Source organism: Streptomyces sioyaensis (genome assembly GCF_004122735.1).
Taxonomy (GTDB): Bacteria; Actinomycetota; Actinomycetes; order Streptomycetales; family Streptomycetaceae; genus Streptomyces; species Streptomyces sioyaensis.
Genome location: NZ_SDIF01000004.1, coordinates 1 through 57,671, shown reverse-complemented (window position 1 = coordinate 57,671; position 57,671 = coordinate 1). Strand labels below are relative to the sequence as shown.

The 57,671-nt window shown below is 72.0% G+C and carries 47 protein-coding genes, 1 tRNA gene and 2 pseudogenes (1 of these 50 running past the window's edge); 28 read left to right on the top strand and 22 right to left on the bottom strand.

Annotated features, from left to right (window positions below; genetic code table 11):
* Both EST54_RS02380 and EST54_RS02375 read right to left on the bottom strand, forming a co-directional pair.
* On the bottom strand, nt 1–134 hold the beginning of the coding sequence (locus EST54_RS02380) for a DUF4097 family beta strand repeat-containing protein (protein ID WP_129244458.1). Its footprint begins 796 nt before the window's first position; 134 of the gene's 930 nt are visible here — the first part of the coding sequence; the start codon lies at nt 132–134; its stop codon lies off the left edge, out of view.
* 324 nt (nt 135–458) lie between these two features.
* Entirely contained in the window at nt 459–638 is a 180-nt protein-coding gene (locus tag EST54_RS02375; protein ID WP_129244456.1) for a DUF6104 family protein, read from the bottom strand.
* A 153-nt stretch (nt 639–791) separates the two neighbouring features.
* On the opposite strand from EST54_RS02375, the gene EST54_RS02370 reads away from it, so the two are divergent.
* The 8 genes from EST54_RS02370 to EST54_RS02335 all read left to right on the top strand — a co-directional run bounded on the left by EST54_RS02370 (nt 792) and on the right by EST54_RS02335 (nt 13,710).
* Complete coding sequence (locus tag EST54_RS02370) at nt 792–1,223, top strand: CU044_2847 family protein (RefSeq protein WP_129244454.1); 432 nt, start codon at nt 792–794, stop codon at nt 1,221–1,223.
* Nucleotides 1,223–3,469: a VMAP-C domain-containing protein gene (locus EST54_RS02365; RefSeq protein ID WP_129244452.1), complete on the top strand. Its 2,247-nt coding sequence runs from the start codon at nt 1,223–1,225 to the stop codon at nt 3,467–3,469. The genes EST54_RS02370 and EST54_RS02365 overlap by 1 nt, the downstream gene beginning before the upstream one ends.
* A 337-nt stretch (nt 3,470–3,806) precedes the next feature.
* Nucleotides 3,807–4,862, top strand: coding sequence for an AAA family ATPase (locus tag EST54_RS02360; RefSeq protein ID WP_129244450.1), 1,056 nt, complete (start codon nt 3,807–3,809; stop codon nt 4,860–4,862).
* Nucleotides 4,863–4,867: 5 nt separating this feature from the next.
* The gene (locus tag EST54_RS02355) at nt 4,868–8,287 is read left to right on the top strand and encodes an SAV_2336 N-terminal domain-related protein (protein ID WP_129244448.1); all 3,420 of its coding nucleotides are present in this window, start codon (nt 4,868–4,870) and stop codon (nt 8,285–8,287) included.
* A gap of 106 nt (nt 8,288–8,393) precedes the next feature.
* Complete coding sequence (locus EST54_RS02350) at nt 8,394–8,612, top strand: YxD-tail cyclophane-containing RiPP peptide (protein WP_129244446.1); 219 nt, start codon at nt 8,394–8,396, stop codon at nt 8,610–8,612.
* A gap of 158 nt (nt 8,613–8,770) precedes the next feature.
* Nucleotides 8,771–9,958 carry an FxsB family cyclophane-forming radical SAM/SPASM peptide maturase gene (locus tag EST54_RS02345; protein ID WP_129244598.1) on the top strand — a complete coding sequence of 396 codons (1,188 nt, stop codon included), beginning with the start codon at nt 8,771–8,773 and terminating at the stop codon, nt 9,956–9,958.
* 112 nt (nt 9,959–10,070) lie between these two features.
* Entirely contained in the window at nt 10,071–13,100 is a 3,030-nt protein-coding gene (gene fxsT, locus EST54_RS02340; RefSeq protein ID WP_174857376.1) for an FxSxx-COOH system tetratricopeptide repeat protein, read from the top strand.
* A gap of 97 nt (nt 13,101–13,197) precedes the next feature.
* Nucleotides 13,198–13,710 (top strand): hypothetical protein, encoded by a 513-nt coding sequence (locus tag EST54_RS02335; RefSeq protein WP_239012734.1) that lies wholly within the window; start codon nt 13,198–13,200, stop codon nt 13,708–13,710.
* A gap of 116 nt (nt 13,711–13,826) precedes the next feature.
* On the opposite strand, the gene EST54_RS02330 is transcribed toward EST54_RS02335, so the two are convergent.
* The 4 genes from EST54_RS02330 to EST54_RS02315 form a co-directional block, all read right to left on the bottom strand.
* Complete coding sequence (locus EST54_RS02330) at nt 13,827–17,618, bottom strand: multifunctional oxoglutarate decarboxylase/oxoglutarate dehydrogenase thiamine pyrophosphate-binding subunit/dihydrolipoyllysine-residue succinyltransferase subunit (RefSeq protein ID WP_129244443.1); 3,792 nt, start codon at nt 17,616–17,618, stop codon at nt 13,827–13,829.
* Nucleotides 17,619–17,855: 237 nt separating this feature from the next.
* Nucleotides 17,856–18,980: a sensor histidine kinase gene (locus EST54_RS02325; protein WP_129244441.1), complete on the bottom strand. Its 1,125-nt coding sequence runs from the start codon at nt 18,978–18,980 to the stop codon at nt 17,856–17,858.
* Complete coding sequence (locus tag EST54_RS02320; protein WP_006603143.1) at nt 18,977–19,717, bottom strand: response regulator transcription factor; 741 nt, start codon at nt 19,715–19,717, stop codon at nt 18,977–18,979. Before EST54_RS02320 ends, EST54_RS02325 begins: the two co-directional genes overlap by 4 nt.
* A 75-nt stretch (nt 19,718–19,792) precedes the next feature.
* Entirely contained in the window at nt 19,793–20,557 is a 765-nt protein-coding gene (locus tag EST54_RS02315) for a spermidine synthase family protein (RefSeq protein ID WP_129244439.1), read from the bottom strand.
* Between the two features lie 242 nt (nt 20,558–20,799).
* On the opposite strand from EST54_RS02315, the gene EST54_RS02310 reads away from it, so the two are divergent.
* Complete coding sequence (locus tag EST54_RS02310) at nt 20,800–21,714, top strand: rhomboid-like protein (protein WP_129244437.1); 915 nt, start codon at nt 20,800–20,802, stop codon at nt 21,712–21,714.
* A 51-nt stretch (nt 21,715–21,765) separates the two neighbouring features.
* On the opposite strand, the gene EST54_RS02305 is transcribed toward EST54_RS02310, so the two are convergent.
* Nucleotides 21,766–22,377, bottom strand: coding sequence for a hypothetical protein (locus EST54_RS02305; protein WP_239012733.1), 612 nt, complete (start codon nt 22,375–22,377; stop codon nt 21,766–21,768).
* 84 nt (nt 22,378–22,461) lie between these two features.
* Nucleotides 22,462–22,959 carry a YfbM family protein gene (locus EST54_RS02300; RefSeq protein WP_129244590.1) on the bottom strand — a complete coding sequence of 166 codons (498 nt, stop codon included), beginning with the start codon at nt 22,957–22,959 and terminating at the stop codon, nt 22,462–22,464.
* An 854-nt stretch (nt 22,960–23,813) separates the two neighbouring features.
* Here EST54_RS02300 and EST54_RS36100 point away from each other — a divergent pair.
* Nucleotides 23,814–24,116, top strand: a pseudogene (locus tag EST54_RS36100) (pentapeptide repeat-containing protein); the annotation flags it as partial.
* Between the two features lie 89 nt (nt 24,117–24,205).
* Entirely contained in the window at nt 24,206–26,665 is a 2,460-nt protein-coding gene (gene lon / locus EST54_RS02290; protein ID WP_129244435.1) for an endopeptidase La, read from the top strand.
* A 60-nt stretch (nt 26,666–26,725) separates the two neighbouring features.
* Here lon and EST54_RS02285 read toward each other — a convergent pair whose 3' ends face one another.
* Nucleotides 26,726–27,586 (bottom strand): lysozyme, encoded by an 861-nt coding sequence (locus tag EST54_RS02285; RefSeq protein ID WP_129244433.1) that lies wholly within the window; start codon nt 27,584–27,586, stop codon nt 26,726–26,728.
* 335 nt (nt 27,587–27,921) lie between these two features.
* Between EST54_RS02285 and EST54_RS02280 the strand changes: the two genes are divergently transcribed.
* Nucleotides 27,922–28,437 carry a MarR family winged helix-turn-helix transcriptional regulator gene (locus tag EST54_RS02280; protein WP_129244431.1) on the top strand — a complete coding sequence of 172 codons (516 nt, stop codon included), beginning with the start codon at nt 27,922–27,924 and terminating at the stop codon, nt 28,435–28,437.
* Between the two features lie 127 nt (nt 28,438–28,564).
* Here EST54_RS02280 and EST54_RS02275 read toward each other — a convergent pair whose 3' ends face one another.
* Nucleotides 28,565–29,410: a protein phosphatase 2C domain-containing protein gene (locus EST54_RS02275; protein ID WP_129244429.1), complete on the bottom strand. Its 846-nt coding sequence runs from the start codon at nt 29,408–29,410 to the stop codon at nt 28,565–28,567.
* 616 nt (nt 29,411–30,026) lie between these two features.
* On the opposite strand from EST54_RS02275, the gene EST54_RS02270 reads away from it, so the two are divergent.
* From EST54_RS02270 to EST54_RS02250, 5 genes are all read left to right on the top strand, one after another.
* Nucleotides 30,027–32,993, top strand: a complete 2,967-nt coding sequence (locus EST54_RS02270; RefSeq protein WP_129244427.1) for a sensor histidine kinase — start codon at nt 30,027–30,029, stop codon at nt 32,991–32,993.
* A complete protein-coding gene (locus EST54_RS02265; RefSeq protein ID WP_129244424.1) occupies nt 32,990–33,484 on the top strand; it encodes a roadblock/LC7 domain-containing protein in 495 nt (164 codons plus the stop codon). The genes EST54_RS02270 and EST54_RS02265 overlap by 4 nt, the downstream gene beginning before the upstream one ends.
* Nucleotides 33,481–33,879, top strand: a complete 399-nt coding sequence (locus EST54_RS02260; protein WP_040898351.1) for a DUF742 domain-containing protein — start codon at nt 33,481–33,483, stop codon at nt 33,877–33,879. Before EST54_RS02265 ends, EST54_RS02260 begins: the two co-directional genes overlap by 4 nt.
* A gap of 37 nt (nt 33,880–33,916) precedes the next feature.
* A complete protein-coding gene (locus EST54_RS02255) occupies nt 33,917–34,531 on the top strand; it encodes a GTP-binding protein (RefSeq protein ID WP_129244422.1) in 615 nt (204 codons plus the stop codon).
* Nucleotides 34,532–34,619: 88 nt separating this feature from the next.
* On the top strand, nt 34,620–35,873 hold the full coding sequence (locus EST54_RS02250; RefSeq protein ID WP_129244420.1) for a styrene monooxygenase/indole monooxygenase family protein: 1,254 nt from the start codon (nt 34,620–34,622) through the stop codon (nt 35,871–35,873).
* Between the two features lie 176 nt (nt 35,874–36,049).
* On the opposite strand, the gene EST54_RS02245 is transcribed toward EST54_RS02250, so the two are convergent.
* The 3 genes from EST54_RS02245 to EST54_RS02235 all read right to left on the bottom strand — a co-directional run bounded on the left by EST54_RS02245 (nt 36,050) and on the right by EST54_RS02235 (nt 38,113).
* Nucleotides 36,050–36,316, bottom strand: a complete 267-nt coding sequence (locus tag EST54_RS02245; RefSeq protein WP_129244418.1) for a hypothetical protein — start codon at nt 36,314–36,316, stop codon at nt 36,050–36,052.
* Between the two features lie 36 nt (nt 36,317–36,352).
* On the bottom strand, nt 36,353–37,093 hold the full coding sequence (locus tag EST54_RS02240; protein ID WP_129244416.1) for a TetR/AcrR family transcriptional regulator: 741 nt from the start codon (nt 37,091–37,093) through the stop codon (nt 36,353–36,355).
* Between the two features lie 72 nt (nt 37,094–37,165).
* The gene (locus tag EST54_RS02235) at nt 37,166–38,113 is read right to left on the bottom strand and encodes an AurF N-oxygenase family protein (RefSeq protein WP_129244414.1); all 948 of its coding nucleotides are present in this window, start codon (nt 38,111–38,113) and stop codon (nt 37,166–37,168) included.
* A gap of 166 nt (nt 38,114–38,279) precedes the next feature.
* Here EST54_RS02235 and EST54_RS02230 point away from each other — a divergent pair, with 166 nt between their 5' ends.
* Nucleotides 38,280–39,389: a ferritin-like domain-containing protein gene (locus tag EST54_RS02230; RefSeq protein ID WP_129244412.1), complete on the top strand. Its 1,110-nt coding sequence runs from the start codon at nt 38,280–38,282 to the stop codon at nt 39,387–39,389.
* 51 nt (nt 39,390–39,440) lie between these two features.
* On the opposite strand, the gene EST54_RS02225 is transcribed toward EST54_RS02230, so the two are convergent.
* Nucleotides 39,441–40,118 carry a type III effector protein gene (locus tag EST54_RS02225; protein WP_129244410.1) on the bottom strand — a complete coding sequence of 226 codons (678 nt, stop codon included), beginning with the start codon at nt 40,116–40,118 and terminating at the stop codon, nt 39,441–39,443.
* 126 nt (nt 40,119–40,244) lie between these two features.
* Here EST54_RS02225 and EST54_RS02220 point away from each other — a divergent pair, with 126 nt between their 5' ends.
* The 3 genes from EST54_RS02220 (at nt 40,245) to EST54_RS02210 (ending at nt 41,685) form a co-directional block, all read left to right on the top strand.
* Entirely contained in the window at nt 40,245–40,676 is a 432-nt protein-coding gene (locus EST54_RS02220; protein WP_129244408.1) for an Hsp20/alpha crystallin family protein, read from the top strand.
* Between the two features lie 95 nt (nt 40,677–40,771).
* Nucleotides 40,772–41,167 carry a DUF2267 domain-containing protein gene (locus EST54_RS02215; protein ID WP_129244406.1) on the top strand — a complete coding sequence of 132 codons (396 nt, stop codon included), beginning with the start codon at nt 40,772–40,774 and terminating at the stop codon, nt 41,165–41,167.
* Nucleotides 41,168–41,250: 83 nt separating this feature from the next.
* Nucleotides 41,251–41,685 carry a DUF2267 domain-containing protein gene (locus EST54_RS02210; protein ID WP_129244404.1) on the top strand — a complete coding sequence of 145 codons (435 nt, stop codon included), beginning with the start codon at nt 41,251–41,253 and terminating at the stop codon, nt 41,683–41,685.
* 113 nt (nt 41,686–41,798) lie between these two features.
* Here the strand turns inward: EST54_RS02210 and EST54_RS02205 are convergent, their stop codons facing one another.
* From EST54_RS02205 to EST54_RS02185, 5 genes and pseudogenes are all read right to left on the bottom strand, one after another.
* A complete protein-coding gene (locus EST54_RS02205) occupies nt 41,799–42,581 on the bottom strand; it encodes an ABC transporter ATP-binding protein (RefSeq protein WP_129244583.1) in 783 nt (260 codons plus the stop codon).
* A 182-nt stretch (nt 42,582–42,763) separates the two neighbouring features.
* A complete protein-coding gene (locus EST54_RS02200) occupies nt 42,764–43,249 on the bottom strand; it encodes an HD domain-containing protein (protein WP_239012730.1) in 486 nt (161 codons plus the stop codon).
* A gap of 162 nt (nt 43,250–43,411) precedes the next feature.
* The gene (locus EST54_RS02195; protein WP_129244402.1) at nt 43,412–44,866 is read right to left on the bottom strand and encodes a penicillin-binding transpeptidase domain-containing protein; all 1,455 of its coding nucleotides are present in this window, start codon (nt 44,864–44,866) and stop codon (nt 43,412–43,414) included.
* Between the two features lie 359 nt (nt 44,867–45,225).
* Nucleotides 45,226–46,569 (bottom strand): annotated as a pseudogene (locus EST54_RS02190) (FtsW/RodA/SpoVE family cell cycle protein); the annotation flags it as partial.
* A gap of 193 nt (nt 46,570–46,762) precedes the next feature.
* The gene (locus EST54_RS02185; protein WP_129244401.1) at nt 46,763–47,116 is read right to left on the bottom strand and encodes a hypothetical protein; all 354 of its coding nucleotides are present in this window, start codon (nt 47,114–47,116) and stop codon (nt 46,763–46,765) included.
* Between the two features lie 664 nt (nt 47,117–47,780).
* Between EST54_RS02185 and EST54_RS02180 the strand changes: the two genes are divergently transcribed.
* Nucleotides 47,781–49,067: a cytochrome P450 gene (locus EST54_RS02180; RefSeq protein WP_129244398.1), complete on the top strand. Its 1,287-nt coding sequence runs from the start codon at nt 47,781–47,783 to the stop codon at nt 49,065–49,067.
* 126 nt (nt 49,068–49,193) lie between these two features.
* Here EST54_RS02180 and EST54_RS36095 read toward each other — a convergent pair whose 3' ends face one another.
* Together EST54_RS36095 and EST54_RS02170 are read right to left on the bottom strand one after the other, a co-directional pair.
* Entirely contained in the window at nt 49,194–50,945 is a 1,752-nt protein-coding gene (locus EST54_RS36095) for a CHAP domain-containing protein (RefSeq protein ID WP_129244396.1), read from the bottom strand.
* 405 nt (nt 50,946–51,350) lie between these two features.
* On the bottom strand, nt 51,351–52,331 hold the full coding sequence (locus EST54_RS02170; protein WP_129244394.1) for a GlxA family transcriptional regulator: 981 nt from the start codon (nt 52,329–52,331) through the stop codon (nt 51,351–51,353).
* Between the two features lie 151 nt (nt 52,332–52,482).
* Here EST54_RS02170 and EST54_RS02165 point away from each other — a divergent pair, with 151 nt between their 5' ends.
* The 5 genes from EST54_RS02165 to EST54_RS02145 all read left to right on the top strand — a co-directional run bounded on the left by EST54_RS02165 (nt 52,483) and on the right by EST54_RS02145 (nt 56,539).
* Complete coding sequence (locus EST54_RS02165; RefSeq protein WP_372448219.1) at nt 52,483–53,433, top strand: NADP-dependent oxidoreductase; 951 nt, start codon at nt 52,483–52,485, stop codon at nt 53,431–53,433.
* Nucleotides 53,434–53,657: 224 nt separating this feature from the next.
* Entirely contained in the window at nt 53,658–54,398 is a 741-nt protein-coding gene (locus tag EST54_RS02160; RefSeq protein ID WP_129244392.1) for a WXG100-like domain-containing protein, read from the top strand.
* Entirely contained in the window at nt 54,395–55,048 is a 654-nt protein-coding gene (locus EST54_RS02155; protein WP_129244390.1) for a NucA/NucB deoxyribonuclease domain-containing protein, read from the top strand. Before EST54_RS02160 ends, EST54_RS02155 begins: the two co-directional genes overlap by 4 nt.
* Nucleotides 55,049–55,091: 43 nt before the next feature.
* A complete protein-coding gene (locus EST54_RS02150; protein ID WP_129244388.1) occupies nt 55,092–55,910 on the top strand; it encodes a hypothetical protein in 819 nt (272 codons plus the stop codon).
* Entirely contained in the window at nt 55,907–56,539 is a 633-nt protein-coding gene (locus EST54_RS02145) for an SMI1/KNR4 family protein (protein WP_129244386.1), read from the top strand. Before EST54_RS02150 ends, EST54_RS02145 begins: the two co-directional genes overlap by 4 nt.
* Nucleotides 56,540–56,929: 390 nt before the next feature.
* Here EST54_RS02145 and EST54_RS02140 read toward each other — a convergent pair.
* Nucleotides 56,930–57,001 (bottom strand) — tRNA-Arg (locus EST54_RS02140).
* A 222-nt stretch (nt 57,002–57,223) separates the two neighbouring features.
* Here EST54_RS02140 and EST54_RS02135 point away from each other — a divergent pair.
* A partial coding sequence (locus EST54_RS02135; protein ID WP_167511462.1) for a response regulator occupies nt 57,224–57,671 on the top strand: 448 nt, incomplete at its 3' end.

Here is a 57,671-nt window from a genome sequence, read left to right as displayed (position 1 = left end):
TCCGAGGTGCCGACGACGTTGACCGTGCCGCCGTACACCCGGACGGTGAGCGCCTCGACGGGGTCGGTGATCTCCATCGTGCGTGGTGCGGTCACCTGAGTCGGATTCTGCGACCACTCGGTCCCGGCTGACATCACTGGCCTCCCCTGTGAGCACTACACAACGCAACATATCGCGTCCTCGCTAGACACGATATATCGCGGATTCCGGAAGTCAAGCGGTCCGTCGCGCGGTGTGGATGAGGGTGGATGAGGGAGAGGCGGGCGGAGTCGAGGAGGTGAGGAGGCGAGGCGCGGCCGGTCGTCGAGGGAGAGGGGCTTCGGTTCCGGCTTGAGTTGCGCGCGTAGATGTCGCGTCCATGTCAGGAATAACGCGCAGGAAAATCAAGGGAGTTGGTCTCGATGGCGGTGCCCGGTGCGGCCTGCGTCGCTGTGCGCCGCTGTTCCTCGTCTATTCGTCTATTCGTCCTCGTCGTCGTCCAGCCGGGCCAGCCAGGTGGCCAGCCGCTCCACCGGGACCTCGAAGTCCGGATTCAGGTCCACGAACGTCCGCAGCTGGTCGGCCACCCAGCCGAGGGTGACCTCCTCCTCGCCGCGCCGGCTCTCCAGTTCCTCGATGCCACGGTCAGTGAAATACACGCGCTCTCCACCAGGGGTCATGGGTCATTCCCGGCCAGGATAGGCAGGCTCACGGACCTCTCGCGCCACAGACGGTCGCGGGCTAGCCTGATCACCTGTCAACGGTCCCGCGGCAATGGGGGAATTGCCGCCTACGGGGAGCAGGAGGCCGTGATGCACGATCGCGCGCAGCGCATCGAGCTGCCCGACGGCACGGAGGTCTGGGCCCGGGTCTCCCGGCTCGACGCCCCCGGATTCGACGCGCCGGACGGCGTGGACACCGGGGGCGGCACATTCGAGGACCGGGAATTCGAGGACGGGGAATTCGAGGACGTCGGTGTCTGGGATGCGCTCGGCGCCCGGGTGGAGGGGCTCCGTGAGGTGATCGGCGGGGTCGCCGCCAGCGTCCGCCAGGCCACCGACCGGGTCGCGCCGCACGAGACCAGCGTGACCTTCGGCGTGGAGTTGTCGGCCAAGCCGGGCAGGGCCGTCGCCCTGCTCGCGGACGGCGGGACGAAGTCGAACCTCTCCATCACGCTCACCTGGCGGCGCGAGGACCAGGCGCATACGGCCGACCGCCGGGAGCCGGACGATTCGAGCCGCTGATGGCCACCTCCCAGGGCCGGCCCGCCGGCAGCGGTGACCGCGCCCGCTACGCACAGCTCCTCGACCACGCCGGGCGCACCACCGTCGGACTGCGCGCCGCACCGGGCGCCGCCGGCGCCCGGATGTGGGGCAGCGGCGTGCTCATCGCCCCGGGGTGGGTGCTGACCTGCGCCCATGTGCTGGTGGCCAGCGACGGGCGGCGCCGTGAGACGGGGCCGGACGGGGTCTTCGGGGTCGCGTTCGGCGGCCGGGTGGTGCCCGCGCGGCCGGCGTACGACCTGAGCCGGCCCGCCCCGGAGGCCGGGCCCGGTGCCGCCCGCGCCGACCTCGCCCTGGTCCGGCTGCTCGACCCGGAGGCCGGGCACCCCTGCGCCTGGCTCAGCGATCAGCCGGCGACGCTCCTGGAGGACGCCTATATCTTCCGCGGCCACGACTCCGGTACCCATGACTCCCGCGGCCACGACTCCGGTGACCGGGACCGGTCGGGATCGGCCGCGGGCCGGGCAGCGGACAGCGGGACGGGCGGGCGCGCGGACGCGGGCCGTCCCAGCAGCCGCGCCGCCGGTGACATGAAGGGCGACCGCGCCGCCGGTCACGTCCATGGCGACCGCGCCGCCCCCGCCGCCCCGGTGGACACCTTCATCGCGGTCCGCTTCGGCGCCCGTGACGCCCGGGGGCTGCAGTTCGGCAGCGATGTCCGGGTGACGCCCGGCGCCTCCGGCGGGCCGCTGATCGACTGTGACCGTGGTGAGGTGGTCGGCATCGTCAAGGGCCGCCACCAGCAGGATCACGTCGGGCTCGCGGTGCCGGTCACCGCACTGCGCGAGCTGGGGCCGGAACACCTGGTCGCCGGCGCCGAGGGGCTCGGACCCGACCCGTACCACGCGCTGATGAGCCTGCACGACCGCTGGCACTGGGCCGGGCAGGAGCTCGGCCGAGCCACCGGACCCACCTGGTTCGACGCCCAGCACGCGATCATGGCGGGCCGCGGCCGTCTGTGGGGCGTTCAGGAGCGGCTGCAGGCGCTGGACCTGCTCGCCCGTCTGCCCGCGCCGCGCGACCCGCTGATCGTGGAGGCCGCCGTCGGTGAGGTGTTGGAGCGCGGCGAGCGGCCCGCGGCCTGGTCGCTGCGTACGTGGCGGGACGGGCACGGCGCGCTCTACCAGGGCAGCGACCCGTACACCGAGCTGCGCACCTTTGTGCACTATCTGCGGATCGTGGCGCAGCTGACCGCCGACGAGGTCCGCGACCAGCCGGGCGAAGCCGCGGCCGCGGTCCGCGAGCAGGCGGTCCGCCTCGCGGAGTTCGTCCAGGCCAAGGCGGTGGTGCTGCAGCCGCAGGACCGGCGCAGGATCGGGCCGGTGCGCCGCCGCCCGCGCTCCGTCCTCGTCGAGTTCGAGCCGCTGTTCTACGACGAGGGCGGAGCGGAGCTGTTCAACTGGTCGGTCAGCGAAGGCTACGGCCAGGGGCAGTGGCTGTGCGTGGACGTCCAGGAGTCGGCCGGCGGGGTGCCCTTCGAACAGGCACGGGAACAGGTGCTGCACAAGCTCGGCGGGCGGCTGCTGCGGGCCGACGGCGCCGCCGGCCCGGGCGCCCGCGTACGCCTGGAGGTCGCGGTCCCCGAAGGGCACTGGCACATCGCCGCCGGCCAGTGGGAGGTCGCCGCCTCGACCCGGCGCACCGCCCGGCTGCGGCCGGTGGGCCCCGGCCGCGCGGTGATCCTGCGCGACCAGGGGCGGCGCGAACAGGTCGACCCCGCCTGGCTGCGCCGCTGGCAGGGCCTGCGCACCGCCCCTGAACTCCAGGCACTGCGGGTCCGGCCGGGCGAGGGCGCCGGCGCACGGGCCGGCCCCTGCGCCGAGTCGGTCTGGCGGCTGCTGGAGAGGGCCGGCGAGGGCGCGCTGCCCGCGCTGTGCCACACGGTCGCCGACGGGTTCGGGCGGGACGCAGTGGGCGTCGCCCTGGACACCGGGTTCCCGGCCGGGCTGTGGCCGGCCCGCGGTCACGGCGAGGAGCAGGACTGCGACGCGGGCTGCGAGGAATTCCATCGCGGGGTGCGGGAGTTGCTCCAGGGCTCGGGCGGGGTGGCCCGGCTCCCCGAGTTGGTGCGGCAGCTGCGGGCGAAGGCCGCCGAGGCCGCGGAGGAGGGCACGCACTGGGCCCGCGATCTGGTGCTTCTCTACGACGATCCGGAGGACCCGATTCCGCCGCTGTTCACGGACCGGCCCCAGCTGTCGCCGCGATGAACGGCGCCGGAGCCGCTCCCGGGCGGGCACGGGCGCCGCGTACGCCCCCCGTGCGCCCGGTGCCCAGGGCGGCCGCCTCCGCCCCTCGTGTGGCAAGTAGCGCCCCGGACAGGGCACTTGAGCGCCCCGCGCGGGTGCGCGGGAGACCGGAAACCGCCCCGTGTGCTTCCGTAGGGGTGGGTACTGTCATAGCGTCGTGGAAGACTTGTTCGTGATGACGTGATGGCGTGATGCGGGTGGCGACGCGGGGGGAGGCGGAGCGGATGCCGACGTCTCCGGCGATGCGCCGTGACCCACGCTCCTGACCGATGCCTGGCCGGCGACGAGGAGTTCCGACGTGAGCGACTGGCTCATCTACCGTGGCGCGGGGGCACCGCACGACGGAATTGAGCATCTTCCGCCGCCGCCGCCCTGGCGCGATTTCGACGGCGGCCCCCTCGTGGCGCCGCCGGCCGCCCTCGACCCGTCGTCCGAGCGCCGGCTCGGTGTGCAGCACCGCGAAGCCAGCCACCACCGCCCCGGCGAGACCGAGCGCGAGCTGGTCAACGCCGCCCTCTATCTGCGCCGCCCGCTGCTGGTGACCGGCGCGCCGGGCAGCGGCAAGAGCACCCTGGCGCATTCGGTCGCCTATGAACTCGGCCTGGGCCGGGTGCTCGGCTGGCCCGTCGTCAGCCGCAGCACGCTGCGCGACGGCCTGTACGACTACGACGCCATCGGCCGCCTCCAGGACCTCCAGATCGCCCGCGCCACCCCGGCCGCCGAGGCGAGCGGGACGCCGGCCGGCGCCGACCCCGCCGACGAGCCGGGCGGCGGCATCGGCCGCTACATCCGCCTCGGTCCGCTGGGCACGGCCCTGCTGCCGTCCGCCCGGCCCCGGGTGCTGCTCGTCGACGAGCTCGACAAGAGCGATATCGATCTGCCCAATGACCTCCTCAATGTGCTGGAGGAAGGGGAGTTCCGGATTCCGGAGCTGGAACGGCTGTCCGGATCCGCCCCCGAGGTGGAGGTGCTCAGCGACGACGGCGCGCAGGTGACGGTGCGTGACGGCCGGGTGCGCTGCCGCGCCTTCCCCTTCATCGTCCTCACCAGCAACGGCGAACGCGACTTCCCGGCGCCCCTGTTGCGCCGCTGTATTCACCTCCACATCCCGGTGCCCGACAAGGAGCGGCTCGCCGCCATGGTGCGGGCGCATTTCGGCGAGGGCGCCGACGGGCGCTACGAAGCGGTGATCGACCGCTTCCTGGACCGCGAGCCCGGCGATGTCCGCGCCGTCGACCAGCTCTTCAACGCCATCCACCTCACCCAGAAGGCCGGCTGGACGGACGAGGACGAGGAGGAGACCCGACGGCGTCTGACGGCGGAGCTGATGCGGCCTCTTGATCGGACGAGGTGAGTGCGGTGTCCCGCGGGGAGCCCGGCCCAGGCCCCCTCGACGAACTCGTCGCCCGGCTGACGGCGGCGGGGGTGCCGGCCGACGCCCGCGGGATGGCCGACGCCCTCTGGCTCGCCCAGTGGATCACCCCGCAGGAGCAGGCCGGCGACGCCGGGGACACCGGGCCCCCGGCCGCGGACCCTGCGCACCGTACGGATCCGGCCACTTTCCGGGTGGGGCCTGCCGTCTCCCCGGGCTCCGCGCACGCCGACGCGGCGCCGGCCGGCCGCGCGGACGGTTCCGGGGACGGCACCGACGCCGGCCCCGAGGAGGGCGGGCCGCCGCCCTCCACGCTCCGGGACAGCGCCCGGCGCCGGGTCGCGGAGCTGCTGCCCGCCCTGGACGAGCGGGTCGCCGACCGGGACCCGCGGCGGCTCGGCGAGATCGCGGTCCCCATCGCCTCCGCGTTCCCCGGACTGCTGCCGCTGCAGCGGGCCCTGCGCCCCATCCAGCGCTACCGCCCGCCGGTCGCCCCGGTCCGCCGGAAGCTGGACGAGCCCGCCACCGCCGAACTCTCCGCCCACGCCGAAATGATCATCCCGGTGCTGCGCGGGGTGCACCGACGGGCGGCCGCCCTGCGGCTGTTGATGGACGGCTCGTCCTCGATGGCCGTCTGGGAGCAGATGCTGCACGACCTGCGCCAGGTCTGCGAGCGGGTGGGCGCCTTCCGCGACGTCACGGTGCACTACCTCCATCCGCACGGCCCGGACGTCGGGGTCGCGGCGGCCCCCGGTCCGGGCCGCCCGCTGCGCCCCGCCGACCAGTTGCACGACCCGACCGGCCACCACCTCACCCTCGTCGTCAGCGACTGCGCGGGCCCCCTCTGGCGGGACGGCCGGATGCAGCGGCTGCTCTACCGCTGGGCCGCCGACGCCCCGCTCGCCGTCGTCCAGCCGCTGCCGCAGCGGATGTGGGCGCGCACGCTGCTGCCCGCCGTCGCCGGCACTCTCATCCGGCGCCAGGGCCCCTACCAGGCCCTGGACTTCCGCCCGGCCCGGCGCCGCCGGCGGCCCGCCGGGGTGCCCGGGGCCGCCGTGGAACCGCCCCGCGAACGCGCCATCCCGGTCCTCTCCGCCACCCCCTCCGCCCTCGGCTCGTGGGCCCGGCTCGCGGCCGCCGACGCCGGTCTCGCCCTGCGCGGCGCGGCCTGTGCTGTACGCGCCGACCACGGCGCCGGGTTCCCGTCCGGCCCGGCGCCCGCGCCCGGGCGCGCCGCACCGGCCCGTATGGTCCGCGAGTTCGACCAGCAGGCCTCTCCCGCCGCCCGGCTGCTCGCCGTCCATCTCTCGGCCGTCCCGCTCGCGCTCCCCGTCATCCAGCTGGTCCAGCGGGCGATGCTGCCGCAGACCGGCCCGGCCGAGCTGGCCGAGGTGCTGCTCAGCGGCCTGGTCACGCAACTCCCGCCGCAGGAGGCGCAGGCGGGCGAGCAGGCCGGGGTGAGCGGCCCGTGGTACGACTTCGCGCCCGGGGTGCGCGACGAATTACTCGGCCGGCTCAGCGCGGGCGAGGCCGCCCTGGTCCTCAAACACTGCTCGCTCTACATCGAGCGCACCTTCGGCCGCAGCGCCCGCAACTTCCCGGCCGTCGCGGTCGCCATGCTCTCCGGCAGCGGCCGCGAGCCCGAGACCGGCCGGCGCGCGGTGCCCGAACCCTTCGCCCGGGTCTCCGAGCGGGTGCTGCGCCGCTTCGAACCGGCGCTGCGCCCGCCCGCCCCCAGCCCGTACGTCTCCGACGGCCCGGCCGCGGAAGGCGCCGCCCTCCTGGAGCGCTACGAACAGGACCGCACCGTCCGGGACCTGATCGAGGCCGTCCGGCTGCTGCGCGTCGCCGCCGCCCGCCTGCCCGAGGCCGGTACGGACCTCGCGCGCGCCCTGCTGCACGCCTGGGCGACCTGGGGCCAGCCGGACGCCCTGGAGGAGGCGGAGCGGGCGGTGCGCGCCGCGGAACGGGCCACGGCCGGTGAGCCGGCCGCCGGTGACCAGGAGGACGTCACCGCCGGCCGGGAGGCCGAGCGCACCCGGGCGCTGATCGTGCTGGGCCAGGTCGGCCATGCCCGCGCCCAGGAGCGCCGGGCCGAGGGCACCCCGGACGAGGAGCGCGGCGCGCTGGCCGACGCCGCCCGCCGGCTGCACACCGCCTGCGGGCTGATGAGCCTGCTCGACCCCCGCGTCCTGGAGAGCATGGTGCTGCGCACCGAGGTGCTGCGCCGGCTGGCCGCGCTGCCCGCACCGGCTCCCGAGTCAGCCGCCGCCGCGGCCGGTGCCCCGGCGGCCGTGCCGGACCCCGACCCGCTCGACGAGGCCGAGTGCTCCCTGACCACCCTCCTCGACCAGTGGCCCAGCGGCGAGGAGGTGCCCGGCGAGGTCCACGCCGCCCGCGGCGGGGTGCTGCTCGACCAGGCCCGCCGGGCCGCCGGCGGCCACCCCGCGGACCCCCGCGCCGCGGAGGCACTCGCCGTACGCGCCGCCGACGACCTCGACACCGCCGTCGTGCTGCTGCGCCGCCGCGGCAGTGCCGCCGACCGGCTGGTGTGCCGGACGCTGCTCGATCTGGCGGCGGCCCGCCAGCTGAACGGCGGCGCGGGGCTGCCGTCCGTCCTGCCGATCCTCGAACGCGCCCGGGCGATGGCCCGTGCCCTCGACGACCGGGCCCTGGAGGCGGACAGCCTGCGCCGTACCGCCGCCGCCCAGCGCGCGGTGCACACCCGCACCGGCGCGCTGCCCGCCCTGGACGCCGCCATCGCCGCGCTGGCCGCCGCGCTCCGGCTGACCACCCCCGATTCGCCCGAGCACAGTGCGCTGCTCGCCGAGCGCGGTGCGGCGCTGCTGCTGCGCGCCCGGCAGGAGCCGGCCGACGGGCCGGGCAAGCGGCTGGCCAACGAGGCGGTGCATGTGCTGCGCGAGGCGCTCGCCCGGGTCGCGCCGCAGGACGCGGACCTCGGCAACCACCGGCTGCTGTTCGGCCGCGCCCTGCGGCTGCGCTACGAACGCCAGCCCTCGCTCGCCGATCTGCACGAGGCCGACTGGATCCTGGAGCTGGCCGCCCGCGGCGCCGACGTCCCCGCCGCGGTGTCGGCCGAGGCCTGGCTCGAAGTGGGCGACGTCCAGCTGCTGCTGGACCGCCGCTTCGACTCCCGGGATCGCCATGACCGCGCCGCCGCCTGCTACCGCCGCGCCGCCGCGGCCGCCCGGCGCGCCGGCAGCGCCCTGCTGGCCGCCCGCGCCCACCACCGCCGCGGCGAGGTCCTGGAGGTCACCGCGGGATCCCGTTCCGCGCTGCACGCCTACCGCGAGAGCTGGGAGCAGTGGCAGCGCGCCGGCGAGGACACCGGCCAGGAGGCCCAGCACACCCGCGCCCGTATGCGTGCCCTCGAATCCGCCGCCTGACCGCACCCGGCGGCCCGTCCGGCGGCCTGACCGCCCCTCAGCGCACGTGTTTCTGCGGACGGGAGTCCGGGAACACACCCGTCCAGCCGGCCCAGAGGAGAGCAGCGTGGCGACTACCCCCCGCACCGAACCGGCGGTGACGGACCCGCCGGGGCCGTCGGCCGAGCGGCTGCCGGACTTCGCCGGGGTTGACGTGGGCGTTCTCGCGGCGCGGACGGAGCATCCGGTGCTGGGCGAGGTGGCGGCGCTGCTGCTGCGCAACTGGCCGTCGGCGGAGGACGCCGTGGCGTACTACGAGGACGGCCCGGAAAAAGCCTTGCATTGACGGTCAGGGACGGTTGTTTTTGGGCAAACGTGCAAGGGAACCGGCCAGTTGCCGGGGGCACTCGGTTCTTCGATCGGCGGCGGAGCCATGTATGAGACGACGGGCGGGAGTTGACCGGCCCGACCGCCGACGAGGGGACGAGGGCAGGGGGCGACGCCGTGGCGGGGGAGACGACCGGCCCGACCGCCGTGGTGCCCTTCCGGCAGTTCGTCCTGAAGGTCCACAGCCGCTGCAACCTCGCCTGCACCTACTGCTACATCTACGCCGGCCCCGACCGCAGCTGGCGCACCCGCCCGCCGACCGTCCCGGCGGCGACCGTCCGGCAGACCGCCCGGCGCATCGCCGAACACGCCCGCACCCACCGGCTGCGCGCGGTCCGGATCGATCTGCACGGCGGGGAGCCGCTGCTCACCGGCCCCGGCCCGCTCCTGGACCAGGCCGCCGCCGTCCGCGCCGCGCTGCCCGCCGGCTGCACCGCCGACTTCGGCGTCCAGACCAACGGGACGCTGCTGACCGCGGACATCATCGACACCCTCGGCGCCACCGGGTTCCGGCTCGGCCTCAGCGTCGACGGCGGCACCCCCGGCCTCAACCGCCGCCGGGTCGACCACGCGGGACGGCCCTCCTGGCCCGCGGTCTCCCGCGCCGCGGCCCTGCTCCACGACCGGCCCGGGGTGTTCGCCGGGATCCTGTGCACCATCGACATCACCGCCGACCCCGCCGAGGTCTACGGCTCGCTGCGCGCACTGGACCCCCCGATGCTCGACTTCCTCCTCCCGCACGCCAACTGGTCCAGCCCGCCGCCCGCCACCCCCGGCAGGGCCTCGGACCCCGCCGGCCGCACCCCGTACGGCGACTGGCTGTGCACCGTCTTCGACCTGTGGTGGGACGGCGGCCCCGGACCGCGGGTACGGGTCTTCACCGAGATCCTCGGCCTGCTCCTGGGCCGCCCCAGCTCCAGCGAGGCGGTCGGCCTCTCGCCGGTCGTCGCCGTGATCGTGGACACCGACGGCGCCATCGAACAGGTGGACTCGCTCAAATCCGCCTACGAGGGCGCCGCGGCCACCGGCCTCGACGTCTTCCGGCACACCTTCGACCAGGCCCTGGCACACCCCGGCATGGCCGCCCGCCGCACCGGCCGGGAGGGCCTGGGCGCCCGGTGCCGCGGCTGCGCCCTGGTGGAGGTGTGCGGCGGCGGCAACTACGCGCACCGCTACCGCGCCGACGGCACCGGGTTCGGCAACCCCTCCGTCTACTGCGCCGACCTGGAACGCCTGATCCGGCACATCGCGGCCCGTCTCAAGGCCGAGGTCACGCCCAACTGGCGGCACCCCCACACGACCTGACGCACTGTCGCCACCAGGAGGGACACTTGGGCTATCGTGCCAAAAAGCCAGGGCGTGCCTGAGGAAACAGCCTGCGCACGCGCGCACCATCGCATCCCAGGGAGACGGTCGCATGGTCGATCAGGCCACTTCTTCTGGTTCTTCCGGTTCGTCCGACCCTGCCCGCTCCAGCGCACACATCACCATCAGCTATGCGGGCTTCACCCGCCCCTGGGCCGCGTGGATCTCCCACCAGCTGGAGCAGCAGGGCCACGGCACCACCATGCTGCGCTGGGACCCGCAGGCGGACACCGCGCTGGCACAGGAGCTGTCCGGCCTGCTGGAGGCCGAGGGTCGGCTGCTGATCGTGCTGGACGACTGGTACTTCCGGCTGGGCCCCAAGACACCGGACGAGTGGACGGCCGCGCTGCGCGAAGTGGTGCCCCCGCACGCCGACCGGTTCGCCGCGGTGAGCGTGGCCACCCAGAGCCTGCCCGCCACGGCGTCCCTGCTGCGCCCCGCCGACCTGCGCGACCTGGACGCGCGCGAGGCCAACCGCCGGGTGCTGACGCGGCTGGGCATCGCGGCGCCGCACCGGCCCGTGGACGAGGACGGGCCCGGCGCGCCCCGCTTCCCGAACGACCCGCCCGAGGTGTGGAACATCCCACGCCGCAACAACCGCTTCACCGGCCGCGACGGCGTGCTCGAAGAGCTGCACGGCAAGCTGGCCGGTTCCCAGACCGGCTCGGGCCCGCCGCTGGAGACCCGGCTCGCGCTCTACGGCACCTCCGGCGTCGGCAAGAGCCAGATCGCCGCCGAGTACGCCCACCGCTTCGGCAACGACTACGACGTGGTGTGGTGGATCAGCGCCACCAACCGCGGCGCCGCCCGCGAGCAGCTCGCCGAACTCGCCACCCGGCTCCAGCTCCCCGTCGGCCGGGAGCTGGGCGACCGCATCCGCGCCGTCCACGAAGCGCTCCGCGTCGGCCGCCCCTACCGCCGCTGGCTGCTGATCTTCGACAGCGCCGACGACATGGAGCAGATCGAGGACCTGGTCCCCGACGGCCGGGGGCACGTCCTGATCACCACCCTCACCCGTGACTGGTCGGGCTCCGGCAGCGCCCAGGAGATCGAGGTGCCGCCCTTCGACCGCGTCGAGAGCGTCGCCTACGCCCGGCGGCGCGCGCCGCGGCTGACCCCGATGGAAGCCGATCTGCTCTCCGACGCCGTCCAGGACCTGCCGCTGCTGCTCGCCCAGACCGCCGCCTGGCTCGACGCGAACCCGATGTCCCCCAAGGAGTACATCGAGCTGATCCGCCGCGGTGAGCCCAGCCTCGTCGGCATCCGGATCTCCTCCGACTACCCCATGGCCTTCCAGACCAGCTGGGCCATAACCCTCAACACGCTGCGCGAACGCAGCCCCGCGGCGGTCGAACTCCTCAAGCTCTTCGCGTTCTTCGCCCCGGACACCATCCCCGTCCCGATGCTCGCCCAGGCCCGCCGCGGCGATCTGCCCGAACACCTCGCCGATCTGGCCGCCGAGCCGATCAGCTGGAACACCGCACTGCGCCGGCTGACCGAGTCCACCGCCGTACGCCTCGACTACCAGGTCTCCGAGGACGCCGACCCGGCCGTGGAGACCGCGCTGATGCACCGGCTCTACCACCGGTTCCTGCGCAGCGACATGTCCGAGGACGAGCGCGACCAGATGTCGGCGACGGCCTGCCGGGTGCTGGTCACCGCCGACCCGCAGAACCCCTCCGACACCCGCTACTGGGAGCGCTACGCCGAGCTGATCCCGCATCTGGAACCGGCCGGCGTCCTCGACAGCCCCGAACCGGCCGTCCAGCAGCTGCTGCTCAACTGCGTCGAATATCTGCGGGTCCGCGGCGAATACCGGATGGGCCTGCGGCTGTGCGAACAGTTCATGTCCCGCTGGCGCACCCGGCTCGCCGCCACCCAGCGCACCATGCTCGTCCTCACCCACCAGCACGCCAACATGCTGCGCAGGCTCGGCCGCTACCGCGAGGCCGAGGCCGTCGGCAGCGCCGTCGTCGACCAGCTCGCCACCGAGCGCGGCCCCTCCGACGCCGATCTGCTGCGGGCCCAGGACGGTCTGGCCGGGACGCTGATGGCGCTCGGCTCCTACGCGCAGGCGTACGAGCTCTTCGACGCCGTCTGGCGGGCCTATACCGAACTCCTGGGCCCGGAGGCCCCCCGCACCCTCTCCTCGCGGCACAACCTCGGCAATGTCCTCACGCTGCTCGGCCGGTACGAAGAAGCCCTGGTCACGCACCGCGAGGTGCTGGACTTCCGGGAGCGCGAACTGCGGACCCGGCACCATCTGACGCTCAACGCGGGCACCGCGTACGCCCGCACCCTGCGGCTGCTCGGCCGCTACCGCGACGCCGCTTCCGCCCAGGAGCTCAACGCCCGGCTGCACCTGCAGGTGATGGGCCCGCACACCCCGCAGACGCTGCGCGCCGAGCACAACCTCGCGCTGTGTCTGCGCCGCTCCGGCGAGGTCACCCGGGCCGCCGCCCTGCTGGCCGACCTCGTCGAGCGCTCACGCCGGGTGCAGGGGCCGCGCCACCCCGAGACGCTGATGGTGCGCGCCGACCACGCCACCTTCCTGCGCGAGCACGGCGATCTGGGGCACGCCCGGGACCTCGCCGAGGAGGTCGCCGAGCGGTATCGCGCGCTGGCCGGCGAGCGTCACCCCTACACCGTCGGCACCCTGGGCAATGTCGGGCTGGTCCGCGGCGAGTTCGGGGACCAGGCGGAGGCGCTGGACCTCGCGGAGGCCGCCCTCGGCGGGATGACCGAGGCGATGGGCCCCGACCACCCCTGGACGCTGGGCTGTGCGCTGAACGCCGGTGCCGCCCGCAGCCGGGTGGACGACGAGGAGGGCGCGGTGGAGCTGGGCCGGGCCACCCTGCGGCGCGCCAAGGACACGCTGGGGGAGAGCCATCCGCTGACGCTGTCCGCGAAGACGGCGCTGGCCGAGGACCTGCGGGCGCTCCGCCGCGGCCAGGAGGCGGCCAAGCTGGAACAGGAGGCCATCGGGCAGCTCGCCGAGACGCTGGGCGCCGAGCACCCGCACACCCTCTCCGCCCGGCGCCGCCGCCGCCCGTACTGGGACTTCGAACCGCAGCCCGTCTGAGTACGTGGGGGCAGGACGGCTCGCAGCACGGCGCGAGCCGTTCCGCCCGGTCGTTAACACGATGCGGTCGACGCGGGCGAGTTGGTTGGATGGCGGCATGGACACTACACAGCGCCAGGGGGCGCGCCGCATCACTCCGGCCTCGGTGGTGGGCAGCCTCGTGGGCGCCTCCGCGTGGGCGGCGGCAGGGAAGGGCCTGCGCCTGCTTCCGGCCTCGGTCGGGAGGCTGGCGGTGGGCATCAAGCAGTCCCGGGGGGCGTATGCGGCACAGGGGGCATGCGGGATTGCGCTGGGGCTGTTCGGATGGGCGGTGGCGTTGTTGGCGGCCCAGGGGTTGTTCAACGGGCTGCTGTATCCCCTGGTCGACGCGCACGATTACCAGCATTCCTGGGGCGGGCCCACGCTGGTGGGTGCCTGGGTGGTCCACGCCGCGGTCGCGGTGCCCGTCGCGGTGGCGGCGCTGGGAGTGCTGCGCGGCATGGTCGCCGTCGACCGGGCCAATGAGCAGACGCTGTCCGGGCGGCGGCGCCGCTGGTGGCCGCTGCCGCTGTCGGCGCTGGTGGCGGTCTCTCTGGTGCTGTTCTTCCGCTCGTGGCTGCACCAGGTGTAGGGAGCGGTGACCACCGCCGGCCCGTCCTGTCGGTGTCCGCGCATGCGGAAGGGCCCGCCCCCAGGGGGACGGGCCCTTCCGCTGTCCTGCACCGGTCACCCCGGCGACCGGGCGCCTCAGGCGTCGAAGGCCTCCGCGACCAGCTGTGCCTGCTCCGCCTGGTGGCGCTTGGCGGAGCCGACGGCCGGCGACGAGGAGTGCGGCCGGGAGATCCGGCGCAGCCGCTCGCCGTGCGGCACATCGGCGCCGACGGCCAGGTCGAGGTGGTCGATCAGGTTGAGTCCGAGGAACGGCCACGCACCCTGGTTCGCCGGCTCTTCCTGGGTCCACAGGTACTTCTCGGCGTTCGGGAACTTGGCGATCTCCGCCTGGAGCTCCTTGCCGGGAAGCGGGTAGAGCCGCTCGATACGGACGATCGCCGTGTCGGTCGCGCCCCGCTTCTCCCGCTCGGCCTCCAGGTCGTAGTAGACCTTGCCGGAGCAGAAGATGACCTTGCGGACGTCCTCGGGCTTGACCGTGGAGTCACCGATGACGGGGCGGAAGCCGCCCGTCATGAACTCTTCCGTCTTCGACGCCGCGGCCTTCAGACGCAGCATCGACTTCGGGGTGAAGACGACCAGCGGCTTGTGGTGCGGGTTGTGGACCTGCCAGCGCAGCAGGTGGAAGTAGTTCGACGGCAGGGTCGGCGCGGCGACCGTCATGTTGTTCTGCGCGCACAGCTGGAGGAAGCGCTCGATCCGGGCCGAGGAGTGGTCCGGGCCCTGGCCCTCGTAGCCGTGCGGGAGCAGCAGGGTCACACCGGAGGTCTGGCCCCACTTCTGCTCCGCCGAGGAGATGAACTCGTCGACGACCGTCTGGGCGCCGTTGACGAAGTCACCGAACTGCGCCTCCCACATGACCAGCGCCTCCGGGCGGGCCAGGGAGTAGCCGTACTCGAAGCCCATCGCCGCGTACTCGCTCAGCAGCGAGTCGTAGACGTTGAAGCGGGCCTGGTCCTCGGACAGGTAGAGCAGCGGGGTGTAGTCCTCGCCGGTCTCCCGGTCCACCAGCACCGCGTGGCGCTGGCCGAAGGTGCCGCGGCGGGAGTCCTGGCCGGCGAGCCGGACCGGGGTGCCCTCCATCAGCAGCGAGCCGATGGCGAGGGTCTCGCCCATGCCCCAGTCGATGGTGTTGTCCTCGACCTGGGCGGCGCGGCGCTGCAGCTGGGGCAGCAGACGCGGGTGGACGGTGACCCGCTCGGGGATGTTGACCTGCGACTCGGCGATCCGCTTGACGACCTCCTGGGAGATCGCGGTGTCCACGAAGACCGGGAACTCCGCCTTGGGCTGCGGCACCTCGGGGACGGCCGGAGTCGTCGTGGCGTCGCGGACCTCGGTGAAGACCTTCTCCAGCTGGCCCTGGAAGTCCTGCAGCGCCTGCTCGGCCTCCTCCAGCGTGATGTCGCCGCGACCGATGAGGGACTCGGTGTAGAGCTTGCGCACCGAGCGCTTCTTGTCGATCAGGTCGTACATCAGCGGCTGGGTGAAGCCCGGGTTGTCGGACTCGTTGTGGCCGCGGCGGCGGTAGCAGATCAGGTCGATGACCACGTCCTTGTTGAACGCCTGGCGGAACTCGAAGGCCAGACGGGCCACACGGACGACGGCCTCGGGGTCGTCACCGTTGACGTGGAAGATCGGCGCCTCGATCATGCGGGCCACGTCGGTGGCGTACATGGAGGAGCGGGCCGACTCCGGGGCGGCGGTGAAGCCGACCTGGTTGTTGATGACGATGTGCACCGTGCCGCCGGTGCGGTAACCGCGCAGCTGGGACATGTTCAGCGTCTCGGCGACCACACCCTGGCCGGCGAACGCCGCGTCACCGTGCAGCTGGATCGGCAGGACGGTGAAGTCCGTGCCGCCCTTGTTGATGATGTCCTGCTTGGCGCGCGCCACACCCTCGACGACCGGGTCGACGGCCTCCAGGTGGGAGGGGTTGGCGGTCAGCGAGACCTTGATCTGCTCGCCGTCCAGGCCGGTGAAGGTGCCCTCGGCGCCCAGGTGGTACTTCACGTCGCCGGAGCCGTGCATCGACTTCGGGTCGAGGTTGCCCTCGAACTCCCGGAAGATCTGCGCGTAGGACTTGCCGACGATGTTGGCGAGCACGTTGAGGCGGCCGCGGTGGGCCATACCGATGACGCACTCGTCCAGGCGCGACTCGGCCGCGGAGTCGATGACCGCGTCCAGCAGCGGGATGACGGACTCGCCGCCCTCCAGCGAGAAGCGCTTCTGGCCGACGTACTTGGTCTGCAGGAAGGTCTCGAACGCCTCGGCGGAGTTCAGCCGGCGCAGGATGCGCAGCTGCTCCTCGCGCTCGGGCGACTTGTGCGAGCGCTCGACCCGGTCCTGGATCCACTGGCGCTGCTTGGGGTCCTGGATGTGCATGAACTCGATGCCGGTGGTGCGGCAGTACGAGTCGCGCAGCACGCCCAGGATGTCGCGCAGCTTCATCATGGACTTGCCGGAGAAGCCGCCGACCGCGAACTCGCGCTCCAGGTCCCACAGGGTGAGGCCGTGCTCGGTGATGTCGAGGTCGGGGTGCTTGCGCTGGTGGTACTCCAGCGGGTCGGTGTCGGCCATGACGTGGCCGCGGACCCGGTAGGAGTGGATCAGCTCGAAGACCCGGGCGGCCTTGGTGACGTCGTCGTCGTGCGAGGCGTCGATGTCCTTGAGCCAGCGGACCGGCTCGTAGGGGATCCGCAGCGACTTGAAGATGTCGTCGAAGAACTCGTTCTCGCCGAGCAGCAGCTGGTTCATGATCCGCAGGAACTCGCCGGAGGCGGCGCCCTGGATCACACGGTGGTCGTAGGTGCTGGTCAGCGTCATGACCTTGGAGACACCGAGCTTGTTCAGGGCGTCCTGGGAGGTGCCCTGGAACTCCGCGGGGTAGTCCATCGAGCCGACGCCCATGATCATGGACTGGCCGGGCATCAGCCGCGGCACGGAGTGGACCGTACCGATGCCGCCCGGGTTCGTCAGCGACGCGGTGACCCCGGTGAAGTCGTCCATGGTCAGCTTGTTGTCGCGGGCCCGGCGGACGATGTCCTCGTAGGCCTGCCAGAACTCGAAGAAGCTGAGCGTCTCGGCCTTCTTGATGGCGGCGACGACGAGCTGGCGCTCACCGTTCGGCTTCACCAGGTCGATGGCCAGACCGAGGTTGACGTGCTCGGGCTTGACCAGCGTCGGCTTGCCGTCCTTCAGCGCGAAGGAGTAGTTCATCGACGGCATGGCCTTGAGGGCCTGCACCATCGCGTACCCGATGAGGTGGGTGAAGGAGACCTTCCCGCCCCGGGCGCGCTTGAGGTGGTTGTTGATCACGATGCGGTTGTCGAAGAGCAGCTTCACCGGGATCGCGCGGACGGACGTGGCCGTCGGCAGCTCCAGGGAGGCGTTCATGTTCTTCGCAACGGCGGCCGACGGGCCGCGCAGCGTGACGAACTCGGGACCGCCCGTGGCCTCGGCGGCCGGCTCGGCCGACGGCTTCGCGGCGGGCTTGGCCGGGGCGCTCTTGGCCGGGGCCGCCTGAGCGGGCGCCGGAGCGCTCGCGGCGGGCTTCGCCGGGGCCGGCGCGGCGTCGGCGGCAGCGGACGGCTTCGGCGCGGCGGCGGGCGGCGCTGCCGGGGTCGACTGCGCCGGGGCGGCCGCGTCGGGGGCAGCGCCCTCCGTCGGCTGGCTCGGCGCCGTGGTGGCGCCCGGCTTGTAGTCGGCGAAGAAGTCCCACCAGGCTCGGTCTACCGAGTTCGGGTCCTGGAGGTACTGCTGGTAGATCTCGTCGACGAGCCACTCATTGGGACCGAACGCGGCGGCAGGGTTCTTTCCCTGCCCCTCGTGGTCGGTCGAGATGCTCGAGCTGTTGGGGGACTGTAGCGACACGGCGGCAACCGCCCTCTTCCGCTTCCTAAGGTGGTGGACAGCGGGAATAAAGGCTACGCCTGTTGTGACCCCTGATGCAGGCCGGGAGGGGTACTCGTCGCGTACGTCACATTCCCGGAGGGGTTTCGGGGCAGGACTTGGCGGGAAACACACGAAGTTTGCCTGCGTCCGGGTAGGCGGCATCGCCGCGACACCCGCGGACGAGTGCTTCCACCACCGACCCTACGTCAGCGGGCGTCAGCTTCGAGCTGACTCCAGCCCCGGAAGAGTGACCCGGATCCGGCAACCGCGGGGTGATTCCGCCACGCCGATGCGTCCGCCGTGCAGGTCCACCGCCCAGCGCGCGATGGCCAGGCCCAGGCCCGTACCGCCGTCGGAGCCGGGGCCCGAGGGGGCCGGGCCGCCGCGGTTGAAGCGCTCGAAGACCCGGTAGCGCTCCGACTCGGGGATGCCGGGCCCCTCGTCCTGCACCTCCAGCTCCAGGCTCTGGGGCCCCTCGCCGCGGCGGGCGTGCACCGTGACCCGGCCGTGCCGGGGGCTGTGCTTGATCGCGTTGTCGATGAGATTGGCGACGACCTGGTGCAGCCGCTCGGCGTCCGCGTGCGCGGTCAGCTCCGGCGGCGAGACATCGAGGTGGAGGTGGACGTCCGTACGGGTGTGGGTGCCGGAGCCGGCCAGCCCGGAGAGCGTGGAGGCGCCGCGGCTCATATTGGCCTCCTTGAGCACCCCGGACAGATACGGCCAGACCTCGAAGCGCCGGGCGTGCAGCGGCACCACGCCGTTGTCCAGCCGGGACAGGTCGAGGAGGTGCTCGACCAGGCGGCCCAGCCGCTCGGTCTGCTGCAGCGCCGTACGCATCGTCTCCGGGTCCGGCTCGCAGACCCCGTCGACGACGTTCTCCAGGACGGCGCGCAGCGCGGCGATGGGGGTGCGCAGCTCGTGCGAGACATTGGCCACCAGTTCCTTGCGGTGGGTGTCCACCGCCTCCAGGTCGGCCGCCATCCGGTTGAAGGCGTCGGCCAGGGCGCCGAACTCGTCGCGGCGCTCGGAGCGGACCCGGCGGCTGTAGTTGCCGTGTGCCATCGAGCGGGTGACATCCGTCATCTCGTCGAGCGGCGCGGTCAGGCTGTTGGCCACGAACTGGGTGATCAGCAGCGAGGCGATCACCGAGAAGATCGTGATCACCCGGATCTCGGTCGCGGAGTGCATCGCGACGAACACCAGCAGTGTGGTGATGATCACCGAGACGCTGACCAGCGCCCCGAGCGCCGCCTTGACGGAGCGGTACGGGTCCAGCGGGCGCAGCCCCTCCCAGATCCGCTGCCACAGCCGGCTCAGGGGCGTTCGCCACCACCGCGTCATGCGGCCGGGGTCTCCAGGGCGTAGCCGACGCCGTGGACCGTACGGATCCGCTCGGCGCCGATCTTGCGGCGCAGGGCCTTGATGTGGCTGTCGACCGTGCGGGTGCCGGAGGCGTCCGCCCAGTCCCACACCTCGGCCAGCAGCTGCTCACGGGAGAGCACCGCGCGCGGCGTGTTCGCCAGGCAGACCAGCAGGTCGAACTCGGTGGGCGTCAGATGGACGTCCGCGCCGCGCACCCTCACCCGGCGCTGGGCATGGTCGATCTCCAGCTCGCCCAGCCGCAGGATGCCGCTGCGCGGGGTGTGCGCGGCCAGTGCGGCGCGCTCGACCCGGCGCAGCAGGACGTGCACCCGGGCGGCCAGCTCCCGCATCGAGAACGGCTTGGTCATGTAGTCGTCGGCGCCCACGCCGAGGCCGACCAGCATGTCGGTCTCGTCGTCCCGGGCCGTGAGCATCATCACCGGCACCGGACGCTGGGCCTGGACCCGGCGGCACACCTCCAGGCCGTCGAAGCCCGGCAGCATCACGTCGAGGACCAGCAGATCGGGCTGCCAGGCCTCCGCGGTCTCCACCGCGGCCGGGCCGTCGGTGGCCGTCTGCACCTGGAAGCCCTCGGCGCGCAGCCGGGCCGCGATGGCCTCGACGATCGTCGGGTCGTCCTCCACGACCAGTACCCGGCGCTGGGCACCGGGCGTGGCGGCGGTGGCGCCGCCCTGCGTTGTCTGAGTCTGGTCCATCGGCCCGCCCCTGCATTGCCCCTGCGTGGTCGCGTCTTGCTGGGCAGCAGCGTACGGCCATGGTGTGACTGTCGGCTACGCGCCCTTGCGCGCAAGATGGACCACGTCGGGGACGCCTCGGACAACCGGGATCTCTTCCGTATGTACCCCGCTGAATCCGGCATTTCGCAGGGCTTCCTCGAAGGGCGGCGAGGGTTGCGCGGACCAGACGGCGAGCACGCCGCCGGCCGTCAGGCGGTCGCGGCAGGCGGCGAGCCCGGCGGGGGAGTAGAGGTCGTTGTTGTCCTCGGTAACGGTCCAGTCGGGACCGTTGTCGATGTCCAAACACAGGGCGTCGTAGGTGTCTTGGCCCGCTTCCGTGCGCAGATGGGCGACCAGGTCGGTGTGCAGGATCTCGCTGCGCGGATCGGCCAGCGCGTCCGCCGAGACGGCCGACAGCGGGCCCGTGCGGTGCCAGTCGATGACCGCCTCCTCGCGCTCGACCACGACGATCCGGCCCCAGCGCGGCTGCCGCGCCGCGTGCGCCAGGGAGAAGCCGACGCCGAGGCCGCCGATCAGTACGGAGGGGTGGGGGCGGCCGGCCGGCAGGGCGGCCAGCGCGGCGTCGATCAGCAGGCGCTCGGAGCGGCCGTCGGAGGTGTCCATCAGGAAGCAGCCGTTGGCGATGATCTCGTAGATCACGGGTGCACCGGAGGGAGGAGTGCCGCCCGTTCCCGGGGGCGCGGGGGCCGCGCCCCGTTGGCGCAGCACCACTTCTCCGTAGGGGCCCTCGCGGCGGTCGAGCGTGAACGGGGCCTCAAGGTGGCCGGCCGGGGTCTGCGCGGGAGTAACGGGAGCCATGGCGCCATGGTGGCCAATACGGGTCGCACCGGTCCAACGCTTCGGGAGGAAGTCCGCCGCCATCCGGGCGGACGTGGCGACATGGGTGACGGTTGCCTCATGTGAGGGATATCACTCACACAGGTTCTTCATGGGTTGAGCATGCAGGCTGGTCCGGAACGTTGATCAGGACAGAGCGATCACGGCCGAGGGACACGGGCGTGGCTCACCGGAAGCGCCATGAACGGAAGGGGCCTCGGACCGTGAGCTGGCTGGGAACCGCCGACAGAACGCGGACCGGACGCGCGCCGTCCGGCGCACCGGGACGCCGGCCGACTCCGGGCGCCGGCCCGGACGCGCAGCCGGGTCTGCTGCCGGGGATACCCCGGCAGCGCGGCGGCCGGGCGAGCGCGGCCCAGGAGATCCCGGACCAGGAGGCCATGGCCGGTCGGGACGGGACGCCGGCGGGCGGCCGGCGCGGCGGGCGCGTGCGGTCCTGGCGGTTTCTGCCCTGGCGGTTGCTGCCCACCCCGGCCGGCACCCCCTTCACCTTCGGGTACGCCCTGCTGCTCGTGGCCACCTCGCTGATCGCGGAGTACGGCGACCCGGGGCTGGTCTCCGAGCTGCTGCGCGGCTCCAGCACGGACGTCGCCCATCTCGCGCAGTCCCCGCTGATGGTGCTGGTCGCCAGCGCCCTGTGGATCGCCGGCGGGATGACCTCCGCCTATGCCATCGGTTTCCTCTTCGTCCTGACGGCGCTGGAGCGGCGGCTGGGCGGACTGCGCACCGCCGCCGTCTTCTTCGGCGGCCATGCGCTGGCCACCCTCGCCACCGAACTGCCCGTCGCCTTCTCCGTCGCCGCCGGCCGGCTGCCCGAGACGTCCTTGCACCGTCTCGACTACGGCATCAGCTTCGGCGTGATGACCTGCATCGGAGCCCTGGCGGGCCTGCTGCCGGCCTGGTTGCGCTGGCCGCTGCTGGCCGGCGTCGGCTATCTGGCCGTGACCGATCTGCTCGCCTACGCCGACCCGATGACCGACTGGGGGCATCTGCTCTCGCTCACCCTGGGCGTGGCCGCCTGGCCGCTGCTGCGCCGCTGGCGCACCCACCGCACCCGCCCGGCGCCGCTCCTCCCCGACCTGCGCCGCCCGGTGCTGGAGGGCGCTCGGACGTCGTGAGGGTGGCCGGGGCTGCCTGTGCGGACGTGCTGAGAGGGTGAGGCCGCGGCATTACGGCCGTACGGACGTCCCGAGCCTCTCGCGGTCCTGCTTCCCGCGGTCGTGGTCCTGCGGCCGGACCGCGGACCGGTACGTATGGGTGATGGCGTAGGCGCAGCCGACCAGCAGGGCCATGCCCGACAGCACACCGCTGACGAACGGCACCCACACCACGGCGGAGGTCGCCGCCATGCCCAGTCCGGTCACACCGAGCGCGGCCAGGGCGGCGCCGGGGACGGCGATGCCGCGCCGCTTCCGGACCGCCGCCAGCGCGAGGACATGCAGACCGACGAGCAGCGCGATCCAGGCCACGGAGGTCTCCTGGGGGGCGCCGCCCTCCCGTAGCGCGACACTCCCGCCGATCAGCAGCGCCACCTCGGCCCCCACGACGAACGCGAACTTCCCCTGCAGCCAGTCCGCCCGGGGCACCTCGGGGCCGTCCGCCGCGGGCCGGCCGCGGCGCCCGGCCCGCCGGGCGAGTGTCAGCAGTCCGGCGAAGGTGAGCACCGCGAGCACCCGCAGGGCGTTGCCGAGCACCGGGTTCAGCGGGGCGTGCGCATGGGCGACCACGAAGACCGTTCCGAAGAATGCGCCGAGGAAAACTCCGGACATCCGCTGCAACATGCCGTGAAGGTAGCAGTCATGACGGGGCGTGAGGGATGACGCGGCGCGGCGTGCGCCGCCCTCTGGCGTACCCGGGCGGCGCCGCTATCCGAGCCACATGAGCACACCGTCCCCCTGCTCCGCCGCCGCGCACAGGAACGGCCGCAACAGCTCGTAGTAATCGCGCACATAGTCCAGCGGCTCGCCCCGCTCCCAGACGATCGACGGGTACACCTCCGCCGCGGCGAGGTCCGCCGGGCCGACACCGGCCGTCAGGTCGTCACCGGATATCTCCGCCAGCGCCGCGGCGGCCTTCTGCACCTGCTCGGGGGTGAGATGGCGGGGCGGACCGTAGCCCCAGTCGTCGGCGCCCGGGACGGGCTCCTCGCCATGGACGATGTCCACCGGGAAGGCCGCCCGGCGCAGCAGGAATCCCAGGGCGTCCCAGGCCTTGTCGACGTCCAGGCAGCGCGCGAGGGCGGGCGGCGGGCACTCGTCGGCCTCCGCCTCCCGCCGCGCGTCGACCAGCGTCAGCGCCCACTCGGGATCGCCGAGGGCGCGGTCGAGTTCGGCAGGTGTGACACGTGCGTACTCTCCGATCATGCTCATGGTCCCGAGGCTAGGTGCGACCACTGACAACGCCCGTTGCCCGGCGCGGTGGTGCCGGCCGGGCCACACGGAACCGGCCACGCCCGGCGCCCCGGCGCCGCCTGGGAGAATGGCTGCCCCTTTTCCGGGCGCGGCCCTGCGCGGCGCCCGCCGGCCGCAGGAGTGCACGCGCCTTGTCCTCTCACCGCAAGCCACCGGTCCGCAGCACGCAGTCGGTCCGCGGCAAGCAATCGGTACGCAGCAAGCAACGGGTAGGCCGTGAGCAACGGGTGGACCGCGAGGAACCGGTGGACCGCGAGCGGGCCGTTCCGGACGCCGTCGATCCCGGCCTGCGGGCCGACTGCGGCAGTTGCTTCGGGCTGTGCTGCGTCGCGCTGCCGTTCGCGGCCTCGGCGGACTTCGCGATCGACAAGGACGCCGGGCGGCCCTGCCCCAACCTCCGTACGGACTTCCGCTGCGGGGTCCACTCCCAGCTGCGGCAGCGCGGCTTCACCGGCTGCACCGTCTTCGACTGCTTCGGCGCCGGGCAGAAGGTCTCCCAGGTCACCTTCGGCGGACAGGACTGGCGGAGCGCCCCGGGGACCGCCCGGCAGATGTTCGATGTCTTCCCCGTCATGCGGCAGTTGCACGAGCTCCTGTGGTACCTGACCGAGGCGCTGACCCTGCCGGCCGCCCGCCCGGTCCACGCCGCGCTGCGGGCCGCGCTGGAGAAGACCCAGGGCCTGACCCGCGGCAGCGCCCAGGAGCTCCTGGCGCTGGATGTGCCGGCCCACCGGGGCGAGGTCAACGCCCTGCTGCTGCGCACCAGCGAACTGGTCCGGGCGGGGGTCCCGGGCCGTAAGAAGCAGCGCCGGGGCGCCGACCTCATGGGAGCCCGCCTCAAGGGGGCCGGCCTCCGGGGCGCCAACCTCCGCGGGGCCTGCCTGATCGCCGCCGACCTCACGGGTGCCGATCTGCGCACGGCGGACCTGATCGGCGCCGATCTGCGGGACGCCGACCTCGCCGGCGCCGACCTCACGGGCGCCCTCTTCCTCACCCAGGCACAGCTCAACGCGGCCAGGGGCGATGCCGCCACCGCACTCCCGCCGTCCCTGACCCGCCCCGCCCACTGGCAGGCGCGGCCCGCCGCCCCGGCAGACCCCCGCCCCTGATCGCTCACAGCGAACGCACCTGGGGGAACATCTTCGGACCCCGCGGCATTGAGTGAGAAAAGCTCAACTTGCTTGCCGAAGGGGAGATCATGGCTTCGACGTCCACATCGCTCACTCTGCCCGTGCTGCCCCTCGATGACGAGGTCGTGCTCCCCGGCATGGTGGTGCCCCTGGACCTGTCCGACGCGGACGTCCGCGCGGCGGTGGAGGCCGCGCAGGCCGCCGCCTCCTCGGGCAACAAGCCGCGGGTGCTGCTTGTGCCCCGCGTCGACGGGACGTACCCGGGCATCGGCACCCTCGGGCGGATCGAGCAGGTCGGCCGGCTGTCCGACGGCGACCCCGGGGCCCTGATCCGGGGCCTGGCCCGGGTGCGGATCGGCTCCGGCACGACCGGGCCCGGTGCCGCGCTCTGGGTGGAGGGCACGACCGTCGAGGAGACGGTCCCCGATCCCCTGCCCGGTGCGGTGGCCGAACTCGTCACGGAATACAAGGCGCTGGCCACCAGCTGGCTGCGCAAGCGCGGCGCCTGGCAGGTCGTCGACCGCGTCCAGCAGATCGAGGACGTGCCGACGCTGGCCGACAACTCCGGTTACTCGCCGTTCCTGACCACCGAACAGAAGGTCCGGCTGCTGGAGACCACCGACCCGGTCGCGCGGCTGAAGTTCGCCACCGAGGCGCTGCGCGAGCACCTCGCCGAGCAGGACGTCGCCGAGTCCATCGCCAAGGACGTCCAGGAGGGCGTCGACAAGCAGCAGCGGGAGTTCCTGCTGCGGCGGCAGCTGGAGGCGGTCCGCAAGGAGCTCGCCGAGCTGAACGGCGACCCGGAGGACGAGGGCGACGACTACCGCGCCCGGGTGGAGGCCGCCGACCTGCCCGAGGAGGTCCGCAAGGCCGCCCTCAAGGAGGTCGACAAGCTGGAGCGGTCCAGCGACCAGAGCCCCGAGGGCTCCTGGATCCGCACCTGGCTGGACACCGTCCTGGAGCTGCCGTGGACCGAACGGACCGAGGACGCCTACGACATCGCGGGCGCCAAGGAGGTCCTGGACGCCGACCACTCGGGCCTGGAGGACGTCAAGGAGCGGATCACCGAATACCTGGCCGTCCGCAAGCGGCGGGCCGAGCGGGGGTTCGGGCTGATCGAGGGCGCATCAGGAGGGGCATCGCGGAGCGATTCGGGCAAGGGTGGTGGTGGGCGACGGGCGGGCGGCGCCGTGCTGGCGCTCGTCGGGCCGCCCGGTGTCGGCAAGACCTCGCTGGGTGAGTCCGTCGCGCGGGCCATGGGCCGTAAGTTCGTCCGGGTCGCGCTCGGCGGCGTCCGGGACGAGGCCGAGATCCGCGGCCACCGGCGGACGTACGTCGGCGCGCTGCCCGGCCGGATCGTCCGCGCCATCAAGGAAGCCGGGTCGATGAACCCGGTGGTGCTGCTCGACGAGATCGACAAGGTGGGCTCCGACTTCCGGGGCGACCCGGCCGCCGCCCTCCTGGAGGTCCTGGACCCGGCGCAGAACCACACCTTCCGCGACCACTACCTGGAGGTCGAACTCGACCTCAGCGATGTGGTCTTCCTGGCCACCGCCAACGTCCTCGAAGCCATCCCCGAGCCGCTGCTCGACCGGATGGAGCTGGTCCGCCTGGACGGCTACACCGAGGACGAGAAGGTGGTCATCGCGCGGGACCACCTGCTGCCGCGCCAGCTGGAGCGGGCCGGCCTGGAGCCCGGCGAGGTGACCCTGGAGGACGACGCCCTGCGCAAGCTGGCGGGCGAGTACACCCGCGAGGCGGGCGTACGGAATCTGGAGCGCGCGGTCGCCAGGCTGCTGCGCAAGGTCGCCGCCCGGCACGAACTGGGCGAGCAGGAGCTGCCGTTCACCGTGGGCGTGGACCAGCTGCGCCCGCTGGTCGGGCGGCCGCACCACACCCCCGAGTCGGCACAGGACCCGTCCGAGCGGCGCACCGCGGTGCCCGGTGTGGTCACCGGCCTCGCGGTCACCGGCGCCGGCGGCGACGTGCTCTATGTGGAGGCCTCGCTCGCCGATCCGGAGACCGGTGCCTCCGGGCTCCAGCTGACCGGTCAGCTCGGCGACGTCATGAAGGAGTCCGCGCACATCGCGCTGTCGTTCCTGCGCTCCCACGGTGCGGAACTGGAGCTCCCGGTCGCCGATCTGAAGGAGCGCGGTGTGCATCTGCACGTACCGGCGGGCGCCGTGCCCAAGGACGGCCCGAGCGCGGGCGTGACGATGACGACGGCCCTGGCCTCGCTGCTGTCGGGCCGGCAGGTCCGGCCGGACGTGGCGATGACCGGTGAGGTCTCGCTGACCGGGCGGGTGCTGCCGATCGGCGGCGTCAAGCAGAAGCTGCTGGCGGCGCACCGCGCCGGGATCACCACCGTCATCATCCCCCGGCGCAACGAACCGGACCTGGACGACGTACCGGCCGAGATCCTCGACTCCCTGGAGGTCCACCCGGTCGCGGACGTCCGCCAGGTGCTGGAGCTGGCGCTGACCCCGGCGTCGAACGGCGCCGCACCGGAGGTTCCGGTCGCGGCCTGAGACGAGGGACGGCCCGTGCTTCCGCGACGGGAGCACGGGCCGTCCCGTAGGGGGCGGCCCTCAGCCGTTGGCGAGGGCCTTGAGGCGGTCCAGCGAGCCGTTGAAGCGGTTGTGGTCACCGACCGTCGGGCCGGAGGAGGTGTACTGCCAGATGGTGTGGAAGCCCCAGCCGGCCGGGAGTTCGCCGACCGAGGAGCCGTAGCGCGGGATCCACAGCGGGTTGATGGCGCCGAAGGCCGTGGAGTTGCCGGTGCACTGCTTCCACCAGCCGGTGGAGGTGTAGAGGACGGCGTCGCGTCCGGTGCGGGCCTTGTAGGTCGCGAACCAGTCCTTCATCCAGTTGACCATCCCGGCCGGGCTCAGCCCGTAACAGGTGGACCCGTAGGGGTTGTACTCCATGTCGAGCGCGCCGGGCAGCGTCCTGCCGTCCTTGGACCACCCACCGCCGTGGCCGGCGAAGTAGGTGGCCTGGGCGGCGCCGCTGGAGGTGTCCGGGGTGGCGAAGTGGTACGCGCCGCGGATCATCCCGACCGTGTAGGAGCCGTTGTACTGCTGCGTGAAGGACGGATTGGTGTAGCTGGTGGACTCCGTCGCCTTCACATAGGCGAAGCGGACGCCGCTGTTCCAGAGCGTCGACCAGGAGACGCTGCCGTTGTGGCTGCTGACGTCCACCCCTTCGACGGACGCCGTGAGCGAGGCCGCGGGCGGTGCGCCGCCGGCGGCGGTGCCCTCGTGCCGGGCGATCTGGGAACCGGCCCAGTCCTGGCCGGGGTGGCGGGGTTCGGGCGCGCGCCGGACGGCCGCGGCGCCCGCGGTGCCGGAGAGGCCGAGAAGGAGGGAGAGGAGGGAGAGCAGGACCCCGGCCACGAGCGCCAGGGAGCGTGCGGGCCGGTGGGGGGAGCCGGATCTGAGCACGGACATACGTGCCTCCGAAGATCTCGGTGGATGACCTGAGGGGGGAAGAGCCGACGGCATGGACCGGGTGCGGGACACGGAGGTGCGGACACGGAGGGTGCGGACACAGCCATGTGGGCACAGCGATGTGGACACAGCGCTGCGGTGTCCAGGACGCGCGGGGGACCCGCTGACGTCCGGGGCCGAGGGGGACGGCCATACCGGAAATGACGGTACGCGCGTAGACCGACGTGCCAAAAGAGGGTCCGCGGGCTGCCGTTGGTCTAATCCTGCGAAATACTGGCCGAGCTGCGGCTTCGGCCGCCGTGGGCGGAAACTTTCAGGTGAGAGAAAGCGGAAGAATGGGCGCTGACGTGCACAACACCGGAGCCGACGGGGCGACGGCGAAGGGCGAACCGATTGGTGTGGACCACGTATTTCTCGCCCTGGAACGCGAATTGGCGGTATTTCTCCGCCGGGCCCGTGCCTCTTCCGGCGAACTGGCACGAGAGGTGCATCCCGACCTGGAACCCGCCGCCTACGGCCTTCTTTTCCGGCTGGCCGACGCCGGTGCCCAGCGCGCCACCGACCTCGCGGGCTTCTTCGGCGTCGGCAAGGCCACCATGAGCCGCCAGCTGCAGGCCCTGGAGAAGCTCGGGCTGATCGCCCGCGAGCCGGACCCGGCCGACGGCCGCGCGGTCCTGGTACGCCTCACCGACGAGGGCCACGCGCGCTTCACCCGCGTCCGTACCGGCCGCCGCGCCCGCTACGCCCGCCGCCTGGCCTCCTGGGACCGCGGCGAGGTCGCCGAACTGGCCCGCCTGCTGCACCGGCTGAACGCCGAGCAGGAGGGCGAGCAGGACGGCGACGAGGCATAGCCGCAGGCCGGCGCCCTCGGCACCGGCGTCCGGTCCGGCAACCGGCACCGGCCCCGCCGCCCGCCCGCCGCTGTCGAGGCGGCGCGCCGTGGCGGCGGGGGAAAATCGCCCGCCCGCCGGCGATTTGTCACGGCGCCACAAAAATCACCGCCGCGTCGTCGCGCGCCTTGCCGCGCGGATGTGCCGCGCCCGCGGGGTCCGCCGCCTCCGCCGCCCGGACCCGGTCGATGAGCGCCTGGGGGCCCTGACCGGCCACCAGGGCCACGCAGTCGGCCCAGGAGCCCTCCCGGAAGACCTCGACCCAGCGGCTCGCGCCGTCGCTGAGGGCGGTCAGTGAGCGGAGCGCGGAGCGCGGGGTGCGGCCGGTCACCGCGCGGGCGGCCACCGAGGGGTCGGCGGCCGCGGTGAAGAAGCCGCCCTCGGCATTGCGCAGCGCCTCGACCGCGCGGACGTACTCCCGGCCCGCGGCGGCCCGTTCCGCCGAGCCGCGGGGCAGCGCCCGTACGACGGCCCGCAGGTCCCGGACCGCGGGCGGCAGTTCGTCCAGCCGCGGGTCGAGCACCGGCAGCACCGAGCCGTCCGTCCGCTCCAGGAGGAGCACCGAATCGGACAGCACGAGATGTTCGACGGTGTCCTCCGACCAGCGCGCGGCGACCAGGGTTGCCTGCGGGGTGCGGGGGTGAGAAAGGTCACAGGTCGTCCGGTGCGTGTCGGCTGTCCGGGAGATGGCCGCGGCGAGGGACTCAGGGAGCGTCATATCCAGGTGTGAAACCGACAGTTCGAGCATTGCGCCGCCCAGCCGCGCGGTGAACCACGGCACTGTGTGAAGACAGCCGTCGTTCTCCTCGGGTGGTGTCACGCCGTCCAGCAGCACCAGGACGCCGCCCTGGCCGGAGGCAGGAAGGGCTACTGATGTGTAGTCCTCATTTGGGCGTTGGGGGTCGCCCGGCTCGGTGGCGAGTGCGATGTGCATGGCCGCAAGTCTGCCGGAGGCCCTCGATTCGCCCCGGCCGCCGGGCGCGGGCCGTCGCGCAGGTGTACGGGCGGAGTCGATTGTGCAGGGATGGTGTGCACCGGGTCCGGTGGCGTGCGGGCGCGCATCCTTCCAGGACGCGGACGCATCTCCAAACCCGTCCGGGGTTTGCTAGGGGTTGCAGCCAAAAACGTTCGCGCGAGGAAGTTGATGGCCAAACTCCGATTGATGTTCACTCGTTCAGGTGGCCGGGCATGTGTTGCCGAGCCACTGCGCGGCGCCGGTGGAATGGTCGTTGCCCGGATCATGGGGCGGGGCCAGGACGCTCGTCGCGACGCGCAGAGCCGGGCTGTTTCCCCTCGCGGACGTGTGCGTTGCTGCGGTTTCGCGCAGATCCGCCCCGCGAGCGGAGAGCGAGCCGGGTCCGCGACGCCACAGGGCGTGAGCAGGCGAGACAGGAATGCGAGCAGCGGTGCGGAAGATGCGGCTTCGGGGCGGCGCAGGGAAGCCGGGTTCACCGGCCGGTTCGATCGCGGGACCGGGCACGGGCTCGGCTCCTGGAGAGGGGCAGGGCACGGCCGGCGGCGAAGGCAGTCCGGGACGCCGTCCCGCGCGGGTGCGCAACCGGCTCGTCGGGGCGGTGGCCGTCGTGGCCGCCGCGGTCCTCGGCGCCGGCGCCCCCGGCCTGACGGCGACGGCCGACGACGCCACCAGCAGCCAGCAACTGGTCGATCTGGCGGAGCTGAACGTCCGCGCCATCGCCCTGGCGCACTCCCTCGCCGACGAACGCGACGGGATGACCGCCTACGCCGCCGTGCGCGGCAGCCGTACCGCCAAAACCGGCGCCCAGGCTGCCCGGCCCGGTGCCGGGACCGAGGGCGCCACGGTCTCCCGGGCCCAGCGCGCCCGCGTGGACCAGCAGATCGGCGAGCTGCGCACCGAGGCACAGGACGCCTCGGGTGACAGCGCCGTCTACGCCTCCGCCGCCAAGCTGCTGGCCGCCCTCCCGCAGACCCGTCAAAAGGCGCTGTCCGGGCCCGAATCGGCCGATCAGGTCTACGGGGCCTACACCCAGACCCTCCAGGCGCTCGGCGCGATCAGCGACGACATCGCCCGCGGACTGCCCGCCCGCGCGGACGCCGCCGACGCCGACCTGCGCGCGCTGCCCGCGCTGGGCCGCGCCACCGAAGAGGCCGCCGGCACCCGCGCCCTGCTGCTCGCCGGATTGGGCGCGGGCGGCAGCCAGCCCCGGCTGACCACCCTCGCCCAGGTCGCCCACACCCGTGAACAGGGCGCACTGGGCGACTTCGAGCAGGCCGCGAGCCAGCGCGCCCGCGACCGCTACGACAGCACCGTCAACGGCGCCGACGTCACCACCGCCGAGCGCTATCTGACCCGGCTGACCGATCAGCCCCGGCTGGACGCGGCCGATCTGCGGCTCAGCCGCTCGCGGGTGCAGGCCGCCCTCACCACCCGTATCGGACTGATGCGGGGCGTCGAATCCGCCATGGCCACCACCGATGTCCAGCGGCTCGGGACGCTGCGCGACGACGCGGTGTCGGAGCTGGAGCTGCGCATCGGCCTGGAGGCGCTGTGCCTGCTGCTGGCCGTCGGCGCCGGCGTCTGGGCGGCCCGCTCGCTGACCCAGCCGCTCGCCGCGCTGCGGCTCGGCGCCAAACGACTGGCCGCCGACCCCGCGCACGAGGAGCCCCTCACCTACAAGGGCCGCAACGACGAATTCGCCGCCGCCGTGGGGTCCGTCAACGCGCTGCACGCCCAGGTCGGCGAGCTGGCGCGGCGCACCACCGAGCTGGAGAGCGAGCGCAAGCGGCTGATCGGCGGCCGGCAGCGGCTGGTCGCCGAGCGTGAGGTGCTCCAGGAGCAGGGCGAGACGCTCAGGGAGGAGATCGCCGATCTCACCGAGCGGCTGGCGGCCCTGCACAACGGTGTGCACGGCCGGTTCGTCAACCTCTCGCTGCGCACCCTGGGACTCGTGGAGCGCCAGCTCGGCGTCATCGAGTCGCTGGAGGAGAGCGAGCAGGACCCCGAGCGGCTGGAAACCCTCTTCCAGCTGGACCACTTCGCCGCGCAGATGCGCCGCAACAGCGAGAACCTCCTCGTCCTGGCGGGCGCGGAGCAGCACAGCACCAACCACCAGGGGCCGGTGCCGCTGCTGGACGTGCTGCGCGCCGCGATCAGCGAGATCGAGCGCTACGAGCGGGTGGTCATCCAGTCGCTGCCGCCGCACTCCCAGGTCGCCGGGTTCGCCGCGGACGACCTCAGCCACCTGATCGCCGAACTTCTGGAGAACGCCACGGCCTTCTCCCCGCCGAAGGCCCATGTCGAGCTGTCCGGCTGGCTGCTGGAGAGCGGCGAGGTCATGCTCTCGGTCCAGGACGAGGGCATCGGGATGACCTCGGAGCGGATGGCCGAGCTCAACGAGCGGCTCTGTGACGTCGAGGCCGCCTCGTCCTCCGAGACCATCGACGAGGCGCTGGGCCTGGGGCTGTACGTCGTGGTGCGGCTGGCCGCCCGGCACGGGGTCCGGGTCCAGCTGCGGGACGCCAAGCACGGCGGCGTCACCGCCGTCATCGTGCTGCCCGGCTCGATCCTGCCCACCCGCCCGGCGCCGTCGGGCCCCCCGGTGGCCGCGTCCCCGGACCTGGCGCACTCCCCGGGTCTGCCGGGCTCGGTCGCCGAGGCGAACTCCAACGCCCTGCCCACGCGGGCGACGCGCACCCAACCGGCGGCGCTGCGCGGCACGCCGGACGCCGCGGCCCCGACCGGGCACGACGACGACCGGGCCCCGGCCGCGGACACCGAGCGGCCCGACGGCCACCCGGCCGTTCCGGAACCCCGCCACGACGGCACCCCGGACCCGGACCCGGCGCCGGCACCCGAGGCCGACCCGTTCGTCGCCGCCGCGGAGCGGGCGATCGACGCCGCCGGGCTCGGCGTCGCGGACGGACCGGCGCCCGAGCAGCCGTCCGGTCCGACCACCTACTCCCCGTCCGAACCGGGCCCGTACGGCCCGCAGTCGGCCGGACCGTACGCCGCCACCACCCAGGGCACCGGTGACCACCTCCGGGCCGAGGACGAGGGGCGCCCGGACCAGGCGCCCGCCGCCCCGGTCCCCGGTCCCGACGCCGCGCCCGCCTCCGACCCGTACGCCATCGGGCCGGACCAGCACACCCGGCCCGGCCCGGACACGGCACCCACCGGCGCGGCACCCACCGACGACGCGGCGCCCGCCGAGGCGTCGGAGGCCGGCGAACCGGCCGACGCAGAGACCGCCGCCGCCCCGGCCAGCGGGAAGCGGCGGACGGCCACCGGGCTGCCCAAGCGCACGCCCCAGGTGGTGGCGCAGCAGCAGGCGCCCGCCGCCCCGCGCAAGAGCGGTGCGGCAAACGCCGAGGCGCTGCGGCGTCGGCTCGGCGGATTCCAGGCGGGGGCGCGAGTCGGCCGACGCGAGGTCGAGGCCGAGATCGCGGAACGTACAGCGGAGCAGACCATCCCACAGACGGACACCGACGGAGCGGGGGCCCCGGGAGAGAGCCACGTTGTCGAGGAGGCACGCGATTGAACGCGCAAGCGCCCACTGCTTACGGACAAGGCCTGAGCAGCCAGGCACGGAATCTGCACTGGCTGCTGACCAATCTCGTCGAGGAGGTGCCGGGCATCCGCTCGGTCGCGGTGGTCTCCTCCGACGGCCTGCTGTTGCTGTCCTCCGACCCCGACCGCAGCCAGGACGAGGCCCAGCCGGGCGAGCGCGCCGGGCCGCGCGGCTCCAGCGCGGATCTGGCCACCATCGTCTCCGGGCTCGGCAGTCTCACCAACGGTGCGGCGAAGCTGATGGACGGCGGGGCGGTCAAGCAGACGATGGTCACGATGGACGAGGGCAGCCTGTTCGTCATGTCGATCAGCGATGGTTCGCTGCTCGGCGTACATGCCACCCCGGACTGCGACATGAACGTCATCGCCTACCACATGGCGTTGTTCGTCGGCCGGGCCGGACATGTCCTCACCCCCGAACTCCGCAGTGAATTGCGCAAGTCGATGGAGAGCGTTCAGTGAGTACCCCCAAACTCCCCGTCCGTGGCGGGGACCGGAAACCCTCGCGCGTGCGGCCGTATTCGCTCACCGGCGGCCGGACGCGATTCGGCCATGTGCTGCTCGTGGAGACGTTCGTGGCCGCGCTGGAGGCACCCGAGGAGCGGCGCGAGCTCACCTCCGGGGGCTGGGGCGACCGGGTGATGCCGGAGATGCGGGCGATCGTCGAGCTGTGCCGCCGGATGCGCTCGGTCGCGGAGATCTCCGCGCTCCTCAAGATGCCGCTGGGCGTGGTCCGGGTACTGCTCAGCGACCTCGCAGACCAGGGAAAGATTCGCGTCTACGGCACCGGGCACGGCTCCGGCCGGCCCGACCGCGCGCTGCTCGAAAGGGTGCTGAGTGGACTTCACAGGCTCTGACACGATATCGGCCGGGCCGACGGCGGCCGCCGGATCCGTGGGTCAGGCCGACCCGGCGGCCGCGGCCGACGCGGGGCTGCAGAGCTGGCAGACGGACCGTTCGCAGGCGCCGATCGCCACCAAGATCGTGGTGGCGGGCGGCTTCGGCGTCGGCAAGACCACGTTCGTCGGATCGGTCTCGGAGATCACCCCGCTCCAGACCGAAGCGGTGATGACCCAGGCCAGCGAGGACACCGACGACCTGACCGCCACCCCGGAGAAGACCACGACCACGGTCGCGATGGACTTCGGGCGGATCACCCTCGACCAGGAGCTGGTGCTGTATCTGTTCGGCACGCCCGGACAGCAGCGCTTCTGGTTCATGTGGGACGACCTGGTGCGCGGTGCGATCGGTGCGATCGTGATGGCCGACACCCGCCGTCTTGAGGACTGTTTCCCGGCGCTGGACTACTTCGAGAGCTGCGGACTGCCCTATGTCGTCGCGGTCAACCACTTCGAGGGCACCGATTCCTACGAGGTGGAGGACGTCCGCGATGCGCTGACCGTGCCCGCGCACGTGCCTGTGGTGATCATGGATGCGCGCAGGCGGACCACGGTGATCCAGGCGCTGCTGGCACTGGTCGGCCACGCCCTGGAGACCGCACCCGAGTAGCGGTCTCCGGAGCGGCCCGCTCCGCCGGGCACCCTGCCACCCCCCACTTCCCCCCTGAACAACCGCAGTAGCAGAGAAGAGTGCCGCCATGCGGAAAATACTCATCATCGGAGCCGGCCAGTCCGGTCTCCAGCTGGCCCTCGGCCTCCAGTCGCAGGGCTATGAGGTCACCCTCATGTCCAACCGCACCGCCGATGAGATCCGCGCGGGGCGGGTGATGTCGACCCAGTGCATGTTCCACACCGCGCTCCAGCACGAGCGGGATCTGGAGATCAACTTCTGGGAGAGCCAGGCCCCGCGCATCGAGGGCCTCGGCGTCTCGGTCGCCGCCCCGGGCAGCCACGAGGCGCCCGAGGGATCGCAGCGCGCCATCGACTGGGTCGGCCGGCTCGACGGCTACGCCCAGTCCGTCGACCAGCGCGTGAAGATGGCCGGCTGGATGGAGACCTTCGCGCAGCGCGGCGGCCAGCTCGTCATCCATGGCGCGGCCGTCTCCGACCTGGACTTCTTCGCCAGCCGTTACGACCTGACGCTGGTCTCGGCCGGCAAGGGCGAGCTGGTGTCCATGTTCGGCCGGAACCCCGCGCGTTCCCCCTACGACGCCCCGCAGCGTGCGCTCGCCGTCTCCTACGTGCACGGCGTCGGCCCGCGCCCCGAGCACCCCGAGTTCGACGCGGTGCGCTGCAACCTGGTGCCCGGCGTCGGCGAGCTGTTCGTCATGCCGACGCTCACCACCTCCGGCCGCGCCGACATCCTCTTCTGGGAGGGCATACCCGGCGGCCCGCTGGACGCCTTCCAGGGCGTCACGGACCCGCAGCAGCACCTCGACATCACGCTGGACCTGATGAAGACGTTCCTGCCCTGGGAGTACGCCCGCGCCACCAAGGCCGAACTGACCGACGCCAACGGCACGCTGGCCGGCCGCTACGCCCCGACCGTGCGCAACCCCATCGGCCGGCTGCCCTCCGGCGGTCTGGTCCTCGGTGTCGCGGACGTCGTGGTCGCCAACGACCCGATCACCGGCCAGGGCTCGAACTCGGCCGCCAAGTGCGCCGCGTCCTACCAGGCCTCCATCGTCGAGCGCGGCGACCGGCCGTTCGACGAGGAGTGGATGCACTCCACCTTCGACCGCTACTGGAACACCGCCCAGCACGTCACCAAGTGGACCAACGCGATGCTGGGCCCGCCGCCGGAGCACGTCCTGAACATCATCGGCGCGGCCGGCCAGCTCCAGCCCATCGCCGACCGCTTCGCCAACGGCTTCGACGACCCGTCCGACTTCGAGAACTTCTTCTACGAGCCGGAGAAGGCGAACGCCTACCTGGCGTCGCTGACGGGCTGATCTCCCCGCGGCGGTGCGCCCCGTGTGCCGCGGGGTGCACCGCCGTGTGCCGACGGCGCCGGCACGGCGGCGCCTTTCCGGTCCTGCCGGCGGTGGTTTCCGGTACCACCGGCGGCGCCTTTACGCTGCCACCGGCGCGGCACGCGGTCCGTCCCGGCCGGCCCGAGGGCCCCGGATCAGCGGCGCTTCCGCCAGGGCCACTTGGGCCCGCCGCCGGAGGTCTCCCCCTCCGGGTCGTACTCGTAGCGCCACCCGCTCGGCAGCCCCAGGCGGCCCACCCGCCCCGGCACGCGCCGGTAGACGTGCCGCACCGGCGGGCCCCCGCCGGCGTCCGGTACCGGGACCTCGTACGTCTTCGGCGGCTGTCCGGTCATGCCGACCAGGACGGGCAGTACCCGGCCGTCCAGCGGCCCGCCGACGAACGGGGTCTTCTCGCTTCGCACGCCGTCAGTCTCCCACCACCGGCGTGGGACGGCAGCTCACAGCAGATGCGTGGCGTCGCTCACCACGGGCAGCAGGCGGCGGGCCAGGCCGCCGGCCGGGCCGTCGGCGGCCTCCAGCTTCAGCGCCGCCCGGGTCACCTTGGCGGTCTGCGGGTCCCGGGCCGCGGTGGCGGTCAGCAGGGCGATGAAGTGGTCGACCAGCCAGTCCCGCAGTTCGTCGAGGGCCGGCTGCTTGTCCTCGTCGAGCCAGATGAGCGAGGCGCCCTCGACGGCGGTGATCCACATGCGGACGGTCATCCGCAGCCGCAGGCCCGGTTCGGACTCGCCCAGATGCCGCAGGATCTGGTCGGCGGCGGCCCGCCGCACCTCGTCCACGATCGCGGAGGTCCGGGCGGTCTCCACGACGCTGCCGCCCTGGAGCAGCGCGCTGAAGCCCGCGTCGTGTTCGTCGACGAACGCCAGATAGCGGTCCAGCGCGCGCGACAGCCGCTGGGTGAGCGGGCCGCTCTCCGGCTCGGCGAAGCAGCGCTCCAGCATGTCGGCCGCGCTGCGCAGCGCGGCCTCGTACAACTGCTGCTTACCGCCGGGAAAGTAGCGGTAGACGAGCGGGCGCGAGACCTCGGCCGCGGTCGCCACGTCGTCCAGGGAGACGTCCTCGGGCGCGCGCTGGGCGAACAGGCCGAGCGCGGCGGTGAGGAGTTGGCTGCGGCGTTGCTCGACGCTCAGTCTGCGATAGGCGGGTCGGGGTACTGCTGGGGCGGTGCCGCTGCCGTTCATGAACAGCAGCGTAACCGGCCCGGATTCCGCTTCGGACAGGCGCTCGGTTACTGGACGGTTCACAAGGATCCTTCAGGCCAGCAGCCCTGAGCGGCGCCACAACCTGCGGCCCACGCCGCGCAGTACGCCGATCTCGTCCAGGAAGTCGGTCAGCCGCTTGGCGCCGGACTGCATCACCTCACGGCGGTGACCGCTGGCCTTGACCTGGGTGAGGGCCTCGCGCCGGTCCAGACCGACATGGGGGTAGACGTCCGGGTTGACGAAGGCGAGGGAGAAGACCCGGGCCGCCTCGCCGGAGCTGATGCGGGTCAACTCCCGCTCCCAGCGCGGCGCGGTGATCATCTGGCGGCGCAGCTCCTCGCGGGCGTAGCGCACATGCCGGGCCTCTTCGACGACATGGATGCGGGTCACCCCGCGCACGAGGGTCTGCACCCGCTCGTCCGGGAAGGTCAGCCGCTGCATCCAGTCCAGGATCTCCTCGCCGAGCAGGGTGCAGGCGAACGAACCCGGGGTGGTGGAGACCGTCTTGAGGACGCGGGCGAGGTTGTGGTGCACCCGGGAGACCGGGTACGCCGGGGCGCCGCCCTTGTGGATCATGCGGGCGAACATCTTGGAGTGCCGGCACTCATCGGCGATCTCGGTGAGTGCGTAACGGACGTGCGCGCTGGTCACCGGCTTGTCGTAGATGTGCCGGACGAGCAGCTGCATCAGGATGATCTCGAACCAGATGCCCAGCGAGGCGAGCGAGGAGGCCTCGTGGCGGGAGAGGTCCTGCTGCTGCTCCAGGGACATCTTCCGCCACAGCGGGGTGTCGTAGAGCGAGACCAGCTCCGGCGGCCAGAACCACTTGCCCTCTTCGAGGGGCGCGTCCCAGTCGAGTTCGGTGTCGGGGTCGAAGGAGTGCCTGGCGGAGGAGTCGAGCAGCCGCTCGGCGACCTGTTCCCGGTCCTTGAGCAGACCGAGGGCGTCCCGCAGGACTTCGGTGTCCGTCACGGTCATGTCGGTGGGCGCGCTCGTCATGGGTGGCTACCTCGCTAGTGGGTTACCCGCGTTCATCTCTTATGAGACTGCTTGTCAGCAAGCTCGTCAATCCCCTGCGCACGACTTATTGACCCGCCGGTAAGAAACGTGTGAGCCTGCCAACGACCGCCCGTGACAAGGCGTTTGGCGAGCCGAGGAGGCATCCGTGTCGACCCGAGACCTCTATGTGCAAGACCCTGGCGACCCCGTGTGGAAGGTGCCCGCCTCCGGTGCGGCCCGCTTCAGCTGGGACTACGACGACGGACGGGACCGGCTGCTCGCGCTCTACCAGAAGGGCAAGGACAAGCAGTGGGACGCCACGCTGCGGATCGACTGGGACCTGGAGGTGGACCCCCAGGACCCGCTCGGCACCCCGGACGAGTCCATGTCCCTGTACGGCACCAGGTACTGGGACAAGATGACGGAGAAGGACCGGGGCGATCTGCGCCGGCACTACACCTCCTGGCAGTTCAGCCAGTTTCTGCACGGTGAGCAAGGCGCGATGGTGTGCGCGGCCCGGATCGTCGAATCGGTCCCGGATCTCGACGCGAAGTTCTACTCCGCCACCCAGACCATGGACGAGGCGCGGCACGCAGAGATCTACGGCCGCTTTCTCCAGGAAAAGATCGGAATGCTCTACCCGATCAACGACAATCTCCAGTCGCTGCTTTCCGACACCCTCAAGGATTCCCGCTGGGACATGCCGTACCTCGGTATGCAGGTGCTGATCGAGGGCCTCGCGCTGGCCGCCTTCGGCATGATCCGGGACACCACCACCAAGCCGCTTCCCAAGCAGATACTCGCCTATGTCATGCAGGACGAGGCGCGGCACGTCGCCTTCGGGCGGATGGCGCTGCGCGATTACTACAAGCAGCTGACCGACGCCGAACTGCGGGAACGCGAGGAATTCGTCATCGAGGGCTGCTACTTGATGCGCGACCGGCTGCGCGGCCTGGAAGTCCTGGAGAACTTCGGCATTCCACCCAAGGAGGCGGCCGAATTCACCGAGAACTCCGAATTCCTGCACCTCTTCCGGAAGCTGCTGTTCAGCCGGATCGTGCCCTGCGTCAAGGACATCGGACTGTGGGGCGAACGCCTGCAGCGCGCCTATGTGGACATGGGCGTCTTCGAGATGGGCGACTCCAACCTCGATCTGCTGATGGCCGAGGACGAGGAACTCGCCGAGAAGCTGGACGCGGAGCGCTTCGCGGCCGAGGAAGAGGCCCGTACGGCGGAGGTCGCGGCGGCCATCGCGCAGGGCGCGGCGAACGACTGACCGCCCCTGCCGCCCGGCGGGCAACCGCCCCTGAGCGCCGCCGCCCGCGGTTCAGGTGCCGTGGCGCGGGTGGTCGCCGTGGCCGCGGAGCCGGGCGGTGTGGCCGGTGAAGACGTCGATACGGGCGGCGAGGTCGGGGTGGCCCGGCTGCAGATGGGGGCGGGCGGCCGTCAGGGGGGCGATGAGCCCGACCGGATCGTCCTTGCCGAGCGCCTCGTCGAGAAGGTCCACGGGGCCCCGGGAGGCGGCGGGGAGATCGGTGAGGGCGGTGATCTGGCCGGCGAGGCGGCGCAGGTCGGCCGCGTTGTCCCGGGCCCAGGCGACGACGGTGCGCTCGGCGGCGCGGCGGTCCCGGGTGGCTTGGACGCGCTGCTCACCGGTGCTTCCGGCGGGGCCGGGGCGCTGGCGCAGATAGCGGCGTTCGGCTGCCTGGCGGCTGGCGACGCCGAGCGGCTGCGCGAGATCGGCCCAGCTGGCTCCCGCCTGCCGGGCCGTCTCGATCAGACCCGTCTCCCAGCCGTCGAGCTGTGCGCGGACCTCGCGCAGCAGCAGAAGGGAGGCCAGCGCCTTGCCGGGACCCTCGTCGGAGCCCGGCGGTTCCTCGGCATCGGCGCTCTGGGCCGCGCGGACGGCCTGGTTGATGGCCTCCAGGGCCGCCGCGGCGGCGAGGAAGGAGGCCGGGGCCGGGCTGCCGGTGCGAGGGGGTGTGGTCTCGTCGGCCGGGGGCATGGGACCTCCTCGGTCTGTCACCCTTTCGATGACGTTCGCCTTGTCATCCATTGGACGACATGCTACAACAGAGGACAGGTGAAGCGCATTGGCAGTCACTGCCCGATCCTTTGGAGGTGTTTCGCGATGTTGATGCGCACCGATCCCTTCCGCGAGCTCGACCGGCTCACCCAGCAGCTGCTCGGTTCCGGCACCTGGTCGCGGCCGTCTGCGATGCCGATGGATGCCTACCGCGAAGGCGACGAGTACGTCGTGGCGTTCGATCTCCCCGGTGTCACCCCGGAGGCGATCGACATCGACGTCGAACGCAACATGCTGACGGTCAAGGCCGAGCGCCGGCCCGTGGCGAAGGCCGACGATGTGCAGCTGGAGCTGTCCGAACGCCCCCTGGGTGCCTTCTCCCGCCAGGTCGTCCTGGCCGACAGCCTCGACACCGAGTACATCAAGGCCGATTACGACGCAGGTGTGCTGACCCTGCGCATCCCGATCGCCGAGCGCGCCAAGCCCCGCAAGATCGCCATCGGCGGCGAGTCCGCCCCCCGGCAGATCCGCGGGTGAGCGAGGCCGCCGGCCCGTAGCGGCGGTGGAGGACGGGGCCCGGTCCCCCTTCGGTGCCCGTCCTCCGCCCCCGAAGAGAAAGGGGGTGGCCCGAGGTGGTCCTGCGAGGGGAAGCGTTCCTGGAACGTGTCCAGGAACGCGGCGAATACGGGACCCGGCAGGAAGCGGAACGTGCGGCCCGCGTGGTCCTCGCCCTGCTGGGGGCACATCTGGTCGGTGAGGTGCGAGCCGAACTGGCCGCGCGCCTTCCGGAGGCCTACGCCCTGATCCTGCTCAACCCGCTGGAGGCCGCCGAGCCGCTCTCCCCCGAGCGGTTCGTCCGCGCCACCGCTGCCTGGATCGACGGCGCCACCGAGGAGACGGCGACCTGGGACGTCGGAGCCGTGCTCAGCGTGGCCGCCGATGCCGCGGGCGACGACCTGATGAACGAGCTCCTGCTCCAGCTCCCCGCCGGCTACGACCTCCTCTTCGGCCACCCCCGGTCCACCTGACCTTCCGCACCACCGGTGCCCGGCGCCTGCCGGGCACCGGCCGACCCACCACACCAGAGACGAGAAAGGCGACCGCCGCAGCAATGGACGTGCAGCAGGAAACGGCCCGGCCCGTACCGGCCATGACGTTCCATCAGATGCTGGAGAGGATCCGGTACGAAGGTGCCTACCCGACCCGTGAACGGGCCGCGGAAGCCGTCCGTCTCGTGCTGGCCGGCCTGGGCCGGCAGCTGACCGGCGACGAACGCGTCGAACTGGCCGCCCGCCTGCCCGTCGAGGCCGCCCTCGTCTTCACCGCGCAGATCCCCGACACCGAACTCCTCACCGGCTGGGGCTTCGTCAAGGACCTCGCCACCCGCACCGGTGCGAGCCCCGCCACCGTCCGCTGGGACACCGGCGCCGTTCTCGCCGCGGTCGCCGACCTGGCGGGCGAGGGACTGCTCACCCGCATCCTCCAGCAGCTCCCCGCCGGCTACGCCCTCCTGTTCGGCCGCGCCGAACTCACCCGGGCCGCCTGAGGCCGCCTGGCCGACGCCGCGTACGCCGAGTTCCCGATGCCGTGCCCCCGCCCTGCCGCACGGCGGACGACGAGCGCCGGGGCAGGTGTCGGCCCCCGCCCCGGCTCAGGGGCTCAGCGCTTTCCCGACCGCGCCAGCAAGCGCCCCTCGTGCCGCGACACCTCGATCGGACGGCCGAAGCAGGCCGTCATCCGCGCGCCGGTCAGCACCTCGTCCACCGGGCCGCGCGCCTGCACCCGGCCCTCGCGGAGCAGCAGGGCGTGGCCGATCGCCGGGGACAGCTCCTCCAGATGGTGGGTGACGGTCACCGTCGACAGCTCAGGGCGCCCCGCGGCCAGTCGGTGCAGCGCCTCGATCAGATCCTCGCGGGAGGGCAGGTCGAGCGCGTTGAACGGCTCGTCGAGCAGCAGCAGCCGGGGGTCGGCCATCAGCGCGCGGGCGATCAGGATCCGGGCCCGCTGGCCGCCCGAGCACACCCCGTACGGCCGGTCCGCCAACTCCTTGCAGTCCAGCTCGGCGAGCAGCTCATGGGCGCGCTCACGGGTGGCGCCGTCGTACTTCCGCCACAGCGGCTGCACGGTGCCGGTCGCGCCGGTCAGCACGACGGTGTGGCCGGTCGCGTCCTGCGGGACCTTCTGCGCGCCGGAGACCAGGCCGATGACGGCACGCAGTTCACGCACGTCCACCGAGCCGAGCCGGTGGCCGAGCACCTCCACGGTGCCGACGGTGGGGAACATCAGCGCCCCGACGAGCCGCAGGACGGTGGTCTTGCCGGCGCCGTTCGCGCCGAGCAGCGCCCAGTGCTCACCGGTCCGTACGGTCCAGTCGACGGCGTCGAGGATGACCTGCCCGGTGGTGTGGCGGCGGACGCCGACGCCCTCCAGGGCGGCGATCACGCGGGCGGCTCCGGGGAGCGGAGGCGGTGCGGTCCCCGCGGACGGCGGCGCGGGCTCCGGGGGCTGCGAAGGCTGCGGAGAGGTCATCGCCACAGAATAGCTGTGTATGACACCTTTCTGGGCGGGTGTCCGAAATGTGGAACCCGGGCGGGAGGCGCGCGGCCGGGCCCGGTGGCGGGCGGTTACGGCCCGGTCAGCCCCAACAGGGCGCGCACCCGTGCGTACTTCTCCGTCAGCCGCTGCCGGGTCGGTGCGTCCAGGACGGCCAGCCGCTCCGGGTCGGCGTTGTGCGCGAGATCCGACTCCTTGATCAGCAGCGCCCCGGGGGTGGCCAGAATGCGTGCGGTGTACTCCTCGACCGGTTCGTCCGCCCGCTTGGTGAGCGCGAGGATCATGGCCTTGGCCGGCGCGCTCAGCGCCGCGCCGGCCAGCCACTCGCGGCTCAGCGCCCCGTCCTCGACCGCGTCGTGCAGCCAGGCCGCGGCGATCTGCTCCTCGCTGCCGCCCCGCTCCCGTACGCCCGCCGCGACCGCGGCCAGATGCTCGGCGTAGGGGCGGCCGGCCTTGTCGGTCTGCCCCGAGTGCACCCGCCGGGCCAGCGCCTCCACTTCGGCCAGCGACAACAGCGGGGGAGCGGCGGGTTCCATGGGCGGGATCGCGTCAGCCATACGGCCATTGTGACGCGGCGGCCGGGCCGGGTGCAGGGGGGCTCCGGCGACGGGCCGCGCACCGGTCGTCGAGCGTGCACCGGCCGCCCGGCCGCCCGGCCGCTGGGCCGCGCACCGGCCGCCGGCCCGCACCGCCCGATCCGCCCGATCCGCCCGCGGACCTCACCCCAGCGCCGCCGCCATCACCGCCTGGGCGATCGGCGCCGCGTTCCCGCCGCCGCTGATGTCCGCGCGCTCGGCGGCCGCGTCCTCGACCACCACCGCCACCGCGACGGCCGGCTCGTAGCTGTCCTTCGCCCGTGCCCAGGAGATGAACCAGGCGTACGGCAGGCCCTCGTTGTGCACCCCGTGCTGCGCGGTGCCCGTCTTGCCGCCGACCGTGGCGCCCTTGACGGCGGCGCGCCGGCCGCTGCCGTGCTCGACGACATCGACCATCATGTCCTGGAGCTGCTGGGCGGTGACCGGGCCGATCGCCTGGCGGGCGGGGAGGTGCGGGCCGTCCTCGATCAGGACGCCCCGGGCGTCGGTCACCTTGTCGACGAGGTACGGCGGCGCCAGCCGGCCCCCGTTGGCGACCACCGCCGAGACCATCGCCATCTGGAGCGGCGTGGCGGCGGTGTCGTACTGCCCGATGGCGGACAGCGCGACCTGCGAGGGATCCATCCGGGTGTCGAAGTTGCTCGGTGCGACGGGGGAGGGGATGCGCAGCCCCCGGTCGTTGAAGCCGAACTTCCGGGCGGTGCCGGCCATGTCACGCAGCCCGACCTCCGCCCCCAGCCGCGCGAAGACGGTGTTGCACGAGGCCCGGAAGGCGTCCTTGAGCGGAGCGTCCGCACAGCCCTTCGCGGCATTGCCGAGCCGGGTGGCGGTGCCGGGCAGGGGATAGGGGTCGGGGGAATCCGTCGGGGCGTCGATGTCGGTGACCTTGCCGCTCTCCAGCGCGGCCGCCGCGGTGACGACCTTGAAGGTGGAGCCGGGCGGATAGGTCTCCCCCAGGGCCCGGTTGAGCATCGGCCGCCGCTCGGCGCCGTTCAGCCGGCGCCAGGCCGCGCCGACCGCGGTGCCGTTGCCGGACAGCTCACCCGGGTCGTACGACGGCGTACTGACCAGCGCCAGCACCCTGCCGGTGCGCGGCTCGATCGCGGCCACCGCGCCCTTCTTGTCCCCCAGGCCGTCGAACGCGGCGCGCTGCATCCGGGGGTTGATGGTGGTGTGGACGCGGCCGCCCGGCCGGTGGGTGCCGGTGAGACGGTCCCACCAGGGGAAGGTGGCGAGCCGGTCGTCGGCGCCGGAGAGCACGCCGTCCTCGGCGCTCTCCAGCAGCGAGGTCCCGTAGATCTGCGAGGAGTAGCCGGTGACCGGCGCGTACAGCGGACCGTCGGTGTAGCTGCGTTCGTAGCGCAGCCGCCCGCCGCTGTCCCGGGAGCCGGTCACCGGCCGGCCCGCGACGAGCAGGGCACCGCGCGGCTGCTCGTAACGGGCGATCGACGTGCGGCGGTTGGCCGGGCTGGTGCCGTAGTGCTCCGTCTCGAAGATCTGCACCCGGGCCGCGTTGACCAGCACGGCGACGAGGAGCAGGAAGGAGAAGGCGGCGGTGTGGCGGATGCAGCGGATCATCGGCCGGCCTCCGGGGAGGAGGCCTCGTCGGCCGGGGCGGGCGGCGGGGCCGAGGCCGGCGGCGGGGCCGAGGGCGGCCGGCTCCGGGACGGGGAAGCGGTCGGCTTGAGGAAGCCCACCACCCAGCTCCCCGCCCCGAAGAAGGTGTCCTGCCCGGCGAGGCCCCTCGCCCTGCTCCTGCCGTCCCGCGCCGCCTCGTTGACGGCCTCGCCGACCGCCTCGCCGACCGCCTCGTCGACCGGCCGGTGGTCCGCCGCGTGCGGCGGAGGGCCGCTCGCCGTGCCCCCGGTACCGGCCCCCGCACTCCCCGCCTCGGCCCCAGCCCTGCCGCCGCTTCCCGGGCCGCCCGCCGCCGCCCGTGGCGTCCGTGCTCGATTGCTGATCCGCAGCAGCAGCGCGACGATGATCCAGTTGGTGACGACGGAGGACCCGCCCTGCGCGAGGAACGGCATCGCCATCCCCGTCAGCGGAATCAGCCCCATCACCCCGCCCGCGATGACGAAGACCTGAAGCGCGGGCAGCGCCGCGAGGCCCACCGCCAGCAGGCTGCCGAACGGGTCCCGCAGGCCGAGCGCGGCCCGGTAGCCGCGGGCCACCAGCAGCGCGTACAGCAGGAACAGCGCGGTCAGCCCGGCCAGCCCGAGTTCCTCGCCGAACGTCGCCAGAATGAAGTCGGACTTCATGGCGAAGCCGATCAGATACGAGTGTCCCTGGCCGAGGCCGGTGCCGAACATCCCGCCGGCCGCGAACGCGAAGAGCGACTGGGCCAGCTGACCGGGCCCCTGACCCGCCGCGATCCCGGCGAACGGGTGCTGCCAGTCCTCGACCCGGCTGTGCACATGGGGCTCCAGGGTGCCGACGGCGGCCGCCCCGATGCCCGCCAGGAGCAGCCCGACCGCGATCCAGCCGGTCCGCCCGGTGGCCACGTACAGCAGGACGACGAAGAGCCCGAAGAACAGCAGCGAGGTCCCCAGATCGCGTTCGAGGACCAGCACGGCCACGCTGACCAGCCAGATCGCCACGACCGGTCCGAGCACCCGGCCGGCGGGCAGCCGCAGCCGCCCCATGCTGCGGCCGGTGCGCGCCAGCACGCCGCGGTTGGCGGCAAGATAGGCCGCGAAGAAGACGGTGATCAGCACCTTGGCGAACTCACCCGGCTGAATGGAGAATCCGGCGAGCCGGATCCAGATCTTCGCCCCGTTGACGGCGGGGAAGAGGATCGGCGCCGCCATGAGCAGCAGCGCGAGCCCCGCACACCGCGCGGCGTACCGCTGCAGCGTCCGGTGGTCGTCCAGCAGCACCACCACCCCGATGAAGAGCAGGAAACCGACCGTCGACCACACCAGCTGGGTGGGCGCGGCGTGGTTCCCCGGGGTGTCCAGATCCAGCCGGAAGATCAGCACCAGCCCGATCCCGTTGAGCAGCACCGCGGTGGGCAGCAGCAGCGGATCGGCGTACGGGGCGCGGAACCGGACGGCGAGGTGCGCGAGCAGCGCGAGCGCGCCGAGCCCCGCGCCGTAACGGACCGCACCGCCCGGCAGGGCGTGCCACCGGGTGAGCCCCACGACGACGTACCCGCAGACGCTGATGAGAACGGCGCCTACCAGGAGGGCCAGTTCGATGCCCCGTCGCTTGGGCAGTAGCGGCAACGGTGGGGGAGTGTCCAACGGGCGCGCGGCGGCCGCCCTTGCCATTGCCGTCATGCCTGGCAACGTAGCAAGCGGCGACCGTTATTTCCGTTATGCCGGATGCGACGTTCGGGGTGTACGGGGTGTACGGGCCGCGAACGCCCCGGACACACGGGTCCGGGTCACCTCAGGGGCACCTCCCCGGGCGCCCCCGCGACACCCCCGGGCCGTCCCCGCCGGACACCCCCGAGTGCTCCCACCCGGCCCCTCAACACCAGCGGGGGTCCTCCCCGTCATGCACGATGTCGCGCTCGGAGGACCAGGCGTACGAGGCATCGCTGAGCTTGTACCAGACCGGGTTGCCCTCGACCTCCTGCCCGTTGATCCGGCAGGCGATCGCCACCACCGTCCCGTAGCGCTTCGAGCCGACCGCGCGGTAGTCGTTGCTCGGCCCCGTACGCAGCACCACACCCCGTTTGGCGACGACGCGACCCTCGTACGGGGCGAAGTCTTCCTCGTCGTCGGTCGCCTGCGCCGGGCCGGCCACGACGGCGGTCAGCGCACCGGACAGCACGCACTGGGCGAACACGCAGATCTTGCCGGTCTTCGACTTGGGAAACATGTGCTTCCTCTCTGCGAAGGGGGGAGCCTCAGGGAGTCCCTGCGGAGTGGATCGAGTGGTGTCACCGGGCGTCACCTGAGGGACGGGCCGGGGCCGGGCCCCGCCGGCGCGGTGCTCCTCGCACCCTTCCCCGGCTGCGAGTGCGGCTGCTGCCTGCCGCGCGCCACGCTCCGGCGGCGCGCCCTGCCGACTTCTCTCGCTCTCCTTTCACGCTAGAGAGACCCCGAAGGGTCCGCAACTCATCACTTTCCGTAACGGACGGGGTGGCGCCCGCGGGTGCCCGAGTCCGGCCGCCCGTACGCTCCCGGCGCCGCGAGCCGACCTCCAACCGACCCTCACCGGAGCGCGGTTGGGGGGAATGTCAGGGACTTCTCCGGGGTCACTCAGGGCCGTTCCGGGTTGTTCCGTGAACGCGTCCAATGGCACTTTGTAAACTCGTCCAGACCGAAGAGAAGAAGAAGGCCGAGCCGGAGCTCGTCACGCTGATGCGGGCGACCGAAGACACCGGTCGAGGGCATGGACTTGTGCCATGACCACCGTGAGCGAGGGGCTATGGCGTACGTCACACCCGTGCACGCCGAGTGGAGGTTCCGTGCTCTCCCGGCCGATGTGGGCCGCGGAGTGCGGGTGACCGACCCCCTCGACGAAAGGCAGTATTAGCGTCATGACGACTCTCCGTTCCCGGATCATCGCCTGGGCCGGCCGTATGTATCTGGCGAGAACGCGCAGGAAAGGATTCGACCTGTCTCGAATGTCTTTCTTGCCCGAGTCCGTCCTGATGCCATTGCGGCGCGAAGGTCTCAACCCGGTGGGCGATTTGGCGGCCGTCCGGGAGAAGGAGCCCATCAGCAGGCTTCCCGTACCCATAGCCGCCAACGTCTGGCTGGTCACCGGCTACGACGAGGTCAAGGCGGTACTGGGAAAGGCCGGTGCCTTCAGTTCGGACTTCACCAACCTCGTCGGCAAGGCCGGTGCGGGCGCCGAACAGAACCCGGGCGGACTCGGATTCGCCGACCCGCCGGTGCACACCCGCCTCCGCCGCCTTCTGACGCCCGAATTCACCATGCGCCGCCTCAGCCGGCTCACCCCCCGCATCCACGAGATCGTCGAGGAGCAGCTCGACGCCATGGAAAAGGCGGGCAAGGACGGCGACCCGGTCGACATCGTCCACTATTTCGCCCTTCCCATTCCCTCCCTGGTCATTTGCGAACTCCTCGGCGTCCCCTATGAAGACCGCGCCGACTTCGAACGCCTCAGTGCCGCCCGCTTCGATCTTTTCAGCGGTGCAAACGCCTCCTTCGGCGCCATATCAGAGTCCCTTTCCTATTTCCGGGACATCGTCAAGAAGCAGCGTGAAAACCCGGGTGACGGTCTGCTCGGGATGATTGTGAAGGAACACGGCGACACGGTCAGCGACGAAGAACTGGCGGGCCTCGCCGACGGCGTCCTGACCGGCGGCTTCGAAACCACCGCCAGCATGCTGGCGCTCGGCGCCCTGGTCCTCCTCCAGGACCCCCAGCACTTCGCGGCCCTGCACGAGGGCGACGACGTCGTCGACCGCTATGTCGAGGAACTGCTCCGCTACCTGACCGTCGTACAGGTCGCCTTCCCGCGCTTCGCCCGCGAGGACCTGGAGATCGGCGGGGTCCAGATCACCGCCGGCGATGTGGTGCTGTGCTCACTGAGCGGTGCGGACCGGGACGGCGAACTGGGCCCGGACATGGAACGGTTCGACCCTTCCCGCAACGTCCCCTCCCACCTCGCCTTCGGCTACGGCATCCACCGCTGCGTGGGCGCCGAACTGGCCCGGATGGAACTCCGCGCCGCCTACCCGGCCCTGGTGCGCCGCTTCCCCCGCATGCGCCTCGCCGCCACCCCGGAGGACCTGGAATTCCGCAAGCTGTCGATCGTGTACGGCATCGAGTCACTGCCGGTGCGGTTGAACGGCTGAGCGGGCTGAGCGCGGCGGGAGTTCCGTGCGCGGGCGGAACACCGGCCCGGGGCCACCGGGGCGGGGCCGGTGACCGGGGGAGCCCGGTGTCTCACCGCACTGTGCGGTCGGTCGGGATCCTCGCCGTCAGTAGCCCCCGCCAGGCCGGTTCGGGTCGAACTGCCGGACCTTCGCGGCGAGATTGGAACCGTCAGCGGAAACGCCGTACTTCTTGCGGACGTACCCGATTGCGGCGGCGATCGACGCCACGGGATCGTAGATGTTCACCGACGTACCGGGGGCGTGGCGGGAGGCGAATGTCTGCGGAATGCATTGCAGGACACCGCGGGAGCACTGGAACGGGGTCGGCGCGCCGTTTATCTTCCGGGGTTTTGCGCCGGCCACGTAAACACCGTCTCCGAAGTCGTGGACCGCAGTGAAGCCATGCGGAGTGATGGCGTTGAGGTCCCAGACATTGCACACGTTGGGGTTGCCGGACGACTCGCGCCCGGCGGCGGTCTTGATGCCCCTGATCCAGTGGTGGTTCGCGGGAACTCCGGCCGCCGCACACGCCTCCGTGATCCATTCGTCGAGGGTGCCGCCGCTCACATGCCGATTGAACGTCACGTCCTTCGGGTTGATTGCCCCTGCGCTGACGACTGCGCCGTCCGGCCCGCTCGCAGGCGAACCGAAATCGACCTGGAACAGTCCCGAACGCTGCCCGAGTTCGCTCAGCGACTCCCCGCCCGGGCTCCCGATGGCGTCGTCGCCGGTGAGATTCAGCACCGTATGACGAAACTCGTCATAGAGGGACTGCGTGGCCTGCTCGAAGATTCCGGCCGTGTCGGCCACCGTCGTATGCATGACCTTCTTCAGGCCGTCCTGCACCAGCGCCACATCGACCTTCGAGCTGCTGGCCCCGTCCGGCTGCGCCTCTTCTTCCTGAGCGTTGTGCGTAGCGGCCCATTGCACCTGATTCACGTTCACCATGGGCAGCGTGAGTGCCGGGGACGAGCCCGCGCGTACGTTGAACAGCTTTGACCGCTTCCCCAGTTCGATCAGCGACCGCGGTCCGGGGGAACCCGTGGCGTCCGCCGTGGAGTAGCCCAGCTTGTCCTTGCGGAATGCGTCATACAGCTTCTGCGTTTCCGCATCGAAGACGCCGTGCGGGTCGCCCACGGCGACGCCCATGACCTTCTCCAGTGCGTCCTGCACCAGCGCCACATCGTCCGCGGGGTTGCTGTCGCCGGGCTCCACGGCCCGCTGCTGGTCCACGGAGTGGGTGGCCGCCCAGATGAGCTGGTTCGAGGACACCCACGGCAGGGCGGTCTCGACGGGCGTGGTGGGGGGTGAACCGGCCACACCGGACGAGGCGGTGGCCTGGTACGTGAAGCCGGGCTTGTCCTTCAGGCCGGGATCCGCCGTGACGACGCCTTCGGTGAAGGCCGGCAGCCCGTAGCCGTAGAGGAAACCGTCCCTGCGAGGGCGCGTTTTCATGTATACGCCGTTGCCTTCGAACGAACCGTTGTCGTTGGTGTTTCCTTCGATGGTGTACGCGTTGTCGGTGTCGTACTTGTAGACGAGTCCGACGTGCCCGCCTCCCGCCGGCCCGAAGAACGCCAGCGCGCCGATCGCGGGGTAGAACGAGAACCTGCCCTTGTTCTTGTACCAGTTGACGGCGGTCGCGCAGGAGGCGGTGACCGGAGCGAGACTCTTCTCATTTGCCTGTTGGAAGGCCCAGGACTGGAACGTCTCGCACCACGCCTGGTTCTGTGACCACTCCAGCCCGGGGACTGCCGGGGAATACTTTTGATGGTTGTTGTAGTGGCCGTTCGAGTAACCTTCGCGATACCCTGCCTCGGCCTTTTCTACGTCGATGAGTGTGTCCGCCTGGTTCATCGTCTTCCCTTTCCTGATTTTCCCTTTCCGGTACCGCTCGGAGGGCAAGGTCCCCGAGCAAAGCTTCCCGCAATAACAACAACATCAAGCGAGGAAATAACCGAGGAAATAACCGAGAAAGCAAGGCGGAACGAGCAGGCGTTCGGCGAGCATGGTGCATTGTCGGGCCGTGACCCATCGCGGATTGTCAGGCCGTGAACCCACCCCATGGCCAAGAGCCTCGCCAAGCGTCATTGCAAAGCTCATTGCAAGGCTCATTACCCATGCCCGTATACCGCCGATGTTACCGCCCGTGGTGGGGTGCCGCATCTTGAACTTGCGGGGAATCCAGGCGCCTTGGGGCCCGGAGCAACCGATGCTCGGGGCAGCCGAATGGTCATGAACGGGTGATGGCCGGCGTGGTGGTCATGAACGGGTGACGTCCGGCGTGGAGGTCTGGAACGTGCGCCGATAGGCACCCGGGGAGACCCCGATCGCGGCGTGCAGATGGTGGCGCAGGGTGGCGCCCGTGCCGAAGCCGACTCGTTCGGCAATGCGATTGACCGGCAGATCGCTGCTCTCCAGCAGCTGGCGGGCCAGGTCGACACGTTGCTGGGTGAGCCACTGGCCCGGGCTCAACCCCACCTCGGCCCGGAAGCGACGGGTGAACGTGCGGCGGCTCATGCCCGCGTGCCCCGCCAAGTCGGCCAGCTGGAGGGGCTCGTGCAGGCGGTCGAGCGCCCAGGCGCGGGTCGCGGACGTGCCGGCGTCCACGCTCTGCGGCATCGGCCGCTCCACGTACTGCGCCTGGCCACCCTCCCGCTGCGGGGGGACGACGCAGCGCCGGGCCACGTGGGTGGCGACTGCGCTGCCGTGGTCCCGCCGGATCAGGTGCAACAGCAGGTCTATGCCCGATGCCGCCCCGGCCGAGGTCAGCACCCGTCCGGCGTCCACGAACAGCACATCGGCCGCGAGCCGGACCCTGGGATACAGCCGCTGGAAACGGGCGGCGTGGTACCAGTGCGTGGCCGCGGCCTTGCCGTCGAGCAGTCCCGCCGCCGCCAGTACGTACGTGGCGAGGCAGATCCCCACGATCCGGGTGTCGGGGCCGATCAGCGCCAGCGCCTCGGCCAGACGGCGCGGCAGCGCCTCTCTGTCGACGATCTCGGCGAACGTCTCGGAGGCGGGGATCACCACGGTGTCCGCCGCGGCCAGTGCGGAGGCGTCGCGCTCCACGGTGACGCCGAAGTCGGCGGCGGTCCGGACCGGTTTGCCGTCCAGAGAGCAGGTGACCACCTCGTAGAGCGGCCTGAGGTCGGGATCGGTGGCGACCCCGAACAGCCGTGAGGCCAGGCTCAACTCGAACGGTATGACCCCGTCCAGGGCCAGAACCACCACACGATGCATGGCCCAATATTTGCACACCATGACCTCTGGGCCGCTATCGATGCAGGTCAGCGCGGATCATCCTGAACACCTGACAGTCACGACAGCCACGACGCGCATGACACGTATGACGCGCATGACAGGCACGAAGGGCACGAAAGGCATGGCAGACATGGCAGGCATGAACAAGATGGCGGCGATCAGCCAGGACACGTACGGCGGTCCCGAGGTCCTGCGGGAGGTGACGGTCGACCGTCCGTCGCCCGGCCCGTCCGAGGTGCTCGTCCGCGTCCGCGCGGCGGGGATGAACCCGACCGACTGGAAGCACCGCCGGTTCGCCGGCTTCCTCGGCCGGCTTCCCCTGGTGCTCGGCTGGGACGTCTCCGGTGTGGTCGAGGCCGTCGGCACCGGCGTCACCCTCCACAAGGAGGGCGACGAGGTCTTCGGCATGCTCCCGTACCCGTACGGAGTCGGCTCGTTCGCCGAGTTCGTCGTGGCCCCGGCACGTGCGCTGGTCCGCAAGCCGAAGAGCATCGATCACGTCCAGGCGGGCGCGATCCCGCTGGCCGCCCTGACCGCCTGGCAGGTCCTGGTGGACGCCGCGAACGTGCAGCCCGGCCAGCGCGTTCTGATCCACGCCGCGGCGGGCGGCGTGGGCCACTTCGCCGTGCAGATCGCCAAGGAGCGGGGCGCGTACGTGATCGGCACCGCCAGCGCCCCCAAGCACGCGCTGCTGCGCGAACTCGGCGCCGACGAACTGATCGACTACCGGACCGAGGATTTCACCGAGATCGCCCCCGTCGACCTGGTCTTCGACGCCCTGGGCGGCGATACGGTCGTGCGCTCCCTCACCATCCTGAAGCCCGGCGGCCAGTTGATCTCCATCGCCATCCGGGAGCTCCCCGGGGACCTTGCGGACCGGGCCGCCGCCCTGGGGGTACGGGCCTACCCCCTCCTCGTGGAAGCCGACCAGCAGGGCATGCGCGCGATTGCCGACCTGGTCGACGCGGGCAAGCTCAAGCCCGTCATCGAGGCCACCTTCCCCCTGGCCCGGGCCGCCGAGGGCCACGCCCTGGGCGACACCGGCCGCGTCACCGGAAAGGTCGTCCTCACCGTCCCGTAGCGGCCAGGGCGCCCGTCGCGGCGGGTGCCCCGCCCTCGGGGCCGGGCAGGAGCCGGACCAGGCCGACCGCCGCTGCATGACGGAACGAGGCCGCCCCTCCTGCAGCGGTGCCCCTCGCAGCGGTGCCGATCCCGCCCCTCGCCCCTGACCGGGACATGACGACACGTCATTCCGCCTAGTAGGGTTCCCTGAGTCTGTGTCACGGGTACTGCGGCGGGGGAAAAGTGGCCATCGAGCTGCCGGATGAGCTGGTCTGGGTGCTGGATCTCCTGGGCCTCAACTGGCCCCAGGTCAACGAGGACAAAGTGCGCGAGTTCGCCGGACACGTCCGCCACTTCGCCACCAACCTCGACAGCACGCACGAAAAAGCCTCCGTCACCATCCGGCAGATGGCGGAGCACTACCAGGCCGATTCCTACGAGCAGTTGGCTCAGCGCTGGACGAAGATGTCCTCCGGCCACATGTCGGAGCTCGTGGAGGTCTGCGGCACGGTGGCCACCGTGCTCGACGTGGCGGCGGACGCCATCGTGGCCGCGAAGCTGGCCGTCATCACCGAGCTCGGGATCATGGCGGCCGAGTTCGTCGCGGCCCAGGCTGCCGCGGTCGCCACGCTGGGTGCCGCCGAAGCGGCCGAGGCCCTCCTGATCGAGGCCACCAAGCGCATCGTGAACAGGCTCCTGCAAGAACTTGAGGACCGCATCATCGGTCAGCTGGTCGAGCAGGCCATCGGCCCCTTGGAGCAGGTCGTCGAGCGGGCCGTCAGCGGTCTGGTCTTCAAGGGCGTGCAGGCCGCCCTGGACGGAGTGGCGCCCGCCGGAGGCGCGGCGGGCGGCGCCGGCAGCCAATTCAGAATCCATCCGGAGGAATTGCTGAGGCACTCGGCCAAGCTGCACGGCCACGCCGAGGAAGTGGTGGGCCACGCCCACAAGTTCGCGGCTGCCGCCTCGGGGGTTTCGTTCAGTTGAGTCACCCGATAGCGAAAGCCCTGGAAGAAGCGGCCGAAAAGATCGGCACCAAGCTGACCAAAGAGGCGGGCCGCGCCGTCAGCGACATGTACAAGCAAGCGGGCCACGGCACGGAACGCGTGGTCAAGCACATAGTCGACGCCGACGAAGCGCACAAGAAGGAGCTACTCAAACTCGCCGAGAAGATCGGTAAGAACCACGGAGAAATTGGTCCCGGGTCCCGGGCGCGCATCAGGAAGCAGGCCGAGGCCCGGTCCGAGCTTTCTCAGCACTTCGGGGTCAAGGGTGACTACGACGCCGAAATGGTCGTGGACAAGGCCAGGTATCCCCACTCCGCGGAGCACATCGAAGAGGCCCAGCGCGGCGTGATCTGGAGGGGCGACGAGTCCCAGCAGGGTCGCCCCAAGCCGTCGGTGGTGACGATCGACCGGTCCAATGCGGACGACAACCGGGAGAACTCGCTGCGGGGCATCGATACCCGTCCGCCCGACGATCGCGACGAGTACCCGCCTGCCATGTATAAGGAAGGCGGAACCGGCGCAAGCGTGAAATACATCCCCAATAGCGATAATCAGGGATCGGGCTCCAGCATGGGCAGCGCGGTCCGCGGCCTGGGTGACGGATCCCGTGTCAAGATCAGAGTGAAGTAGCTGCGAAGATTCAGGATGACGTAGCTACGAGGAGTGATATCAGGTGAACGCTGCCGAGCAGCTGATCTCGCAGGCCCGGCACGGGCAGTTCGGCGCATTGCTGCCCGAACTGCTGGAGATGGCGAAGGGCCCGGGAGGCCCTCGCGACCAGGCCTGGGAAGCGGCCGCAGCAGCCATCCAGACCCTGTTCTGGCAGGACCGGTTCGCCGAGGCCGCAGACCTGGCCGAGGCGATCATCGCCCAGGACGGCCCGCTCGGCGGTGAACTCTGCGACCAGGACGTGCCCTTCCGCCACGCCTTCCTGGCGGCCGAACTCCACGCCGGAGTGCCGGCCGGGCCCCGCCTCCTGACGGCCGCGGAGCACATCCCGGCCGGCCGGAACCTGGGCGAGGACCTCCTGTGGCTGGCGGAGCAGCTGCCCGACCAGCCCAAGGAAGCGCTGCTGCCGAACCACGCCGACTGGGGCGGACCGACGAAGCCGCTGACGGGGGCCGGCACCGAACTGGCGGACCGCGAGTTCAGCGAACTGGCGACGGCCGACAAGCAGCTCGTCTGGCAGGCCCTGGCGAAGGCCAACGATTTCCGGCGGGCCCACGCGCTCGCCGAGACGTCCGGCGAGACCCCTGACCGGTTCGCCCTCTGCACGTGGATGGCAGGCTGGTATGCCGTGGAGGGCGACATTCCACGCGGCGAACGGATGCTCCTGGCCGCCCACGCCCGGTGGTGGCCGTACATGAAGTGGGATGCGATCCCCGCATCTCCGGTCCTCCAGCCGACGCTGCGTCTGGTCACGACCGACCACGTACGCGAGCACTATCTGACCCGGCCGATCGGCCCCGAAGCAGCGGAGGGGAACGCATGACGCAGCACAGCGCACTGGAGCAGCTCATGGGCCGGGCCCGCGGCCCCATGGGCCCGGCGATCGAATTGGACTTCGGTGTAGCCGGCGGTCCCTTGGTCGAGCTCGGCCAGGTCATCTCGCGAATGAACGGATTCTTCCTCTTCAACGGCGGAATTCAGGTATTCCGCGTGGGCGAGGAAGGCCTCGGTCCCGACATGCTCGCCTGGAACACCGACACCCTCTGGAAGAGCACGTACGCCGGCCTGGCCGACGACCTGTTCTGCTTCGGCCAGGACCTCTTCGGGACCCAGTTCGCCATCCTGGGCGACGAGGAGGTCGTCCGCTTCGACCCGGAAACCGCCACCGTGAAGCCCCTCGGCGCCAGTCTTGAGGACTGGGCGCGGTGGCTGCTGTCTGACCCCGACGTCAACGGGGTGAACTCGTTCGCGCACGCCTTCCAGAAGGAGCACGGTGCGCTGGAGCCCGATGAACGCCTGATCCCGCTCCAGTTCTTCGTCACGGGCGGCTCCTACGACTTTGACAACTTGTCAGTCAAGGACGCAGCGGTCGCCATGCAGATTCGGGGCCCCATCGCCCAGAAGATCCACAACGCACCGGAAGGCGCCACGATTCGCCTCGGCACCGAGTGAGACGCCCTTCCCGCCAAGGCGAACCCCCGGATTCCCCCCCCCGCACCCCCGCCAGCCTGACCCCTCGCCGAGCCTCCTCGGCGCTCCGGACGTCCCGGCGGTGCATCGTGCCGTGCTTAACCGGGCATCCGAGCCATGAGCGAAGCGCGCCCGGAGAGGCTGCGAGGCAGCCGGTTGATCGCCTGGGCGAAGGCCGGGCGTGCGGTGGCCACTCCGGCCCGGCGGCTCGTCGAGCGACGGGCGACGGACGGGAACCGTGAACCGCGCCCCGCCCGTGGGCTGGGCCAGGGCAACAAAAAATCGGACGCCCGCACCGAAATGCTGGCGTCCGATCATGGCACCCGGGTCCCGAGACCGATACACATTCCCGATCTCGTTCCACTTCCTGGGTGCCCCCGGCAGGATTCGAACCTGCGCACACGGCTCCGGAGGCCGTTGCTCTATCCCCTGAGCTACGGGGGCGTTGCCGCCGGTTTGTGCGGCGACGGGTAGAACCCTACCAGCTCTGATGGGGTGTTCATGAACAGGTTTGGCGGGAGGTGGGGAGGGGGCGGGTGAGGTGCTCCCCGGTCCTTAGCGCATGGGTGCCGGGTGGTGGGTGGCGGTCGGGGAAAGGTCCCTCACACGGGGGCGGAAGTGGGGAAAACCGGGACGCAGTCGCAGGTGGGGCCCTAGTCTCATGGTGTGCCTGGCTTGTCCGGTCGGATCCTTGTTGTCGATGACAACAAGGTGATCCGGCAGTTGATCAGGGTCAATCTCGAGCTGGAGGGCTTCGAGGTCGTGACCGCGGCTGATGGTGCCGAGTGTCTGGATGTCGTGCACCACGTGAGACCTGATGTCGTGACCCTTGATGTCGTGATGCCGCGGCTCAACGGTCTGCACACCGCGGCGCGCTTGCGCTCCGATCCGCGGACGTGGGACATCCCGATCGCCATCGTCAGTGCCTGCACCCAAGGCGAGGTGGACAACGGGGAGTCGGTGGGGGTGGACGCGTTCCTGGCGAAACCGTTCGAGCCGGCCGAGCTGGTGCGGACCGTGGGGAAGCTGGTGCGCGAGGGCCGGCAACGGCAGCGTGGACCCGAGGGTGGGGCCGAGGACGAGGACGGGGAAAGCGACGGGGGCGGGGGAGCGA

What these genes read in the sequence shown, in the direction of transcription:
- EST54_RS02370 (WP_129244454.1), top strand. Translation starts at nt 792, where the DNA reads ATGCACGATCGCGCGCAGCGCATCGAGCTGCCCGACGGCACGGAGGTC.
- EST54_RS02365 (WP_129244452.1), top strand. Translation starts at nt 1,223, where the DNA reads ATGGCCACCTCCCAGGGCCGGCCCGCCGGCAGCGGTGACCGCGCCCGC.
- fxsT (WP_174857376.1), top strand. Translation starts at nt 10,071, where the DNA reads ATGGTCGATCAGGCCACTTCTTCTGGTTCTTCCGGTTCGTCCGACCCT.
- EST54_RS02335 (WP_239012734.1), top strand. Translation starts at nt 13,198, where the DNA reads ATGGACACTACACAGCGCCAGGGGGCGCGCCGCATCACTCCGGCCTCG.
- EST54_RS02325 (WP_129244441.1), bottom strand. Translation starts at nt 18,980, where the DNA reads ATGACGCGGTGGTGGCGAACGCCCCTGAGCCGGCTGTGGCAGCGGATC.
- EST54_RS02320 (WP_006603143.1), bottom strand. Translation starts at nt 19,717, where the DNA reads ATGGACCAGACTCAGACAACGCAGGGCGGCGCCACCGCCGCCACGCCC.
- EST54_RS02315 (WP_129244439.1), bottom strand. Translation starts at nt 20,557, where the DNA reads ATGGCTCCCGTTACTCCCGCGCAGACCCCGGCCGGCCACCTTGAGGCC.
- EST54_RS02305 (WP_239012733.1), bottom strand. Translation starts at nt 22,377, where the DNA reads ATGTTGCAGCGGATGTCCGGAGTTTTCCTCGGCGCATTCTTCGGAACG.
- EST54_RS02300 (WP_129244590.1), bottom strand. Translation starts at nt 22,959, where the DNA reads ATGATCGGAGAGTACGCACGTGTCACACCTGCCGAACTCGACCGCGCC.
- lon (WP_129244435.1), top strand. Translation starts at nt 24,206, where the DNA reads ATGGCTTCGACGTCCACATCGCTCACTCTGCCCGTGCTGCCCCTCGAT.
- EST54_RS02285 (WP_129244433.1), bottom strand. Translation starts at nt 27,586, where the DNA reads ATGTCCGTGCTCAGATCCGGCTCCCCCCACCGGCCCGCACGCTCCCTG.
- EST54_RS02280 (WP_129244431.1), top strand. Translation starts at nt 27,922, where the DNA reads ATGGGCGCTGACGTGCACAACACCGGAGCCGACGGGGCGACGGCGAAG.
- EST54_RS02275 (WP_129244429.1), bottom strand. Translation starts at nt 29,410, where the DNA reads ATGCACATCGCACTCGCCACCGAGCCGGGCGACCCCCAACGCCCAAAT.
- EST54_RS02250 (WP_129244420.1), top strand. Translation starts at nt 34,620, where the DNA reads ATGCGGAAAATACTCATCATCGGAGCCGGCCAGTCCGGTCTCCAGCTG.
- EST54_RS02240 (WP_129244416.1), bottom strand. Translation starts at nt 37,093, where the DNA reads ATGAACGGCAGCGGCACCGCCCCAGCAGTACCCCGACCCGCCTATCGC.
- EST54_RS02235 (WP_129244414.1), bottom strand. Translation starts at nt 38,113, where the DNA reads ATGACGAGCGCGCCCACCGACATGACCGTGACGGACACCGAAGTCCTG.
- EST54_RS02225 (WP_129244410.1), bottom strand. Translation starts at nt 40,118, where the DNA reads ATGCCCCCGGCCGACGAGACCACACCCCCTCGCACCGGCAGCCCGGCC.
- EST54_RS02220 (WP_129244408.1), top strand. Translation starts at nt 40,245, where the DNA reads ATGTTGATGCGCACCGATCCCTTCCGCGAGCTCGACCGGCTCACCCAG.
- EST54_RS02210 (WP_129244404.1), top strand. Translation starts at nt 41,251, where the DNA reads ATGGACGTGCAGCAGGAAACGGCCCGGCCCGTACCGGCCATGACGTTC.
- EST54_RS02200 (WP_239012730.1), bottom strand. Translation starts at nt 43,249, where the DNA reads ATGGCTGACGCGATCCCGCCCATGGAACCCGCCGCTCCCCCGCTGTTG.
- EST54_RS02195 (WP_129244402.1), bottom strand. Translation starts at nt 44,866, where the DNA reads ATGATCCGCTGCATCCGCCACACCGCCGCCTTCTCCTTCCTGCTCCTC.
- EST54_RS02185 (WP_129244401.1), bottom strand. Translation starts at nt 47,116, where the DNA reads ATGTTTCCCAAGTCGAAGACCGGCAAGATCTGCGTGTTCGCCCAGTGC.
- EST54_RS02180 (WP_129244398.1), top strand. Translation starts at nt 47,781, where the DNA reads ATGACGACTCTCCGTTCCCGGATCATCGCCTGGGCCGGCCGTATGTAT.
- EST54_RS36095 (WP_129244396.1), bottom strand. Translation starts at nt 50,945, where the DNA reads ATGAACCAGGCGGACACACTCATCGACGTAGAAAAGGCCGAGGCAGGG.
- EST54_RS02170 (WP_129244394.1), bottom strand. Translation starts at nt 52,331, where the DNA reads ATGCATCGTGTGGTGGTTCTGGCCCTGGACGGGGTCATACCGTTCGAG.
- EST54_RS02165 (WP_372448219.1), top strand. Translation starts at nt 52,483, where the DNA reads ATGGCAGGCATGAACAAGATGGCGGCGATCAGCCAGGACACGTACGGC.
- EST54_RS02145 (WP_129244386.1), top strand. Translation starts at nt 55,907, where the DNA reads ATGACGCAGCACAGCGCACTGGAGCAGCTCATGGGCCGGGCCCGCGGC.